Annotated in this window: 44 protein-coding genes and 3 tRNA genes (1 of these 47 cut by a window edge); 14 read left to right on the forward strand and 33 right to left on the reverse strand. The window is 63.4% G+C overall.

The features are described from left to right. Positions 1–342 precede the first annotated feature (342 nt). The 8 genes from rpmG to CSQ87_RS04305 form a co-directional block, all read right to left on the reverse strand. Complete coding sequence (rpmG, locus tag CSQ87_RS04270) at positions 343–513, reverse strand: 50S ribosomal protein L33 (RefSeq protein ID WP_100512644.1); 171 nt, start codon at positions 511–513, stop codon at positions 343–345. Positions 514–559: 46 nt separating this feature from the next. Further along, positions 560–633, reverse strand: a tRNA-Met gene (locus CSQ87_RS04275). A gap of 5 nt (positions 634–638) precedes the next feature. Beyond that, positions 639–710 (reverse strand) — tRNA-Thr (locus CSQ87_RS04280). A 1-nt stretch (position 711) separates the two neighbouring features. After that, a tRNA-Tyr gene (locus tag CSQ87_RS04285) sits at positions 712–793 on the reverse strand. Positions 794–916: 123 nt separating this feature from the next. Next, the gene (nrdF, locus tag CSQ87_RS04290; RefSeq protein ID WP_100512645.1) at positions 917–1,909 is read right to left on the reverse strand and encodes a class 1b ribonucleoside-diphosphate reductase subunit beta; all 993 of its coding nucleotides are present in this window, start codon (positions 1,907–1,909) and stop codon (positions 917–919) included. Positions 1,910–2,405: 496 nt separating this feature from the next. Next, positions 2,406–4,616, reverse strand: a complete 2,211-nt coding sequence (gene nrdE / locus CSQ87_RS04295; protein WP_100512646.1) for a class 1b ribonucleoside-diphosphate reductase subunit alpha — start codon at positions 4,614–4,616, stop codon at positions 2,406–2,408. Between the two features lie 71 nt (positions 4,617–4,687). Continuing rightward, positions 4,688–5,176 carry a class Ib ribonucleoside-diphosphate reductase assembly flavoprotein NrdI gene (gene nrdI / locus CSQ87_RS04300; RefSeq protein WP_100512647.1) on the reverse strand — a complete coding sequence of 163 codons (489 nt, stop codon included), beginning with the start codon at positions 5,174–5,176 and terminating at the stop codon, positions 4,688–4,690. 180 nt (positions 5,177–5,356) lie between these two features. Next, positions 5,357–6,583, reverse strand: coding sequence for a trans-sulfuration enzyme family protein (locus CSQ87_RS04305; RefSeq protein ID WP_100512648.1), 1,227 nt, complete (start codon positions 6,581–6,583; stop codon positions 5,357–5,359). Between the two features lie 188 nt (positions 6,584–6,771). Here CSQ87_RS04305 and CSQ87_RS04310 point away from each other — a divergent pair, with 188 nt between their 5' ends. Continuing rightward, positions 6,772–7,287 carry a hypothetical protein gene (locus tag CSQ87_RS04310; RefSeq protein ID WP_100512649.1) on the forward strand — a complete coding sequence of 172 codons (516 nt, stop codon included), beginning with the start codon at positions 6,772–6,774 and terminating at the stop codon, positions 7,285–7,287. Positions 7,288–7,299: 12 nt separating this feature from the next. On the opposite strand, the gene CSQ87_RS04315 is transcribed toward CSQ87_RS04310, so the two are convergent. From CSQ87_RS04315 to CSQ87_RS04335, 5 genes are all read right to left on the reverse strand, one after another. Next, entirely contained in the window at positions 7,300–9,435 is a 2,136-nt protein-coding gene (locus CSQ87_RS04315) for a DUF2207 domain-containing protein (RefSeq protein ID WP_100512650.1), read from the reverse strand. A gap of 160 nt (positions 9,436–9,595) precedes the next feature. After that, positions 9,596–10,150, reverse strand: coding sequence for a LemA family protein (locus tag CSQ87_RS04320; RefSeq protein ID WP_100512651.1), 555 nt, complete (start codon positions 10,148–10,150; stop codon positions 9,596–9,598). A gap of 356 nt (positions 10,151–10,506) precedes the next feature. Then, positions 10,507–10,800, reverse strand: a complete 294-nt coding sequence (gene groES, locus CSQ87_RS04325; RefSeq protein ID WP_100512652.1) for a co-chaperone GroES — start codon at positions 10,798–10,800, stop codon at positions 10,507–10,509. Positions 10,801–11,067: 267 nt separating this feature from the next. After that, the gene (locus CSQ87_RS04330) at positions 11,068–12,429 is read right to left on the reverse strand and encodes a hypothetical protein (protein WP_133122344.1); all 1,362 of its coding nucleotides are present in this window, start codon (positions 12,427–12,429) and stop codon (positions 11,068–11,070) included. Positions 12,430–12,781: 352 nt separating this feature from the next. Next, positions 12,782–13,426 (reverse strand): GNAT family N-acetyltransferase, encoded by a 645-nt coding sequence (locus CSQ87_RS04335; protein ID WP_100512654.1) that lies wholly within the window; start codon positions 13,424–13,426, stop codon positions 12,782–12,784. A 38-nt stretch (positions 13,427–13,464) separates the two neighbouring features. On the opposite strand from CSQ87_RS04335, the gene CSQ87_RS04340 reads away from it, so the two are divergent. The 3 genes from CSQ87_RS04340 (at position 13,465) to CSQ87_RS04350 (ending at position 15,410) form a co-directional block, all read left to right on the forward strand. Further along, positions 13,465–14,229 carry a 5-formyltetrahydrofolate cyclo-ligase gene (locus tag CSQ87_RS04340; protein ID WP_100512655.1) on the forward strand — a complete coding sequence of 255 codons (765 nt, stop codon included), beginning with the start codon at positions 13,465–13,467 and terminating at the stop codon, positions 14,227–14,229. A gap of 172 nt (positions 14,230–14,401) precedes the next feature. Further along, positions 14,402–14,587 (forward strand): FmdB family zinc ribbon protein, encoded by a 186-nt coding sequence (locus CSQ87_RS04345; RefSeq protein WP_100512656.1) that lies wholly within the window; start codon positions 14,402–14,404, stop codon positions 14,585–14,587. Positions 14,588–14,753: 166 nt separating this feature from the next. After that, positions 14,754–15,410 carry an SAF domain-containing protein gene (locus tag CSQ87_RS04350; RefSeq protein WP_100512657.1) on the forward strand — a complete coding sequence of 219 codons (657 nt, stop codon included), beginning with the start codon at positions 14,754–14,756 and terminating at the stop codon, positions 15,408–15,410. A 381-nt stretch (positions 15,411–15,791) separates the two neighbouring features. Here CSQ87_RS04350 and CSQ87_RS04355 read toward each other — a convergent pair whose 3' ends face one another. The 8 genes from CSQ87_RS04355 to CSQ87_RS04390 form a co-directional block, all read right to left on the reverse strand. Then, positions 15,792–16,136, reverse strand: a complete 345-nt coding sequence (locus CSQ87_RS04355; RefSeq protein ID WP_341476079.1) for a hypothetical protein — start codon at positions 16,134–16,136, stop codon at positions 15,792–15,794. Then, positions 16,133–19,798, reverse strand: coding sequence for a helicase (locus CSQ87_RS04360; RefSeq protein WP_100512659.1), 3,666 nt, complete (start codon positions 19,796–19,798; stop codon positions 16,133–16,135). The genes CSQ87_RS04355 and CSQ87_RS04360 overlap by 4 nt, the downstream gene beginning before the upstream one ends. 15 nt (positions 19,799–19,813) lie before the next feature. After that, entirely contained in the window at positions 19,814–21,085 is a 1,272-nt protein-coding gene (locus CSQ87_RS04365; protein ID WP_165776734.1) for an FHA domain-containing protein, read from the reverse strand. A gap of 293 nt (positions 21,086–21,378) precedes the next feature. After that, positions 21,379–22,692, reverse strand: a complete 1,314-nt coding sequence (locus tag CSQ87_RS04370) for an MATE family efflux transporter (RefSeq protein ID WP_100512715.1) — start codon at positions 22,690–22,692, stop codon at positions 21,379–21,381. Between the two features lie 240 nt (positions 22,693–22,932). Then, positions 22,933–23,313, reverse strand: a complete 381-nt coding sequence (rplL, locus tag CSQ87_RS04375) for a 50S ribosomal protein L7/L12 (protein WP_100512661.1) — start codon at positions 23,311–23,313, stop codon at positions 22,933–22,935. A gap of 116 nt (positions 23,314–23,429) precedes the next feature. Then, complete coding sequence (gene rplJ, locus CSQ87_RS04380) at positions 23,430–23,951, reverse strand: 50S ribosomal protein L10 (RefSeq protein WP_100512662.1); 522 nt, start codon at positions 23,949–23,951, stop codon at positions 23,430–23,432. 288 nt (positions 23,952–24,239) lie between these two features. Further along, positions 24,240–24,428, reverse strand: a complete 189-nt coding sequence (locus CSQ87_RS04385; protein ID WP_100512663.1) for a type II toxin-antitoxin system antitoxin — start codon at positions 24,426–24,428, stop codon at positions 24,240–24,242. A gap of 132 nt (positions 24,429–24,560) precedes the next feature. Then, positions 24,561–25,652, reverse strand: coding sequence for an SPFH domain-containing protein (locus CSQ87_RS04390; protein ID WP_207761097.1), 1,092 nt, complete (start codon positions 25,650–25,652; stop codon positions 24,561–24,563). Positions 25,653–26,140: 488 nt separating this feature from the next. On the opposite strand from CSQ87_RS04390, the gene yddG reads away from it, so the two are divergent. Then, positions 26,141–27,058 (forward strand): aromatic amino acid DMT transporter YddG, encoded by a 918-nt coding sequence (gene yddG / locus CSQ87_RS04395; RefSeq protein WP_100512664.1) that lies wholly within the window; start codon positions 26,141–26,143, stop codon positions 27,056–27,058. 410 nt (positions 27,059–27,468) lie between these two features. Continuing rightward, a complete protein-coding gene (locus CSQ87_RS04400) occupies positions 27,469–28,662 on the forward strand; it encodes a LacI family DNA-binding transcriptional regulator (RefSeq protein WP_100512665.1) in 1,194 nt (397 codons plus the stop codon). Between the two features lie 267 nt (positions 28,663–28,929). On the opposite strand, the gene CSQ87_RS04405 is transcribed toward CSQ87_RS04400, so the two are convergent. From CSQ87_RS04405 to CSQ87_RS04420, 4 genes are all read right to left on the reverse strand, one after another. Next, the gene (locus CSQ87_RS04405; RefSeq protein ID WP_100512666.1) at positions 28,930–29,364 is read right to left on the reverse strand and encodes a hypothetical protein; all 435 of its coding nucleotides are present in this window, start codon (positions 29,362–29,364) and stop codon (positions 28,930–28,932) included. A gap of 105 nt (positions 29,365–29,469) precedes the next feature. Further along, positions 29,470–31,023: an MFS transporter gene (locus CSQ87_RS04410; RefSeq protein WP_243388829.1), complete on the reverse strand. Its 1,554-nt coding sequence runs from the start codon at positions 31,021–31,023 to the stop codon at positions 29,470–29,472. Between the two features lie 473 nt (positions 31,024–31,496). After that, positions 31,497–32,162, reverse strand: coding sequence for a bifunctional 4-hydroxy-2-oxoglutarate aldolase/2-dehydro-3-deoxy-phosphogluconate aldolase (gene eda, locus CSQ87_RS04415; RefSeq protein ID WP_100512667.1), 666 nt, complete (start codon positions 32,160–32,162; stop codon positions 31,497–31,499). Between the two features lie 239 nt (positions 32,163–32,401). Next, positions 32,402–33,385 (reverse strand): sugar kinase, encoded by a 984-nt coding sequence (locus CSQ87_RS04420; RefSeq protein ID WP_100512668.1) that lies wholly within the window; start codon positions 33,383–33,385, stop codon positions 32,402–32,404. A gap of 345 nt (positions 33,386–33,730) precedes the next feature. Between CSQ87_RS04420 and CSQ87_RS04425 the strand changes: the two genes are divergently transcribed. The 6 genes from CSQ87_RS04425 to hxlB all read left to right on the forward strand — a co-directional run bounded on the left by CSQ87_RS04425 (position 33,731) and on the right by hxlB (position 39,888). Further along, positions 33,731–34,759: a LacI family DNA-binding transcriptional regulator gene (locus tag CSQ87_RS04425; protein WP_100512669.1), complete on the forward strand. Its 1,029-nt coding sequence runs from the start codon at positions 33,731–33,733 to the stop codon at positions 34,757–34,759. Positions 34,760–35,028: 269 nt separating this feature from the next. Further along, entirely contained in the window at positions 35,029–36,360 is a 1,332-nt protein-coding gene (locus CSQ87_RS04430; protein WP_100512670.1) for a gluconate:proton symporter, read from the forward strand. A 183-nt stretch (positions 36,361–36,543) separates the two neighbouring features. Further along, positions 36,544–37,302, forward strand: a complete 759-nt coding sequence (locus CSQ87_RS04435; protein WP_100512671.1) for a sugar phosphate isomerase/epimerase family protein — start codon at positions 36,544–36,546, stop codon at positions 37,300–37,302. 355 nt (positions 37,303–37,657) lie between these two features. Continuing rightward, positions 37,658–38,629, forward strand: coding sequence for a sugar kinase (locus CSQ87_RS04440; RefSeq protein ID WP_100512672.1), 972 nt, complete (start codon positions 37,658–37,660; stop codon positions 38,627–38,629). Next, a complete protein-coding gene (locus tag CSQ87_RS04445) occupies positions 38,626–39,258 on the forward strand; it encodes an orotidine 5'-phosphate decarboxylase / HUMPS family protein (RefSeq protein ID WP_100512673.1) in 633 nt (210 codons plus the stop codon). Before CSQ87_RS04440 ends, CSQ87_RS04445 begins: the two co-directional genes overlap by 4 nt. Positions 39,259–39,336: 78 nt before the next feature. Continuing rightward, complete coding sequence (hxlB, locus tag CSQ87_RS04450) at positions 39,337–39,888, forward strand: 6-phospho-3-hexuloisomerase (protein ID WP_100512674.1); 552 nt, start codon at positions 39,337–39,339, stop codon at positions 39,886–39,888. Positions 39,889–40,221: 333 nt separating this feature from the next. Here the strand turns inward: hxlB and CSQ87_RS04455 are convergent, their stop codons facing one another. The 4 genes from CSQ87_RS04455 to uxaC all read right to left on the reverse strand — a co-directional run bounded on the left by CSQ87_RS04455 (position 40,222) and on the right by uxaC (position 46,813). Further along, on the reverse strand, positions 40,222–41,349 hold the full coding sequence (locus CSQ87_RS04455; RefSeq protein ID WP_100512718.1) for an alpha/beta hydrolase: 1,128 nt from the start codon (positions 41,347–41,349) through the stop codon (positions 40,222–40,224). 1,004 nt (positions 41,350–42,353) lie between these two features. Next, positions 42,354–43,478: a mannonate dehydratase gene (uxuA, locus tag CSQ87_RS04460; protein WP_243388830.1), complete on the reverse strand. Its 1,125-nt coding sequence runs from the start codon at positions 43,476–43,478 to the stop codon at positions 42,354–42,356. A 131-nt stretch (positions 43,479–43,609) separates the two neighbouring features. Then, the gene (locus tag CSQ87_RS04465; RefSeq protein ID WP_100512676.1) at positions 43,610–45,247 is read right to left on the reverse strand and encodes a mannitol dehydrogenase family protein; all 1,638 of its coding nucleotides are present in this window, start codon (positions 45,245–45,247) and stop codon (positions 43,610–43,612) included. Positions 45,248–45,406: 159 nt separating this feature from the next. Then, a complete protein-coding gene (uxaC, locus tag CSQ87_RS04470) occupies positions 45,407–46,813 on the reverse strand; it encodes a glucuronate isomerase (protein ID WP_100512677.1) in 1,407 nt (468 codons plus the stop codon). 182 nt (positions 46,814–46,995) lie between these two features. Between uxaC and CSQ87_RS04475 the strand changes: the two genes are divergently transcribed. Next, complete coding sequence (locus CSQ87_RS04475; RefSeq protein ID WP_100512678.1) at positions 46,996–48,156, forward strand: LacI family DNA-binding transcriptional regulator; 1,161 nt, start codon at positions 46,996–46,998, stop codon at positions 48,154–48,156. A 451-nt stretch (positions 48,157–48,607) separates the two neighbouring features. Here the strand turns inward: CSQ87_RS04475 and CSQ87_RS04480 are convergent, their stop codons facing one another. From CSQ87_RS04480 to CSQ87_RS04490, 3 genes are all read right to left on the reverse strand, one after another. Next, on the reverse strand, positions 48,608–49,630 hold the full coding sequence (locus CSQ87_RS04480) for a zinc-binding alcohol dehydrogenase family protein (protein WP_100512679.1): 1,023 nt from the start codon (positions 49,628–49,630) through the stop codon (positions 48,608–48,610). Positions 49,631–49,788: 158 nt separating this feature from the next. Beyond that, a complete protein-coding gene (locus CSQ87_RS04485) occupies positions 49,789–52,698 on the reverse strand; it encodes an alpha-L-rhamnosidase-related protein (protein WP_100512680.1) in 2,910 nt (969 codons plus the stop codon). A gap of 53 nt (positions 52,699–52,751) precedes the next feature. Then, on the reverse strand, positions 52,752–54,131 hold the full coding sequence (locus CSQ87_RS04490; RefSeq protein WP_165776735.1) for an MFS transporter: 1,380 nt from the start codon (positions 54,129–54,131) through the stop codon (positions 52,752–52,754). Between the two features lie 246 nt (positions 54,132–54,377). Between CSQ87_RS04490 and CSQ87_RS04495 the strand changes: the two genes are divergently transcribed. After that, complete coding sequence (locus CSQ87_RS04495) at positions 54,378–55,088, forward strand: GntR family transcriptional regulator (RefSeq protein WP_100512682.1); 711 nt, start codon at positions 54,378–54,380, stop codon at positions 55,086–55,088. 208 nt (positions 55,089–55,296) lie between these two features. On the opposite strand, the gene CSQ87_RS04500 is transcribed toward CSQ87_RS04495, so the two are convergent. Continuing rightward, positions 55,297–57,671 carry the 3' portion of a sugar-binding protein gene (locus CSQ87_RS04500; RefSeq protein WP_100512683.1) on the reverse strand. The gene runs 556 nt beyond the window's last position, so the window shows 2,375 of its 2,931 coding nt (coding positions 557–2,931); its start codon lies off the right edge, out of view — the gene reads right to left on this strand; the stop codon is at positions 55,297–55,299.

Genomic DNA, 57,671 nt, shown 5'->3' on the forward strand with positions numbered 1-57,671 from the left:
AGACACACTCAAGGCCGTTCGGCCGGGGAAGCTGCGCTTCCCCAAGCTTACGGTCGGGCATCCATCCCCTTCCTCCCGAGGTACTGCCGATGCATTCCGGGCTTCCCTCACGCAGGCCGTTTCTGCTCACTCAGGCCGGGGTCCATTGGGACGGGGCGTATCGGATGCCCGACACACTCAAGGCCGTTCGGCCCCGCAGCCGGGCGAGCCGGCTGCTAGCCTACAGTCGAGCACCCGATATGCCCCTCCCCGCGGTATGCTAACCTGTCGATTCGCATGGCAAAAACAAAAAACCCGACCGCGGGGGTCGGGTTGAAGCTTGTGCAGTTGTTCTGCGGAGACTCAGCGGGTCTCGCGGTGCACGGTCTGCTTGCCGCAGCGTGCGCAGAACTTCTTGAGCTCAAGACGATCAGGAGTGTTACGACGGTTCTTGGTCGTAATGTAGTTACGCTCCTTGCACTCGGTGCAGGCCAGCGTGATGCCGGGACGGATATCGGCGCTTTTTGCCATCATTCACCTCTGTAGTAGTTTACCCATCGGGAAATTTCCCGACGTCTTGTAGCGAGGAAGAGACTCGAACTCTTGACCTTACGATTATGAGTCGTACGCTCTAACCAGCTGAGCTACCCCGCCATGAGAGCCTCGAGTGAGAATCGGACTCACGACCTCTTCCTTACCAAGGAAGTGCTCTACCACTGAGCTATCGAGGCGTGGCGGATAGTGGATTCGAACCACTGAAGCACGAAGCGGCTGATTTACAGTCAGCTCCCTTTGACCGCTTGGGAAATCCGCCAGTCATTACCGACCCGAGAAGCTGTCTCGTTTTCGGCAACTTGAGTATCTAATCACAGAATCCAATATCGCGCAAATCCGAGTGTCCTCGGCGTGTCGCACGAGACCGGAAACCCTGCAAACCCTAGAAATCCCAGTCGTCGTCGTCGGTTTCCACGGCCTTGCCGATCACGTAGGACGATCCGGAGCCGGAGAAGAAATCATGGTTCTCGTCGGCGTTCGGCGACAGGGCGGCGAGGATCGCGGGGTTCACGCCCGCCTCCTCGGCGGAGAACATCGCCGGGTAGCCGAGGTTCATCAGCGCCTTGTTGGCGTTGTACCGCAGGAACTTGCGCACGTCGTCGGCCAGGCCGACCGCGGAGTACAGGCTGTCGGTGTAGGCCTCCTCGTTGGCGTAGAGCTCCTCGAGCAGCGTGTGCGTGTAGTGGAACATGTGCTCGCGCTCCTCTTCGGAGACCCGCTCGAGTCCCTTCTGGTACTTGTAGCCGATGTAGTAGCCGTGCACGGCCTCGTCGCGGATGATGAGCCTGATCACGTCGGCCGTGTTGGTCAGCCGCGCGTGGCTGGAGAAGTACAGCGGCAGGTAGAAGCCGGAGTAGAACAGGAATGATTCGAGCAGCGTGGAGGCCACCTTGCGCTTGAGCGGATTGTCGCCCTCGTAGTAGTCGAGCACGATTTCGGCCTTCTTCTGCAGGAACTCGTTCTCCTCGCTCCATGCGAACGCCTCGTCGATCTGACGGCTGGAGCACAGCGTGGAGAAGATGCTCGAGTAGCTCTTGGCGTGCACGGATTCCATGAACGCGATGTTGGTGTACACGGCCTCCTCGTGCGGGGTGAGCGAATCGGGGATCAGCGAGACCGCGCCCACGGTGCCCTGAATGGTGTCGAGCAGGGTGAGCCCGGTGAACACGCGCATGGTGAGCGTGTGCTCCTCCTCGCTCATGGCCTGCCAGGAGGGGATGTCGTTGGAGACGGGGATCTTTTCGGGAAGCCAGAAGTTGCCGGTGAGGCGGTTCCATACCTCGAGGTCCTTCTCGTCCTCCAGACGGTTCCAGTTGATGGCGCTGACGCGGTCGATGAGCTTGAGCGGCTTGCGCGGAATGGAAATCGGGGCCATGGGTTACTCCTGTTCTGCCGTGGCGGCGGGGTCGGTGAATTCTTCGGGTGCGGTGAGCCGCAGGATCATGCGGTAGACGAATCGGGACATGAGATGCCTCCTTTGGGTTGGCTTTGTGGACGGTTGCGGAGCGGTTGTGAAATTGCCGGCCTCACAACTCGGGTTTTTCCTGCTGAAATCGGCGGTTTTCGGCCTCTGAAAGGCGAGTTGTGAGGCCGGCGTCGTTCGGTCGACCTCATCAGTCCGCCAAGGCGGCCAGCTTCCCCTACCAGGGGAAGCCAAGGAGGCGCGCCCCTCAAGCGGTGAACGGCGAATGATGCGTGCGTCGTCAAGGCGCGGAAGACGAAGGCGTACGAAGGTACGTCGAGTCTCCGGCCATATCCATGCGAGCGGTGAAAACCGCAGGATGCGTGCGGCATGCGTGCGGCAGGGGATGAAGGCGTACGAAGGTACGTCGATTCCCCGGCCGTGCGCATGACGCTCCATCCTGTGGTTTTCACAATACGCAGGCGTAGGTGCAGGCACCATCAACTTCCGTCCCCTCCAGCGCCTGCTGTCGGATGCGGATGTAGTAGAGGGTTTTGATGCCTTTGCTCCAGGCGTAGATCTGGGCTTTGTTGAGGTCGCGGGTGGTGGCGGTGTCGGGGAAGAAGAGGGTGAGGGAGAGGCCTTGGTCGATGTGGGGGGTGGCGGCGGCGTAGGTGTCGACGATGGGCTTCCAGCCGATTTCGTAGGCGTCGCGGTAGTAGGAGGCGTTGTCGTTGGTCATGTAGGCGGCCGGGTAGTAGACGCGGCCGGTGCGGCCTTCCTTGCGGATTTCGATGCGGGAGGCGATGGGGTGGATGGAGCTGGTGGAGTGGTTGATGTAGGAGATCGATCCGGTGGGAGGGACGGCCTGCAGGTTCTGGTTGTAGATGCCGTCGGCGCGGATGGCGTCGGCGAGCGCAGCCCAGTCCTCGCGGGTGGGGATGGCGACGCCGAAGCGGGCGAACAGGTCGCGGATCCGCTCGGTTCGGGGTTCGAGGGATCGGGAGCCGTCGGTGTACTTGTCGAAGTAGTTGCTGTCGCCGGCGGGCTTGGCGTAGGCGGAGCGTTCGAAGCCGACGAACGGGTGTCCGTGTTCGACGGCGAGGGCGTGGGAGGCCCGGTAGGCGTGGTAGGCGACGGTCATGAAGTACATGTCGGTGAAGTCGAGGGCTTCGTCGGAGCCATACATGATGTGTTCGCGGGCGAGGAAGCCGTGGAGGTTCATCTGGCCGAGGCCGATGGCGTGGCCTTCCTCGTTGGCGCGACGGATGGAGGGCACGGAGTCGATGGAGGTGTGGTCGGCGACGGCGGTGAGTGCGCGGATGGCGGTTTCCACGGTTTGCGCGAGGCCGACGCCGTTGGCGCCGTCCATGGCCTTGGCGATGTTGAGGGAGCCGAGGTTGCAGGAGACGTCGCGGCCGACGTGCGCGTAGGAGAGGTCGGCGTGGTAGGTGCTGGGCTCCTGGACCTGGAGGATTTCGGAGCACAGGTTGCTCATGACGATGCGGCCGTCGATGGGGTTGGCGCGGTTGACGGTGTCTTCGAACACGATGTACGGGTAGCCGGATTCGAACTGGATTTCGGCGAGGGTCATGAAGAATTCGCGCGCGTCGATGTAGGTCTTGCGGATGCGGTCGTCGGCCACCATCTCGTCGTAGTGTTCGCTGATGGAGATGTCGGCGAACGGCTTGCCGTAGACGCGTTCGACGTCGTAGGGACTGAACAGGGCCATGGGCGCCTTGGCCTTGGCGAGGCGGAAGGTGACGTCGGGGATCACGACGCCGAGGGAGAGCGACTTGATGCGGATCTTCTCGTCGGCGTTTTCGCGCTTGGTGTCGAGGAAGCGCATGATGTCGGGGTGGTGGGCGGAGAGGTAGACGGCTCCGGCGCCCTGCCTGGCGCCGAGCTGGTTGGCGTAGGAGAAGCTGTCCTCGAGCAGCTTCATGACGGGCACGACGCCGGAGGACTGGTTTTCGATGTGTTTGATGGGGGCGCCGAGTTCGCGCAGGTTGCTCAGGAGCAGGGCCACGCCGCCGCCGCGCTTGCTCAGCTGCAGCGCCGCGTTGATGCCGCGGGAGATGGATTCCATGTTGTCTTCGAGGCGCACGAGGAAGCAGCTGACCGCTTCGCCGCGCTGGGCCTTGCCGAGGTTGAGGAACGTGGGCGTGGCGGGCTGGAAGCGGCCGGAGATGATGGCGTCGGCGTATTCGATCGCCCGGTTTTCGTCGCCGGCGGCGAGTTCGAGCGCCACGGCGACGGCGCGCTGCGGGAAGTTCTCGAGGTAGCGCTTGCCGTCGAAGGTCTTGAGTGCGTATGAGGTGTAGAACTTGAAGGCGCCGAGGAACGTACCGAATTCGAATCCGAGGGAGTCGGCGTGCTCGTGGATGCGATCGAGGAACTCGGGGGTGTACTGCGCGAAGACCTTGCCGTTGCAGTACTGGTTGTCGATGAGGTAGCGCAGTCGATCGGCGACGGAGTCGAAGGCCATGGTGCTGGCGGCCACGTGGCCGTCGAGGTATTCGCGGATGGCGTCGTGGTCCTTGCTAAAGTCGACGTGGCCTTCGGCGTCCGGCAGGTTGAGCATGGCGTTGAGGGCGTGCCAGTCGTGGGCGGGATCGTAGGAGAGCAGGCCTTCGCCGGTGTTGTCGAGGTTCAGTGCGGTGGCGCTCAGATCGACCATGGTGTCGCTCGCTTTCGTATCGTCGTTGCGGATGGATGTGTTGTGGAAGTCGTCAGATCGACCGGAAGACGTCAGGACGCGCGCAGGACGTCGGGACGCGCGAAGAATTCCCGCAGTCCGTCCCGCACGCGTTCGCGGTCCTCGGGGGTGCCCATGAGTTCGAACCGGTAGAGGTACGGCACCCGGCATTTGGCGGCGATCACATCGCCGGCCACGGCGTAGGCCTCGCCGAAGTTGGTGTTGCCCGAGGCGATGACCCCGCGGATCCACTGCCGGTTGTCGGCGTCGTTGAGGAACCGCTTGACCTGCATGGGTACGGCCCGGGCGATGTTGCCGCCGCCGTAGGTGGGCGTCATCAGCACGTAGGGCTCCCGTACGGCGATCGGCTCGTCGCCGGCGCGCAGCGGCAGCCGGTAGATGTCGATGCCGAGTTCGTCGAGACGGCAGGACGACACGAATCGCGCCGTGTTCTCGGAGACGGAGGAGAAATACACGAGCGCGCCGATCGTCTCGCCTTTGGCGGCGGTCTCCGGCGCGCTCGCTTCATGTCGTGCTGCCATCGCTCCCCTATCGTGATGTCGCGAATCCGGCCGGGCCCGGCTGGGATCAGCCACGGACTTCCGGAAAATTACCGAGACATCACTATATATGGCACGACATGGTCAATCAAATACTAGATATAGTGTTTTCCGTGAGGTATCTCACACTGAGACATGGGTCACACACCGACCGCAACCCGCTCACAGACCGGCTTCGGCCAGGGCGTGATCGATGTCCCGGATCAGGTCGTCGGTGTCCTCCAGTCCGACGGCGAGACGGAAGAATCCGCGGTGGAATTCGGGCGGATACAGGTACTGGCGCTCGTCGTCCTCGCCGAGGAACACGATCAGGCTTTCGTCGTGACCGAGGGAGACGGCGGAGGTGATCACGTTGAGCTTGGAGACGAACCGGTTGTGCCCGTCATGGTCGGTGTCAAGGCCGAAGGCGAGCACACCGCCGAACCCGGAGTCCTTCCGCGCCAGCTGGGAGACGGCCACGTCGTGATGCGGATGGCTTTCCAGCCCCGGATACGACACGAACCGTACCTGCGGCAGCGATTCGAGATGCCGGGCGATGGCGAGCGCGGAGGCGTTGTGCTGCCTCATGCGCAGCGGCAGGGTGACGGAGCCGCGGTTGATGAGCCAGGCGTTGAACGGGCTGATGATGCCGCCGTAGTTCACCTGTGCGGTGAAGCGGATCTCGTCGGTCCGCGCCTTGGTGGTGGCGATCGCTCCGCCGAGCGCGTCGCCGTGGCCGTTGATGTACTTGGTGAGCGATTCGACGACGATGTCGGCGCCGAGATCGAGGGGCCGGACGTTGAACGGCGTGTTGAAGGTGTTGTCGACGCTGACCAGCGTGTCGGCGTCGTGGTCGTGGACGAGCCGGGCGATGGCGGCGACGTCGGACACCTTGAGTGTGGGGTTGGCCGGGGTTTCGATGTGGACCAGCTTGGTGTTCGGTTTCAGCGCCCGAGCCACGTTCTCGGGATCGGAGGTGTCGACGATCGAGGTTTCGATGCCGTACTTTTCGGGCAGGATCTGGTTGAGCAGCCGGTAGGCGGCGATGTAGGTGGTGTCGGAGAAGATCGCGTGGTCGCCGCGGTTGAGGAACGTGGTGAAGACGGCGGCGAGCGCGGCGACGCCGGAGGCGAGCACCACGGCGTCCTCGGCGCCTTCGAGCCTGGCGATCTTGGCTTCGAGGTACCGCTGGTTCGGGTGCCCGTTGCGCGTGTAGAGGTTCACGTCGGAGCTCGACCAGTTGATGTCGGAGGGGTCGTAGGGCAGGGCGTAGGCGTTGGCGAGGGTGATCGGCCGGCGGATGGCGCCGGTTTCGGCGTCCACCCCGTTGCCGAGGTGGATGGAGAGCGTGTTGAATCCGAGGGGCGTGTCGTCGAACGAGATGCCCTGATGCGTAAGGTCTGAAGTCATGATTCCAGCGTGCCACGGAACGGCGGGCGGCGCATGCGGGGCAAATACAGGCAAACGCTGGAACGTCGCGGTTTTCCAGCTTGTCATAGATAGAATCTTCAATAGTCTTTGCCGATATCAGGCGCTTTCGGACCCGACCGGGCCGCATCGGCGTGACCATCGACGCCCCATGATCAAGGAGGATACCCGTGCTCGACATCTACAGAAAGACGATTTGGATCATGACCGGCTTCTTCGCCGTCGCGGTGGTGGCGGGAAGGATCGTGCCGCGGTTCTCCGCCGATCCGGTCGTGGGCATGTACGCGTATGTGCTGCCGTGGATCGTGGCCGTGGTGATCCTGCTGTTCGTCGTCGGCGCCGACGAGGAGAACCGCCTGACCGTGGGCAAGGTGATCATCATCACGCTGGTCGGCATGCTGCTGGTATGCGCGGTGATCGCGGTGATGCTGTATCTGCTGGTGCCGAGCTTCCCCGCGCTGTGGGTGCTGCGGGTCGGCTGGGTGCTCACGATCATCGGCGTGGTGGTCGAATCCCGTCTGGTGAACGCCGAGAACGTGGCCGCCGCGCAGCAGGCGGCCGAGGAGCGCGCCGAGGCCAAGCTGAGCGAACGGATCACCGCGCAGCGTCAGGCCCAGCAGGAGGCGCAGCGACGCGCGGTCGAGCGCGAGCGCCGCAAGCGCGAGAAGGCGGCCCGGCGCAAGTAGGCGGTCCGACCGTCACCGGCCGCCCATGCCGCCGCCTCCCCCGCCGCCGGAGAATCCACCGAAGCCGGATCCGCCGAACCCCGATCCGGAGAAGCCGGAACCACCCGACGATCCCGATCCGGAGGACTGTGCCGAGGAGATCACGCTTTGGATGTCGGCGATGTTGCTCGACAGCATGGATCCCAGATCCATCGATCCCAGACCGGATACGGCCCCGGCTCCGGAGGCGGAACCCGTCTCCCCCGATCCGTAGACGGACGAGTAGAAGATCGAATACATCACCGGGCTGGAATCCCAGGTGTCGCGCATGGCCGATTCGTCCGACAGCTCCGGGTAGAGCATGCGCAGCTGTTTCGCCACGACGTCGCTGATGCCGAACGCGGCCGCATACACCATGTAGAAGTCCCACATCGACAGGTCGGGCACGCCTCGTTTGGAGAAGTCCGAGAAGTCGAGCATGTACCGTTTGAGCCCCTCCACCCGGCCGGCCACCACGAGACCGTCCTTGGTGAGCAGTTCGGATTTCGCGAGGACGGCCGTGACGATACCCAACGCCGCGGCGAGAATCGCGACGGGAATGCCGATCAGCGGCCAGTCGAGGATCAGGAAGCCGACCATGGCGAGCAGACCGATGCCGATCGTCACCGCGCAGGGCACCAGCGAATACCGGTAGGTGGTGGTGCTGTACGATCCGCCGTATTCCACCGCCAGCTGGTTGTCGTAGCCGCGGAACAGCCGGTCGAAGCTTTCGGCGTTGTGTTTGACGGCCGACCGCAGATCGGTCATGGTGAACGGTCCGGGGTATTCGGTCGCGGCCCGGCGCAGGATGTCCATCAGCGCCTCCTCGGTGGGGGTCAGCGGCATCCGCCGTCCCGTGGCAGCGACGAAGTCATGAACAACACCGACGGAGTCGCGATCAACACCGACGGCGTTCCGCCCGGCATCGTCGCCTTCCGCGCCGCGGATGGTGATCAGCACGTCCTGCTTGCCCCACTTGCCCTTCGGCCGCACAGTCAGGCCGATCCAGCGTTTGTGCGCCAGCGACAGCATGGTGGCCGACAGCCCGTTCCGGTGCGCCTGACTGGCCGAACCGCCCAACCCGTCAATTTTGGCCGCCACGGCCGGGGAGACGCCGGGATCGTCCCGCCAATACGTCATGTCGCCGCGGTACCGGCTGAGCCGACGCGACGTGCGGATCGACCATACGCTCCAGGCCAGCATGCCGAGCAGCAGTACCGCACTCGCCACGCACAGGATGATCGTACGGCGGTTGCGGGCCTCCTGCTTCGCCTGCCACGCCTCGGCCATGGCCCGTTCGCTCGAGATCACGTCGGCCCGGCTGCGACCGTCGTCATGCCGCGCGGCCTTGGGCACCAGAGACTTCGGGAATACGGCGTGCACCTCCAGTGCCGTGCGCGACGGCATCTCGTCGATCGCGAACTCCAGCGCGCCGACCGAGGTGATCTCGATGCCCGACGTGCCGCCCGCGTAGTGCAGCCACGATCGCACGGTGGAGCGGGACGCCGAATCCGGCCACAAGATCATACCGGTGACCTTCTTCGCATACAGGCCGTTCGAATCGTCGAGGAACTGCCAGTTGAATTCGCCGGCGTCCCTGAGCACGGTGATCGCATTGGCCGCCGTGTAGTCGATGCGGAACCGGACGGTGCCGTGGTCGGTCGGCGTGATGTTCCAGCCGAGCTCCGTGCTGCCGTCGCCGGTGTCGGTGAGGTACCAGCTGCCGGCCAGATGATCGTAGTCACCTTCGCCCACGCCGGCGGGATCGGGCAGATCGACATGCCGGAATCGCGTGCCGGAGTCGAGATCGGTCACCGACACGTCCCGGATGCCGGCATACACGGCCGGCCGGGAACGGAACGTACGGTAGAGCTGATGCCACGGCCGCGGATTGCCGTCGTCGTCCTCGCGGGATTCCATGTTGACGGTCCACGTCTCGCTGACGTGCAGATCGCCGTTGGTCTGCACCCTGACGTCGTAGTGCAGCGAGTCGAGCGTCAGATCCTCATCCGATCCCCGCACGCCGATGCTGCTGATCCCCGCCACGGCGAATAGAACCACCATCATGACCGACGACGCAACGGCGAAGCCGGCCATGATCACGCGAACCGTACGGGGCCAGGCCGTCATCGTTCCGCTCCCTGCATTGTCAGGCCGTCTATTACCGGGCTGTATATCGCTAACCGGTGCATTGCCGTTCTGTATATTGCTGGACTGTGCATTGCCGTTTCCTGCATCGCTCCCCCTTGCATCACGCCTTGCGGTACCGCCCCGTCCGACGGAACCGCGCCTAGAACCGCACCTGCGGCACGGTCCGGGCGGCTTCCTCCACCTTGAAGAACTCGCGCGCGGTGAAATGGAACATGCCGGCGATGATGTTGCTCGGCACCGTGGCGATCTTCGTGTTGTACTTGAGCACGATGTCGTTGTAGAACTGGCGGGCGTAGGCGATCTTCTCCTCCAGCGCCTTGAGCTGGCCCTGCAGATCGATGAAGTTCTGGTTGGCCTGAAGCTGCGGATATGCCTCCGCCGTGGCCATGAGATTCATCAGCGCCTGACCGACCCGCGTTTCGGCGGCCGCACGCTCGGCCGGCGTGGTCGCCGCGGCGGCACGGGCACGGGCGTCGGTCACCGCCTGCAACGTCTGCGATTCATGGGAGGCGTACCCCTTGACCGTTTCCACGAGATTTGGGATCAGATCGGCACGCTGCTTGAGCTGCACGTCGATCTGCGACCAGCCGTTATCGACCTTCAGCCGCAGCGAGACAAGCGCGTTGTAGGTCGTCACCGCCCAGATCAGGATCACGGCGACGACGGCGACGATAATGATGATGGCAAGACCCATATGATTCCCCTTCGAACATGACCTGCCTCCATTGTGTCACCACGCCGCTACCGATCGGCTTCGCAACCGACCTCACGATCGATTTCGTGCCGCCGGTATACGAGTCGGATGACGCACCCGCCTTCCCCTTGAGGGGAAGGTGACCGGTCCAGCCGGTCGGATGAGGTGACAGGCAACGACACACCCCGGTTCACCACACCACACAACCCATTCCACATCATGCCGCCGGTATACGAAAAATCCCCGTGACACATCCGGATTCGGGATGCGTCACGGGGATCAACGATCATACCGGCTCATACGCCCGCCGCCACAACCGCGGCGAACGGCGTGAGCCTCGACCAGCCGTCTGCCGCTTAGTGCAGGATGGCCAGAATGTCGCGGGCGGAGACGATCAGGTAGTCCTCGCCACCGTAGTTGACCTCGGTGCCGCCGTACTTGGAGTACAGGACCTTGTCGCCTTCCTTGACGTCCACGGGGATGCGTTCGCCCTTGTCGTCACGACGGCCCGGGCCGACGGCCAGGACTTCGCCCTGCTGCGGCTTCTCCTTGGCGTTGTCCGGAATGTACAGACCGGAAGCGGTCTTGGTTTCGGCAGCGGCCTGCTTGATGATGACCTTGTCTTCCAACGGTGTGAGTGCGATCGACACTGTGTGCCTCCTCTGTAAAGAGCAATCGATATTTCCCGCGCCAGAACGAAGAACCGGAGAGGCTGACGATCACTCAGGTGAACGTCCCTTTGCGCTATTCGTTATGGTAGCGCGAAATTAGCACTCTGCCAACTCGAGTGCTAATCCGGTTTGCCATCAGCGAAGCCCGGGGAATGCGAACGGCGGTTCCGAACGATGATCCGGAACCGCCGTCGAGGACCCCGAAGGGCCATATCTACGGGCAACGGGTGTCTACAGGTAAACGCCTCAGCCGCGACGGCGGGCCAGCACGGCATCCACGTCGCCGCCCAGCGAATCGGAGGAACGGGCGGGAGCCGCCACGGCGTCGCGCACGGCCTCGCGGGCACGGGCCTCCGCCTTGGCCTGAGCCGAACGCTCGGCCTTTTTTGCGCTGATGATCGAGTTCATCGTCGTATCCCGGGAGGGAACCGTCGGCTTCTCGTCGGGGGCGAGTTCACGAACAGGCTCACGGCGCCCGGCGTCGGACGAGGTCCGGGCCGCGGATGGATTCCCGGCGGCAGTGGTTTCGGAGGCAGTCGCGCCGGTGGCGGATCGAGTCTCGCCGTTCGGCTTCGCGGCGACGGCATCGCCCGCCTTCGGCTCGGCGTGCGCCACCTGCTTGGTGGACTTGATCTCCAGACTCTGCGGTTCGGCCGCGCGGACCTCCTGACCCTGACGGGGAGCGCCCAGCGAGAAGGAGATGAGATCCTGGCTGGCGGCCAGCTCGAAGGCATCCAGCGCATGGGAACGGGTGACCTTCCTGAGCTCGGCCGTGGAATCCTCGGCCTCGGCGGCCGATTCGGCCCGGGAACGGGTCGTTTCGGACTGCGGGGTCACGGTCTGCGGAGACACAGCGGCCTGCGGGGCCACGGTCTGGGACTGGGTGGGCTGAGCGGACTGAGACTGTACGGTCTGGGACTGAGCGACCGGCGCAGACTGTACGGGCTGAACCGGCACGGCCTGCGACTGCGGCGCGGCAACGGACGGCGTCGGCTGAGACTGGGAGGCCGGCTGCGACTGCGGTACTGCCGAGGCCGTGGTATCCACATGGTGACGGCGAACCTTGCGCGGCGGCACCGCCTCCGGCTGATCGGTCGGCATCGCCGCATCCGCCCGGGCGGCCTCGGCTGCCATGCGCTGCATTCGTCGCATGGCCAGAGCCGCCTGCTTCTCGGCCTTCGCCCGTGCGATGGTGCGCTCGATCTCGGCCTTGGACATCGCGTCCGTGGCCGTATCGGTCTGCGATACCACCGACTGAGCCTCTACCGACTGAGACCCCTGCGCTTGCGCCGCCTGACGGGCCTGCTGCGCCTCACGCTGGCGACGATGACGGCTGGCGCGCTTGGCCTTCGCCACCTTCGCCTCCCAGTCGCGGGCCTGACGGGACGCGCGAGCGCCCAAGGCGAGTACGGCCACGTCGAGCGCCAACGGGATCAGCGCGAATGCGGCACTGAAATGCAGGGCCAATGCCAGCACCAGCACCAGCACGGCCACGCCAAACAGTGAGGCCACCAGAATCTGTCGTCTGCGTATGGCAGCGCGACGCAATCGCCTCACTTCGGCGATGCGTGCGTCGTCCAATCTGGACACCTGCGCAGACGGCTGCATGGTGACCCCTTTCCCGGCGATTGTTCTGTGCTGATCGCCGAAGCATATTCCTTCGTCCATATCGATGATATGCAAAGACGAGGAATAACGGTCGGAGCGATGTTCCATGGCGTTCCTCATGCCCTGCAACGTCCGCCAGGGCTGAAGTCCGAATAGGAGTATCGCTATGATCACCCACAACACCACACTTGCGAGCGAACCAAAATCCATGTCCTCTACGATAAGTGACCGGGCTGATTTTCCAGCCGTTTGGTGTCGCGTGTTGACCAAATCCCCGCACACGATGATCATGATCGATCATCGCAGTCGATCGATACGGACGATCACGGCCGAGAGACGCCTCCGAAAACGATCATCGCAGGCGATCGACGACCGCTCCTTGCACGTCCGAGGCGAGCAGCACGTAGACGTCGTGGTCGCGCCACCGGCCGTTGACATACATATAGTTGCGTCGCAGCCCCTCCAGCGGCAGCCCGAGCTTCTCCGCCACCCGGCGGGAGCGTTCGTTTTCGGGGATGATCGCGATCTCCAGCCGATGCAGGTGCGGTCCGGTGGGGCTGGAGATCGCCCAGTCGGCCAGCATCGCCACGGCCAGCGGCGCGTACCCGTGGCCGGCATGACCGCGGTCGATCCAGTAGCCCACGGTGCCCACGCGCATCGAGCCGTAGCAGATGGCCCCCAGCGAGATCTGGCCGATGATCTCGCCGCGCAGTTCGATCACGAAGATCACGGAGTCGCCATGCCGTTCGCTACGTCGCTGCCGGGCGATCCACTGCGAGAACGTGATCGTGGGCGAATGCATCGGATCGCCGGAATCCCAAGGCCTGAGCCATTCCTCGTTACGCTGGCGGACCTCACTCCAAGCCGCCATGTCGTCCGTGCGCATCGGTCTGAGCCGCAGCGGTTCGAACGACTGCGGTGCGAGCAGCACCGTGGGAACATGGAACGATTCGCCTGACGACTCGTCATCGTCACGCTTGGAGAACAGCCGGAACATGCCTTCCATATTCCGCCGACGTGAGTACAACTGAGGGCATGGATGACGAGAGCATGGACGCACGCATGGCCGGCGGCGCAAACGGTATCAACGATACTACCGATACGGATGATACGGCCGCCCGCAAACGATCACTGCGCAAGGAGGCACTGGCCCGACGACGGCAGATCGGCGAGGCGGAGCGGATCGAGGCCGGCCGACGACTGGCGGTTGCCGGCCGACGGATAGCGGAACTCATGCGGTCTGACGGGGAGATTCCGCCGAGTCGCGTGCCCGCAACCAACGGTAGCGGCGATGACACCACCGGTAGCAGGACCGAAACCGGTGGTAGCGGAACCGAAAACGGAACGACCCATCCCACCGTGGCGGCCTATGTGTCGATGGGCACCGAAGTGCCGATGGACGATCTGCTTGATGAACTGGTCCGCTCGGGATCACGCGTGCTGGTGCCGGTGTTGGGATCGGGTCTTGATCTGGGATGGGCCGAATTCACCGGCGGGGACGATCTGCATGACGCCGGTCCGCGTCGGCCAAAGGAGCCGAGCGGACCGGTGCTGCCGGCCGAGACGATCGCCGACGCCGGTCTGATCATCACCGCAGGGATCATGGTGGACCGATCCGGCCTCAGACTGGGACGCGGCGGCGGATGGTACGACCGGATGCTGGCGATGAAATCCCCCACAGCCCGGGTGATCACGGTCGTATGGCCGTGGGAGGTCGTGGACGGGCCGCTCCCCCACGAACCGTGGGATCGACCGGTGGACGGAGTGCTCACGCCCGACGGGCTGACCATGTTCGAGTGAAGGGTCCGTGGCGGTTCGAGTGAAGGGTCCGTGGCGGAATCGGATTCGTGCGGGATCACGCCTACGCTCAGGGGAACCATGCCTGCGGTCAGGGAGTCATGCCTATTGTCAGGCGTGTCGCTAGGATAGGTTCGGACTTTATATAGAATGCATTGACTCTGGAGGAACGAGCGTGCCTACCTATCATTACCGCTGCAAGAACTGCGGCTACGATTTCACCGAACAGCAGTCGTTCACCGACGACCCGATCACCGTGTGCCCCGAGTGCCATGAGGAGCAGGTGCGTAAGGTGTACTCCGCCGTGCCGATCGAATTCAAGGGCAGCGGTTTCTACCGCACCGACGGCGCGAAGAAGTAGACGACACGGCCGTCTGCGCGCGGAATGCGGCGGAAACGACTGCACTCCGTGTTTCATGGCGTTTCATGAAACCGGTTGAAATGGCGGAATCCCAAGGGTTTTTCACATTCGACCACATTGGCCTGATCGGCCGCTGAATCATGCCTCCATCGTGCAAGGTGGAGGCATGAGTGTTTTTGGGATGGATCGGCAAGGCGGCCGACGGACGCGAAACGATCTGAAGTCCAGACGACGCAGCGCCATGCTGTATCGTCTGGGCATCGCATTATGCGCAGGACTGGCCGTATGGGCGGCATTGCAATGCGTGGTGTCGTTGACGGCGAATCAGCCGGTCGTGGTGGCGGGCAGTACCATCGGCCGCGGGGAGACGATCGACGCCCGGCAGCTTACCGTCGTCACGGTGCCGGCTTCGGCGGCGATGGGTGGCATGTTCGATGATTCAACGGCGATCGTCGGCAAGATCGCACGGGTCGACATCGACGTCGGCTCGCCGATTCTCACTTCAATGATCGGAGAGACGCCCACGGTGGAGGCGAGTCAGACCACCGTACAGGTGACGTTGGCCAGTGTGCCGGAATCGCTCATTCCCGGCGACGTGGTGAAACTGGTGACCGCTTCCGCCACGCTTTCCGGCCATGCCACGGTGATCACGGTGCCGCGGCATGACGACGCGGGGGAAGCGGGAGGACCGGGTGGCGGCCTGCTGTCCGGCACGTCGGATGATGACGCCGGAAGCACCGTCACGTTCGCCATGGCACCGAACGAGGCGCTGGCCACGCTCAAGGCCCAGCAAGACCACCCCATCCTCGCCGTCCAGCAATAACCATCATCCCGACGGCCGCGCTCCATCCGTTCGGGCTTCCCCTCGAGGGGAAAGCCCGAAAAACGAAGCATGCAGGCTTCCCCTCGAGGGGAAGCTGGCAGCCGGAGGCTGACTGATGAGGTGACGACAAGGAAGCAACGCTCATCTGCCCTCATCAGTCGGCTCACGCCGACAGCTTCACCGCAAGAACGGACGGCCTGACGGCCGCGCCCCATCCGCTCGCCTGTCGGCTCGCCTGAGCCCTGCAAACGCCTCCGACGTTTGCTTCACGGACTCAGCCCAGGGGGAAGCCTGCAAACGCCTCCGACGTTTCCTATGCGGGCTCGGCCCAGGAGAAGGCAAGAGGAACGATCTGCCGGCCGGAAGCCGTACAAGGCGTGGCTAGCGGCGGCCTTCGGCGTCGAATTTGGCCCAGTGCGGGGGTAGTTCGTTGAGGATACGGCGGTCGTCCTCGGCGGATTTGCGCAGACGCTCGGCCCGCTCCTCCGGGTCGGCGGAATCGTCGGCACCGTCGAACAGGCCGTCGGCGTCAAAACGCTCGGTGCCCTTGAATACCACGCGCCGATGCGGACGGCGCCGGCGCGACGATCCACCGGCACCTGAACCATTCACCGCGAAGCCGGCATTCGCACCGTCAGCACCCGCACCACCGGCACCAACAGCACCGGCCTCGACACCACCGAAACCATTGGAACCGTCATCGATACGATTCGCATCCCCGCTCACTGCGCATCCCCGTACATCTTGGCAAGCTGGGCGACCACGCGGTCGACCTCCTTGTCGGGGTTGACGAACGCGGCCACGCTCCACACGGTCATCACCGACCAGCCGAGGGATTCCAGATCCTCCTTGCTGAACCGGTGCCGTTCGCGCGTGGACGAGATCGACATGAACGTCGCGTCATCCGTGGTGATCGCCAGCGTATACGGCTTGTTCGGCAGGCCCACCACCAGCGGGATGCGCATGCCACCGGCGAACCCGTAGTTGGTCTCCACCTGCAGGCCGCGGGCCCGGATGCGCTCGGCAAGATCGACCAGCAGCGTGCTCATCTCGCCTTCGAGAGCCTGGGGAGCCGGCACCGGCACCTGATCCAGTTCCTCGCACCAGACGAGCAGTCGCTTCATGAGCTGCGGACCGGGCTTGCGCAGACGATCGTCCTCCAGATCGGCGGACGTGAACGACGAGACCACGTCCAGACGCGTGTGGGCGAGCGCCAGGGCGTCGAGCAGCATCGACGCACCACCCGGGGCCTCGAGCATGCCGAACTGCTGGAGCATGCGGCCGTGCGTGGTGCGGGCGAAGCCGAATGCGATGATCGCGTCGGTGGCCTCCATGCCGCACACTTCGTTGAGTCCGATGATGCGCACGTGGCGCAGGAACTTGCGCAGTCCCGGATCCTTGGAGCTGCGGGCCTTGAGCTCGGCACCGATGCGCTGCCTGTGCACCGGCGAGATCGTGACGATGCACAGCATGTAGGTGGCGGGCACGATGGTGAAGGAGCCGGCGCGACGGATCACCAGATCCACTACCGCGTCGATCTCGTTCTTGTTGCTTTCCACGAGTCCGGTGGTCACCGACGGCACGCCGGACGCCCCCTCCACATGAGTGTAGGCGACGCCGTCCCTCCTGCCGATCGAACCGGACGCGCTGAGCGCCAGCGGCACCTTACCGTAGCCGTTCTCTTCAAGGAACCGGGCGAGACGCGGGTCGCGACGGTCGGGCCGTTCGAGCAGCCGCAGCGGCTTGAGGTATGGCATCAGCGCGCTCACGATCGGCGAGGACACCGTCTCCCGGTGGGCGAGGATCACCACCTGGTCGACGCGGGCCAGCACCGAGAGCAGTTCCAGCGGACGGACGTGCGCGGCGGCGTCGATCACGGCGATGTCGGCCAGATGCTCCAGCGGCGTATTGGAGACCAGCGCGGCCGGGCTCGCCACGAGGATCGGCTTGGCGGCGGTGAGGATGTTCGGGTAGTCGCGGCGCAGACGGCTCAGCGGCACCGGCGTGGGCGAGGCCAGCAGCGTATGCAGCTGATTGGCCTCATGCGAGCGCGAGTAGAGCATTTCGCTCAGGCGCTTGGTCATCTCCTGATTGACCATCGGTCCCACGGAGTGCACATGCTCGGCATCGACCTGGTTGAACCGGTCGGAGGCGGCGGAGAGCACGGATCCGTCCTGATTGGAGATGATCGGCGAGGAGTGCACGATCAGCTCGAAGATCGTGGTCCACCAGGCCAGCTGCAGTTCGCCGGGCGCGGCCTCGGTGGCGATGCGGCGGTTGCGCAGGTCGTTGACCAGTTCGCCCAGTCCGTTGGCGTTGAAGTCCCGTTCGAGACTGCTGCGCTCCGGCAAGGTATCGAGCGACTTGTGGTCGTCGAACAGGCCCTGCAGTCGCGCCTCGAGCGCGTTGAACTGCATGGTCTCCATTTCGGCGCCTTCCGGCGTGGTGGCCAGCACGGCGTCGAGCGCGGTCAGGTCGGCGACGATGGCCTCCTGCGTGTCGATGATGTCGTCCAGCTTGGGCGGCAGCACCGGCCATCCGCCGCGCGGCACGAACATGCGCCACTGCTCGGCCTGCTTGGAGACCACCACCAGTGCGTCATGCAGGTTCTCCACCTGAGCGCCCACGCGCAGCAGGCTCTTGGCCTCCTTCACGTAGCGGCGACGCTCCCAGAAGCCCATCGTGGTGCCTTCGGCCTTGCGGTCGGCCTTGGACTTCGTGGCTTCGATCATCGCGGGGATGTCGCGTTCGAACACGTTGGGCTGGAACACGTCGAGCACGCGGCGCAGGTTCTTGAGCACCACCACCTGGCTGCCCCATTCCTGCATGGAGTCGGGGATCGGGAAGCCGCAGGTCTCCACCACGGAGCGGATCTGCCCACGAATGGCCGGCAGCAGCGTCTCCAGCAGCCGCACCACGCGCTGGTAGGCGTTGACCGCCTCCTGCTCGCTGTAGATGGCGGCGTGGAACCACGAGGTGTCTTCGGGATTGATGGTGAATTCGCCGAGTTCGCCGGCGCGTACCAGTTTCTCGCTCCACGCGTCCATGGAGTTGCCCAGCTGGCGGGCGGCGTCCTCGGAAAGCCGCACATGGGTGGCCGGATGCGTGGGCAGGGAGGAGATGCGGGCCAGATTCTGGATGGTCTCGTAGGCGGAGACCCCCCATTCCTTGTTCTGCCCGTGCAGGTCGCCGAGGTAGCGGGTCAGTCGGGTGCGCACGCCCACGAGCTCGTCGGCCAGCTGGTCGAAGTGGGAGCTGGCGGTGCCGGGCTGGTAGCCTACCGCGGCGATGAGCTGGTGGTCCACCGCGTTGTTGAAGGCGGAGTCGCTGATGTCGAGCAGCATGCCGGACATGTCGTTGCGCTTGACCTGCTTGACGAACCGACGCTTCTGGCTGGTCACGCACGGCACGTACAGCACGGTCTTGCCGTTCATGATCGCCCGGCTGGTCACCGCGGAGGCGATTTCGGCGGAGTCCCGTCCGCCAGGCAGGTCGACGAACGCCGAGGCACCCGACGAGACGATCTGCGCGGCGTAGCGGGTGACGTTGTCGACGTCGCCGATCTCCAGCTCGTTATGCGGATCGATGTCGTACGGGGTGTATGAGGGCACCGGATAGTCGGCGAGGAACCGTTCGGCCTTTTCGTTGCCGGCCAGCACGTCGAGCAGATCGTTGCCGGTCAGGGCCCGCTTCATCCGCCGGATCAGCGTATCGCCCTCGCTGAGGAACAGCGTGGACGAGTGGATGAAGCAGCCGAGGATGATCTCGCGTTCGATGATGAACGACTGCACCGCATCGCCCACCATGGTGGAGATGCGGGCGAACAGCGCCGAGGTCTCCGGGGAGCTGTCGGCGTACTGCGAGGAGTCGAGCAGCAGATTCTCGTTGAGGATCACGCCCTTGGCCCGCATGGCCGAGATGAACGCCGGATTGATGCTGGCGGTGGAGGTGAAGCGCAGCTGGGCGTGGGCCAGCGACTCGTTGTCGGGCTCGCGGTCCACCTGAATCGGGTAGAGCAGCAGCGGCATGGTGCAGCCGGACCAGCTGGCCACGCCGACGGCCAGCGACAGCTGCGCGTCGCCCTCCACGTTCGACATGGAGGCCTGATCCTCCAGCACGCGGGAAAGACGACGCTGCCCGGCGCGCAGCATGCCGGTGTCGCGGAACAGGCTGCTCAGCTGCACATGGCCGCTAGCGAACAGCTGGGCAATGCCGGACGGATGCGCGTGGGTCAGGTCGAGACGGGCTTCAAGCTGCGAAAGATCCTCCACCGGCGAGGGACCGTGCTCGCTGCGGTACTGGTCATACCATGACCGGACCCGGTCGAGCGCCTCGTTCGTCCCTTCCTGTGCCTCAGACCGAACCTGTGATGTGGTTGATTCGCTCATGGACGATTGTTCCCCTTACTCCCCTTTGACCGCCTGATATTCGTGATACCCCTGATTGGCCGCGAGCGCCCGGTCGATGTCGGCGTCACCCTGCACCTCGAGCCATGCGTACAGATCGTCGTACAGCGACGGGTTCATCGCCAGGAACGGCAGCAGCTGCGGGTGGCGGGCCATTTCGAACTGCACGTCGAAGTCGCGGGTGATCTTCGCATCGTCGGAGCTGAATCCGTCGACCACGATGCCGGGTTCCGGCTTGTTCAGTTCGCCCTTGGACAGACGGTCGAAGACCGAACCGGCTTCGAAGACGGGCGCGTACGTCTGCCCGCCCGCCGGCTGGTCGCCGTCACCGGACTGGTCCACGGCGGCCGGATTCACGTCCACGGACTGACCGGAACCGGTCGGCTGACTTGCCGCGGCGTCGCGGAACAGATCGCGGGAATCCTGCTCGGCCGCATCATTGCCGCCGTTGCCGCCCGACAGCGGCAGGGCGAACGACGCGCCATGACCGGCGTCATGGCCGACGCCGTGCTCGACGTCGTGGCCGAATCCGTCGGCAGTCTGGGCATCGGACCGAGCATCGGCCCGGGTGTCGGATTGCGCATCCGACTGTGCCCCGGACTGAGTCTGGATCCCGGACTGAGACCGGGACTCGGCCTGTGCGGCGTGATCCGCCTCATGCTCACCGGCGTGCTCACCGGCGTGGCTCTCGGCATCCGTCCCCTCGGACACCGGCTGTCCGGCGGACGGCTCCACGACGGAAGGCTGCACGGCATGGTCCGCCAGCGCCTGATCGTGCAGGGCGTCGATACGGCTCCTCACCTTGCTGGTGCTGAGCAGTCCGGTGGGCTCACCGGCACGAAGATCGAGAATGTCGTCCACGCTCATGTTCGCGGGATCGACCTCCGGCTCCGGAGCGGATCCCGGCTTCGCATACGAGAACAGGTCGGCCACAGGCTGCGCGGCGGGGGTCTCCTGCGCCTCCACCTTGACGAAGTCCACCGGCACGTCGCCGAACTGGAACCGCATCGGCGAGCGCGGCAGCAGAAAGTCCTTGTTGACCGGCACGCGCATCAGTTCGCCGTCGTCGCGCACCACGTACGTGCCGTTCGTGGAGCCCAGATCCTCGATCGAGGCGTTGCCGGAGTCGGCCACCGAGAACCGGGCGTGCCGCTTCGACATCGATTTGGTCAGATCGGGCACGTCGAGGCGGATGCTACCCTCCTCCACCGGTGCCGGTCGCAGAGGCTTTCGGCCGATCACCACATGCTGCCCCGCATCGACCCTCATCTCATCAACGCCATTGACTCTGATAAGCCACTGCTGGTCACTCACCGTGCGAGCCTCCTCCATACGTTCCGACACACTTACACACCATTTTGGCATGATTCGCGGGTTTTATGCGGATGCGCGTCATACCCGTTTCACATCTGCACAGTTGCGGGCCTGCCGCTCACCTCATCCGTCCGGCGCCGCCGGCCACCTTCCCCTCGGAGGGGAAGGCAGGCTCTTCGCTCATTACGACCTTCCCCTTGAGGGGAAGGTGTCAGCCGCCGGCTGACGGATGAGGTGACCGAACCCGCCTATGCCGGCCGCCGTAGTCGTTTCAGTACCCGGGCCTGCAGCGGGATCGTCGTAGCGAAGGTGAGCAGGTCGGCCGCCGGCTGGGCGATCTCGACGCCGAGCAGGCCGAACACGGCGGGCAGCACGATGATCAGCGGCACCAGATACACCCCCTGACGGCACACGCCGAGGAACGAGGCGACGCCGGTGAGCCCCATGGTCTGCTGCATCATGTTGGAGATCATGTTCACCCCCATGAACGGCACGCTGCAGCATTGCAGCCACAGGGCGAGCGTGCCGATGCGCACGACCTGCGGGTCGGAGCGGAACAGTTCGATGAGCTGCGGCGCGAACGCGGAGAGCCCGATCGCGAAACCGATCAGGATCACGGTGCTCACCCGCACGCAGAACCAGTATCCCTGCCGCACCCGGTCGAACAGGCCGGCACCATAGTTGTAGCCGCAGACCGGCTGGAACCCCTGACCGAGGCCGATGATCACCGAGTTGGTGAACATCATGAGCCGCATGACGATGGCCATGGCCGCGATCGCCGCGTCGCCGAACGGGTTGGCCGCGAGGTTCACGCAGGTGACGGCCACCGATCCGACGCTTTGCCGCAGCAGCGAGGGCAGTCCCCCGCCGATCACCTCGCGGATCAGCAGCGGGTCGGGCCGGAATTCGCGCGGCGTGAGCTTGAGCACGGCCACCTTGCGGCACATGACCGCCAGCATGGTGAAGCTGATCGTCTGGCAGACCGCCGTGGCCAGTCCGGCGCCGAGGATGCCCAGATCGAGCGCGAAGATGAAGATCGGGGCGAGGACGCAGTTGAGTATGGCGCCGGAGACGAGGCCGATCATCGAATAGGAGGACTGTCCCTGATACCGCAGCAGACCGTTCATGGTGAACGATCCGCAGACCATGGGTGCGGCGACGAGGATCGGCGTGAGATACTGCATGGCGTACGGGGCGATGGTTTCGGTGGAGCCGAGGGCGAAGACCATCGGATGCAGGAACAGCAGGCCGAGGACGGCGAGCAGGGTGCCGAAGCCCACCGAGCCGAAAAATCCGATCGCCATGAGTCGGGAGGCCCGCGCGGTGTTCTGCTTGCCCATTTCGCGCGACATGGAGTTGCCGGCGCCGTTGCCGAAGAAGAAGCCGATGGCCTGCATGATCGTCATCACCGAGAACGCGATGCCGATCGCGCCGGATTGCGAGGTGCCGAGCCGACCGATGAAATAGGTGTCGACGAGGTTGTAGGCCATGGTGACCAGATTCGAGATCATGGCCGGGATCGCCAGTCGGATGATCAGCGGACGGATGGGCCGACCGGTCATCTGCCGGTATTTCTCGTCCGCCTTCGCGCGTCTGATGCCTTGTGCCACGCCCGATATCCTACGCCGGATACGGACATGCACGCCGCTTGTGCCGCCATGCGAAACCCCACGTATATGAAAAACCCCGCGTATATGAACCAAGTATGCGAAAACCCCGCGGCCACGGATCGCAATGCGATCGTGACTGCGGGGTTTCAAGCTGCTAAGCCAAGCAATGAGCGGGATTCCCTCCCGCGTGTATTACTTGAGCTCGACGGTGGCGCCAGCCTCTTCCAGCTGAGCCTTGGCCTTCTCGGCGTCTTCCTTCTTGGCGCCCTCGAGGACGGCCTTCGGAGCACCGTCGACGAGGCCCTTGGCCTCGGCCAGACCCAGGGAGGTGATGGCGCGGACGGCCTTGATGACCTGGATCTTCTTGTCGCCAACGGCGGAGAGGATCACGTCGAACTCGGTCTTCTCTTCCTCGGCCGGAGCAGCGCCCGGAGCGGCGGCAACGGCGACAGCGGCCGGAGCGGCAGCCTCGACGTCGAACTTCTCTTCGAAGGCCTTGACGAACTCGGAGAGCTCGACGAGGGTCATTTCACCGAAAGCTTCCAGGAGCTCTTCGTTGGTGAGCTTAGCCATTATGGCTTCCTTTCATTCAGCGGCGGCCGGCAATTGTTAAGGTCTTGGGATGCCGACCAGCCAAAATTTTCTGTTTGCTTGTTACGCAGCGAGTCGCAACCCTTGCAGGGTGCGGATCAGGCAGCCTTCTCCTGCTTTTCGCGCAGAGCGTCCACCGTACGCACGGCCTTGGTGGGCAGAGCGACGAAGAGCTGAGCGGTCTTGGTCTGCACAGCCTTGAGGGAGTACGCGACCTTGGAGAGAAGGACCGGACGGGATTCGAGGTCAGCGAGCTTGGTGACGCCCTCGGCATCGTACACGGTGCCGTCGGCGAAGCCGCCCTTGACAACGAGCTGCTTGTTTTCCTTGGTGAAGTCACGCAGGACCTTGGCGGCCTCGACGAAATCGCCCTTCACGAAAGTGAGAGCGGTAGGACCGGAGAGCAGATCGTCCAGACCTTCCACGCCCGCTTCCTTGGCGGCGATGCGTGCCAGCGTGTTCTTCGCCACGGTGTAGGAAGTATCGCGGCCCAGCTTCTCGCGCAGATCGGAGATCTGCGGTACGCTCAGCCCGCGGTACTCAGTGAGGTACACGGCGTCGGCATCACGGAACTGCTCCGTGAGCGCGGCGATGACCTCAGCCTTTTCGGGCCTTAACATGGCGTTCCTTCCTAAATCGGCCATTGATTCGTTCGGGAAGCCATCTGCAAGCAGCCAGAGCAACAAAAAAAGCCCCGCACGCAGGCGGAGCATCATCATCGGTCCCATGCGGAACGATCCGCACATGAACCGGATTCCATCGGGAATCAGTCTCGCAACCTGCGCTGGCAACCTTCGGGAGTCGGCAGACTCCAACCAACGGTCTGTGGTTTACAAAACTGAGACTATACACGCAGGCGGCGATATCGCCAAATCCGCGACACGCCCGAACATCACGGGCGCGCCCCGTCATTCGCCCCGTCGGGCGTTGGTGCGGGACGGCGGCAGCTGCTTGGGCAGTCGTCCCGCCCGCTTGAGCGAGTCGCGGATGATGAACTCCATCTGTCCGTTGACCGATCGCAGTTCGTCGGCGGCCCAGTGCTCCACCGCCTCCCACAGTTGAGGATCCACCCTCAGCGGGTACTGCTTCTTCGCCATGGGAGTCTCCTTTCCTGCGATGACCTTCCGCAGCGGTCTCGCACCGGGGCGAAGCCGCTACCGAGAAGACCTATCCGATACATCCGATACGGAATCCGACGAATCCGACGAATCCGTATTTTCCACGAATCCTTAATTGTAGAGCGAACCGGCGTTGACCACGGGCTGGGCGTCGTTGTCGCCGCACAGCACCACCATCAGGTTCGAAACCATCGCGGCCTTGCGCTCCTCGTCCAGTTCGACGACGCCGTCCTTGTCCAGCTCCTTGAGCGCCATCTCGACCATGGACACCGCACCCTGCACGATCTTGGTGCGGGCTGCGATGATCGCCTCGGCCTGCTGGCGGCGCAGCATCACCTGCGCGATTTCGGGCGCGTACGCCAGATGGGTCAGCCGCGCATCGTCCACGGTGATGCCGGCGGGCGCCAGACGCTCAGCGAGCTCGTCCCGCAGCGCCTGCGACACCTCGGCGATGTTCGACCGCAGCGTGATCTCGCCGGCCGCGGCCTCATCGGTCTGCGCATTGTGATCGTAGGCGTACCGGCTGGCGACGTGCCGCAGCGCGGTCTCGGCCTGCATGCCGACGAACTGCTCGTAATGGTCCACGTCGAACACGGCGCGGGCGGTGTCGGTCACGCGCCACACGATCACGTCGGCGATCTCGATCGGATTGCCGTTGCGGTCGTTCACCTTGAGCTTCGGACCGTTGAGCGTGCGGGCGCGCAGCGAGATCTTCGCCTTGACCGCCGACTGGTTGGTCTTTGCGGTCTTTTTCTTGCCGGTCAGCGCGGCCGTCAGCGATTCGCCGTCGCTTTCCTCCTGATCGGCGGGCTGCAGATCACGCGAATAGAACGGATTGGACCAGTAGAAGCCCTCGCCGCGCACCGTGCCGCGGTATTCGCCGAACAACACGAGCACTCGGGCCTCGTTGGGCTGCAGCGAGAAGAAGCCCGCCGGCACCATCGACATCACCACGCACAGCACGATGCCGACGATCAGCAGTACCGTACCGGCCTGCGTTGCCGTACCGCCGTCTCCATGGGCCGCATTGAGCAGGATCGACGCGACCACGATGGCGGCGATGGCCACGACCCAACCGAGAATCGTTGCCGCCAGCATCGGCCAGCCGCTCATCGCCCTTCCTTCTCGTTCGACCGAGGGGGCCGATCCGGCAGTCCCGCCTCCGACTCCGCCCCTGACCTTGACCTCGTTCTTCCCAACCATGACGATCACCCTCCTTGGATCGCAGGAACCGACCCGACCGGCCGATCACCTGATACCAAAATGATATCACTTTGATTTCATCTTTCGCAACGACGTAGTGCCGCGGAGGTCCCTGTGGAGAACGACTGGAACCATGAGGCACGGCAACGTAGTCGGGTCACCTGACACCTCATCCGACCGGCATTCGCCGGCCACCTTCCCCTCAAGGGGAAGGCAAGATGGTCACCACGCGGCATTCGCCGGCCACCTTCAACCGCAAGAACGGACGGCCGACGGCCGCGCCCCAATCGCTCGCCTGTCGGCTCGCCTGAACCCTACAAATGCCTCCGGCATTTCCATACGGGTTCAGCCTCGCTCCCATCACCTCATCAGTCAGCCTTCGGCTGCCAGCTTCCCCTGCGAGGGGAAGCCAGGATGATCGTTCCGCCGCTCTCGACGACAACGAACCAATGCATCCGCACATCTCCCCATAACCTGGTGCCGGTATCATGGCGGACATGAAGGGGAACACGAAGAACGTCTCCACCGCCCGCGCCACGATGGTGGGATTCATGGCGATCGTCCTGTGGAGCATGATGATGGGGCTGGTGCGCATCGTCTCCGAATCGTTCGGCGCCACGCTCGGCTCGGCGATGATCTACACCTGCGGCGCCGTCCTGCTGCTGATCTTCCGCCGACCGGCGCCGATCCGCACCGCGCCGAAACGGTATCTGATCATCGGCGGCGTCCTGTTCGTGTTCTACGAATCGTCGATCGCCCTGTCGATCGGCCTGGCCTCCTCGGCCGCGCAATCGGTGGAGATCAGTCTGGTCAACTACCTGTGGCCCACGCTCATGGTGCTGCTCGCCGCCGCGATCTCACACAAACGCCATGCGGTGTGGTTCGCCCTGCCCGGCGCACTGGTCGCCACGGCCGGCGTCTTCCTCGCCGTCGGCGGCAACAGCGGCCTCGACTGGCATGTGGCCCTGCAGCACGTCGTCGAGAATCCCCTGCCGTTCGCCCTGTCGTTCCTCGGGGCGCTGGCATGGTCGGTGTACGCGGTGGCCACGCCGTCGCTGTCGAAGGGATACGACGGCACGAGCGTGTTCTTCCCCTGCGTGTGCGTGGCCCTGTGGATCGTGCACTTCCTCTCCGGCGAGGGTCTGCCCACCGCCACTCCCCCGACGCATGCCTGGGTCACCGTGCTGATCACGGCCGCCGTGATCGCCGGCGGCTACGCCTGCTGGGGGTTCGGCATCCTGCACGGCAGCATGGAGAAGATGGCGATCGCCTCATACGCCACACCGGTGCTGTCGGTCGGCGCAAGCGCGCTGCTGCTGGGGCTGAACCTATCGATGCCGTTCTGGATCGGCACGCTGCTGGTCGCCGCCGGGTCGGTGCTCAATCTGGTGATCAAGGCGAAGTGAGCAGGGGGAAGCCTCAAAAGACACAAACGACGGACGGCGGTTCGTGAGCTGACTTCCGATGCCCACGAATCGTCGCCGTGCGAATCTGCCGGCAAAGCAAGGAAAGGAACCTTCGCCGACACCGTCATCCGACCGTTGCGGCACCGCCGATCACCGAACGTCGCGCCTGGCACTGGCGCCGGATTCGGTGACGGTCCCCATACTGGCAACTGGGGAGGGTCCGCGCACGGTTTCCAACGATCCGACGTTCGACATCCGGGCTTCCCTGTCCGAACCGCAACATCCGATCGCCGATGACACCATCATCATATGGTCGGTTGCGCGAAGACAGAATACGGTTTCCACAGGTTTCCAAAACGCCGCGCGTCGGGTCGATCGTGTTACCGGGGCCGGGCCGATATCATACCGATGTGAGCAGTGAGCAGGAGCAGTACGACGACCGGCATGACGACCGGACCGCCCCCACCGACCGGACCGGGAACCCGGATTCAGCCGATCAGGCAGAGCAAACCGATCGGCCGGACCAGATCAGTCAGCCGGACCGGATCGGCCAGTCGGATCAGCCCAGCAAAACAGGCCAGATCAGTCAGCCGGACCAGCCCGGTCGGCCAGACCAGTCTGATCAGGTCACGATCAGCGACGTGGCCAAGGCGGCCGGCGTCTCGATCGCCACGGTGTCGCGCACCTTCCGCCGGCCCGACCGCGTGAACGTCAATACGCTCAACCATGTGCGGGCCGTGGCCGAACGGCTCGGCTACCATACGCAAATCATCCGCCCGCGCAGCGAAAGCAATCTGGCCGGACTGATCGCCCTGACCGTCAACGATCTGAACAATCCGGTGTATTCGCAGATCGCGCACGGCGTGCAGCGCGAATGCGGTCGGCGCGGATTCGGCTTGATGATCTCGGAAACCGAGGGCAGCATCACCCTGGAACGGGCGATCATCAAACGCAGCATCCCCCATGTGGACGGGATGATCCTCTGCTCGCCGAGGCTTTCGGACTGGGAGGTACGCAAGGCCGCGCAGTCGCGTCCGCTGGCCGTGATGATCCGCATGGTCGGCGGGGTGCAGTCGCTGTACGCCGACGACACTCCGGCGATCAACGAGACCATCGCCGCGATCGCCCGGCTCGGCCACCGGGAGGTCACGTATCTGCCCGGACCGGACCGCGCCTGGGGCAACAGTCTGCGGGTCAGGGCCCTGCAGTCGGCCTGCCATGCCACCGGCATGCGTCTGCGGCACACGCAGTGCGCCTACCCGGTCGGACGGCATTCCGCGCGGGCGTTCGCGGAGTTTCTGCGGCATCCCACCACTGCGGTGATCGCCTACAACGACGAGGTGGCCTACGCCTTCATGCGGTTCGCCCACGATCATGGTCTCGACGTGCCCGGTGCGGTGTCGGTCGTCGGCATCGACGACATTCCGATGTGCGAGGTGTGCTCACCCACCCTCGCCTCGATCGCGGTGCCGCGGCAGGAGATGGCCCGCATGGCGGCGCGGAAGGTGATCGATCAGGTGCTGCACAACGCCGATGGGTCGACTGCCCCGGTGGTATTGCCAAGCCGGTTCGTGCCGCGCGACAGTCTCGGCCCTGTCCGCTAGCCGGTCCTGTCCACCATCCAGACCAGTCCGCCAGCCGGCCCTATCCACCAGCCAGACCAGTCCGCCAGCCGGCCCTGTCCACCAGCCGCCCCGCAACCAACGGTAGCGGGCGTGCAACCAACGGTAGCCGGTCCGCAACCAACGGTAGCGGAGCCGACGACGTCCACGGCCGCGGCCCGAATACGAAAGAACCCCGCCGGGAACTACCCGACGGGGTCCGTCATGGATGATCGATCAGACGATCAACGTCAGACGATCAGGCCGCAATCACTTGGCCAGCTTGGAGAAGTCCTCGAACAGCTCGCCGTAGATCTGGCCCCAGGAGCGCTTGCCCTGGATGTACTTGATGGTCATCGATTCGGTGAAGGAGTCGAAGAAGCCCTTGATCTCGGCCTTGGTCTCGTCGGAGACGGCCAGCTCGTCGACCTTGGCCTTGATGCCGGCGGACGCCTGGGCGCAGCGCAGAGCCTCCCACTCGCCGTAGGTCATGGACTTGAACTTGCCGTCAAGGCCCTCGTTGAGGGTGAAGGTGTCGGCGGTGGTCAGGGCGGCCAGCGTCGGCTCGATCTGATCGACCGGGGTGGCGAAGTCAAGGTCGGCGGCCTGCTCGAGACCGGTGAAGGAGACCTTGCCGTCGGCGATGTCGGCCTGGATGAAGGCCATCTTGTCGATCTTCTCGTTGTACAGGATGATCTGGGACATGATTGTGCTTCTTTCGTGTGTTCTGTGAGCGTGTGTTCTGTGAGAGGGTATGAAAAGAGCCGCGGTCGGCGGGGAGCGCCTTCGCGCGGCTCAGGGATTCGGATATCAGATCTTTTCGATCGGCAGGCCGTTCTTGTCGAGGTCCGGCCACAGCTTCTCGTACGGGTGACCGGTGAGCTCTTCGGCGATCTTGCGGGCTTCGGGGGTGACGTCGGCCTTGGAGCCGCCGGCCTCGAGACGCTCGATCTCGGCCTTCAGGATGCCGTGGGTCTCACGGTCGAGGTAGATGCGGCGGGACATCCACAGGGCCCAGGCGATCAGGATGGCGGTGCCGAGGAAGAACACGGCCACGATGCCGACCTGCACGTTGTGCGGGGTGGTCTGGAAGTTCTTCATGGTGTCGGCCTTGTAGCCGGTGAACTCCAGCAGGATACCGGCAACCCACGTGGCGATGGCGCCGGTGGACTTGCGGAAGAAGGTCATCACGGAGGCGTACAGACCGGCGCGGTCGCCGCGGGTCATGATGTAGTCCACGTCAGGCATGAACGGGAACAGGTTCCACGGGGTGAACTCCAGGGTGGCGCGGCCGCACTGGTAGACGATGGAGACGATCAGGAAGATCCAGAACGGGTTGTGGATGCCGAGGGCCCACACACCGACGTAGGCGACCATGGCCACGAGGATGGCGACGTAGCTCAGGCGGAACAGGAAGCGCGGACCGTGGGAGATCATGAGCTTGGCGCACAGGATCGTCATCGGGATACCGAGGATGGACATGGCCTGGAAGGTCCACGGCCAGGATTCGCCGGCGCCGGAGATGCAGCAGACGATGAAGGTCGGCAGCAGGGTGGAGTAGAAGTCCTTACCGGTGAAGGACAGCAAGTAGACGGCCAGGTGGGTGCGGAAGGCCTGGTTCTTGAAGGTGTCGACGTAGCCGGTGACGGACTCCTTGAGGAAGCCGCCGACGGACTGCTTCGGACGGGACTCGAGCTCCTTGAGGAACTCGGGGGTCAGCGCACGCTCCCAAGTGCCGAAGGTGGAGATGGCGATGGCGACCACGAACAGGACGGTCCAAGCGAGGCCGGCGATCAGGTAGGCGTTCGGGTTGTTGGCCTGCTTCAGGGCGGCCAGGATCAGGAACACGAGGGCGGTACCGGTGGCGGAGATCACCATGCGGGAGCCGGAGAGGGTGGTACGCAGCGTGTAGTCACGCGTCATTTCGGTCGGCAGGCATTCCCACGGCACGATCATCATGGCGATGATGACCTCCATGGCGATGTAGACCGCGAGGTAGTAGGCGGCGGAGGTGGAGTTGATCCAGAACAGCGGGAACACGCAGGCGAACAGCACCAGACCGAGCAGCATGAAGAAGTGGCGACGGCCGAACTTCTGGCCGAGCTTGGTGTGGTAGAAGTTATCGGTGATCAGACCGAGGAACAGGTTCCAGATGCAGTCCACAATTCGACCGGCGGCGGCGATACCACCGGCGATGGCGGGGTTGAAGCCCTGGGCCAGGGTCAGGTAGGCGAAGATGACGCCGGAGACGATGTTGTTCCAGCCGCCACCCATGAGGTCGAGCATGCCGTACTGAATGCCTCGGCCGATGTTGATCTCGTGGGCCTTGTAAGGCCACTTATTGAGATTCACTTGGGAAGCCATGTTTTTCCTTTCCTTCTTCCGTATCGTTTTGGGTTCTCGCGTGCCAGTGCGCAACCCTGCGAAGGGTCTACATCGACCTTTCCCGATACAAAAATCTTTCAGTTAGATTCTGTGCCGAGGAGGGGTTTGATCGTGCGCTGTTGCCTACTTTTGCATTAGAACGGTAACGAAATGCCAACCACCGGATGGACCCCAATCGAACACCATCGCACGGAATCCGGTGAAAAACGGGGGAAATCCGACATAGGCAAACAAAAAACGTGCCATATCCGAACATGGACGGATATGGCACGTCAGACGGCATCAGGCCGGTGATCGTTCCGGATACGAAGCCGGAAACGATCGGTGATCGCAACCGATCGATGATCAGTTATCGATGATCGACGATCGATAACTGATCGACCAGTGACAGCCGATCAAGACCGATCGATCAGTGACAGCCGATCAGTGAGAACCGATCGGTTGCGGCGTGATCACTTGTTCTTGGAGGCGATGATCGGCTCGACCAGGGCGCGGGCGTCCTTGCAGGCCTGGGCGATCGCGGCCCAGTCGTGGGCCTTCTGCGCGGCGGACGGCACCGGGAAGGAGCCGCCGACGGCGAACACGTTCTTCAGGGAGATGTACTCCTCGGCGTTCTTCAGGCTCACGCCGCCGGTGGGCAGGAACTTCATCTCGGCGAACGGGCCGTTGAGGGCCTTGAGGGTCTTCACGCCGCCGTAGGCCTCGGCCGGGAAGAACTTGACGTAGCGCAGACCGAGCTGGTAGGCGTCGTCCACGTCGGACGGGACGGCGGTACCGGGCAGGATCAGCACGTCGTTCTCGAGGGCGTAGTCCACCACGGAGCGGGTGAAGGCCGGGGTGACCAGACCCTTGCAGCCAGCCTCGATGGAGGCCTTGGCCTGCTCGACGGTGTGCACGGTGCCGGCCACCAGGGTGACGCCGGGGACCTCGTCGCGGATGCGCTTCATGCCTTCGATGGCGTACGGGGAGCGGAAGGTGACCTCGGCCACCGGGACGCCACCCTCTTCCAGTGCCTTCGCCAGCGGCACGGCCTCTTCGACGCTGTGCAGCGTGACCAGCGGGACGACGCCGAGCTGCTCGAGGTAGGCGAGCTGCTCTTCATTGGTCTTTTCTGCCATGGTTACTCCTTTGAGTGGTTGCAGAGATGGGTTACCAACAATTCAATTATGGGACGGCGGGACGATGTCGTCAGCCGCCTCGGTCACCTCATCCGACCGGCAAGGGCTATTGGCCCCTCATCAGTCAGCCTTCGGCTGCCAGCTTCCCCCAAAGGGGGAAGCCAAGCCGCATCGCTGCCTTCCCCTCGAGGGGAAGGTGGCCGGCGTATGCCGGTCGGATGAGGTGACGAATGAGACTCTTACTCGGCGCGCTTGTGGGAGGCGGTGAACGCGGCCAGCTCCTCGGGGGTCGGCAGACCCTCGTTGTCGGAGACGAACTGCGTCTGGATGGCGCCCAGCGCGCAGCCGCGCTCCAGCGCCTCGGCCACGGTCTTGCCGTCCATCAGGGCGGAGATCGTACCGGCCGCGAAGCCGTCGCCGGCGCCGACGGTATCGACCACATGATCGACCACGAAGCCGGGCACGTAGGCGGATTCCTTGCCGTCGTAGGCGTAGGCGCCCTTCGGGCCGTCCTTGACGACGACCAGCTTGGCACCGTTGTCGATGAACGCCTTGGCGGTGTCCTCGATGGTCTCGGCGCCGAACAGCTCATGGCCCTCGCCGCCGCCGGGCAGCACGAGGTCGGCCTGGGAGGCCAGCTCGATCAGGGTCTTGCGCATGAGGTCGAGGCTCGGCCAAATCGCCGGACGCAGGTTCGGGTCGAAGGAGACGAACGCGCCGTTCTCGCGGGCGCGGACGATCAGGCGCTTGGCCGCGGCCAGCGTGGTCTCGCTCAGCGGGGGCAGGATGCCGGTCAGGTGCACGGCGGAGATGTCGGAGAAGTCGACGGCGTCCACATCGGCCGGGGACAGCGTGGAGGCGGCGGAACCCTTGCGGAAGTAGGCGGTCTTCGGATCGCCCTTGCTCACCTTGGACTTGAACATCAGACCGGTCAGGCGGCTGTCGTCGTAGGAGACCAGCGAGGTGTCGATGCCGTTCTTCTCCATGAAGTTGCGGATGCGGTCGCCGCACGGATCATGGGCCAGCTTGGTCATGTACACCGGCTTCTGACCCATGCGGGCCAGACCGACGCACACGTTCAGCTCGGCACCGGCCACGGAGGCGCCGAAGTGCTCCACCGCACCCAGATCACCTTCCTGCTCCGCGGTGAACAGCGCCATCGCCTCACCGACCAGCAGTACCTTTCCCGGCTTAATCGCCACAGTTGCTTCACTCAATGCCATGGGAAATCCCTCTGTTCGATCAACATACATTGTTATGATTTGAGCTCGGACCTTGAACTCAACCGGTACACATAATACTAGGGAAACGCCCCTGCCGGCCGGAAATGTTGGCAACATTTTCCAAAGAAGACGGGTTCCGGCAATATCGGGCAGCTTCACCCCTTCGGGCCACCGCCGACCAACACCGACCGCAGACGGTCGCTCGCGGCAATCGCCGCAACGGTCCGGGCACATCCCCGACGAATCGGCGAGGCAATCGATGGAATCATTGTGTGATATATTGCACATCCCCATATACGATTGGGGGTATTGACAGATACTCCGCAGCGGTGTAAAGGAGGACCAATGCGACAGCCCCGGGCGAAGCGCAAGGCCAGCATCGCCGACGTGGCGAAGGCCGTCGGCGTATCGAAGACGACGATCTCACGGTATCTGCACGGCGAGTACGACTACATGTCCGCCCAGACCCGCGAACGCATTCGCAAGGTCATCGAGGAACTGGACTACCGGCCCAACCGCGTGGCGCAGATCCTCAAGGCCACGCGCAGCAACATCATCGGCGTGGTGATCGCCGACATCAGCAATCCGTTCAGCTCGCAGCTGCTCAAGGGCATCCAGACCGAGTGCCGCAAGCACGACATCCAGCTGCTCATCAGCGATGCGGATAACAGCGCCAAGGTCGAGCGCGCGGCCATGGAGTCCCTGCTCGACAGTCAGGTGGACGGGCTGATCGTCAACACCGCGGGAGACAACGACGACTTCCTCACCGCCTTCGCCACCACGCCCGGCAATCCGCCGATGGCGACGCTCGACCGCACGCTGCTGCCGCTGGTGTGCGACGGGGTGGCGACCGACAACGCCGGGGGCGTCAACCTCATGATGGACCATCTCGTCGCCCAGGGGTTCGAATATGTGACCTTCGTCGTCCGACCCCCGTCGGGCATCACCAGCCGACTGCACCGCATCAACGCGATGGAGGACTATCTCGCCACGCATGCCATCGACGGCGAGGTGCTGATCTACGACCCCGCCAAGGACGATCTGCCCGATCTGCTGTCCCGACTGTCCCATGACCACGTCGACGACCGGATCTGCCTGTTCGCCAACAACGAGGAGACCCTGCAGGACATCCTGCGGGCCTGCGACCGCGAGGAGTGCAGGCTGCTTGAGCGGGCGGGCCTATGCACCTTCGGCAGCGAGAACACCCGGTTCACCCGATCGGGCATCACCTGCCTCGACCAGAATCCGGTGCTGATCGGCCGCACCTGCGCGGCCCGGCTGATCGATCGGATCCAGTCGAAGAGCGACAAGCCGTTCGAACTGATCAAGCTGCCGACCGAACTGCACGTCTATCCGTCCACCGAGATCCGCTGACCCCGGTCGATCCGATCCCGATCCGACCGATCTCCCCCGATTTTTTGCCCCGATGATTTTCACGGTCATCGGGGCATTGTTATTGGAATGTAACGCGACACGCCGCAAACCGGTTTTGTTGACCGGTAAACAACACTCGTTTATAGTGTTGTTTACCGGTTCACACAGCAGTGCAAACACCGGCAACGTCGGCGACAGTCGACAACCCAAAAAAATCGGTAACTACCACAACGACATGGAAGAATAAACGTCATCTCAAGGAGGAGAGAATGATACTGGCAATCATGGGCATTTTGCTCGTGCTTTCTTTCGTCGGCTTCGTGGTCTACGCGATGAAGGGCGGCAACCTGACCGTCGGCTTCTTCGTGCAGACCATCATCTGGACCCTGATCTACTGTCTGGGCATCCCCTTCGGCGTCAGCAAGCCGTATGACATCATCACCGAAACCTTCGCCCAGCCGGCCCTGAACTACGGTCCGACCATCATCCAGATCATTCTGGGCGCCTGGTTCGGTCGCGTGCTGGTCGACACCGGCATCGCCTCGTCCATCTCCTACCGCACCGCCAAGATCGGTGAGAAGAGCCCGGTCCTGTGCACCATCGCGGTCGCCCTCGTCACCTGCCTGATCTTCACCAGCGCCTACGGCGTCGGCTCCGCCATCGCCATCGGTGTGATCCTCTTCCCGATCATGGGTCGTATCGGCGTCCCGAAGCGCGTCGCCGTCCCGGTCTTCACCCTGTCCATCGGCGCCGCCATGTGGATCAACAGCGTGCTGTTCGTCCAGTTCGCCGCCTTCTACCAGAGCTACGACTCCCCGGACGGCCAGAAGGTCGAGTGGGGCACCCACTACCTGAGCTTCGGCATCCCGGCCATGATCGTCCAGATGCTCGGCGTGATCATCTTCATCCTGATCCACTCCAAGGCCATCAAGAACGGCACCCCGTACGAAGTGGGCAACCCCGAGGAGCGCGGCAAGGCCGTTGAGTACCCCGAGGTTCCGGTGTGGACCTACATCATGCCTATCGTCCCGGTGGCCCTGAGCCTGATCCTCAAGTGGAACGCCGTCCCGGCCCTGCTGCTCGCCACCATCCTCACCTTCCTGTTCACCGGTCACATGAAGAGCTTCAAGGGCTTCGTGAAGATCCTCAACGGCACCGCCACCACCGCCATCGGCGACATCGGCCCGCTGATCGTCATGTTGCTCATCCTGCAGTTCTTCCAGCACTCCGCCGTCACCGTCATGAAGGTCTTCTCCGGCGTGCTCACCCCGATCATCCCGAACAACATGGCCGTGCTGGCCGTCGCCTTCTGCGTCCTCGCCCCGCTGGCCCTGTTCCGTGGCCCGCTCGAGCTGTACGGCGCGGGTTCCGCCGTGATCTCCATCTTCATGGCCACCGGCATGTTCAACTCCTGGTTCCTGTTCGCCCTGCTCGTGGTCCCGTCGATGACCTGCATCTCCGCCTGCATCACGCAGTCCTGGAACACCTGGGCAACCGGCTACATGGAGCTCGAGCCCAAGACCTTCCTCAAGATGGGCGTGCCGGTCTACTGGCTGTGCACCTTCCCGATCATGGGTCTGGCCGCCCTGCTGCTCTTCTAGTCCCGATCCGGGCCTGAAGGCCAGAACGAATACGCCAACCGGAAAAACCGGCTCCATATCTCGTCCACGCAGTATATCGAGCCGGTTTTTTCATACCCTGATCACCCCCTACTTCCTACAATCGATTCCGTAACCACCGATCGCGACCGACCGGCCGCGAGTCATCATCAAAGGAGATCATCCATGACCACCGTCGGCATCAACACCCTCGTCTACATGTCCGATCTGCAGGCCGGCACCCCGCAGTCCTCCGTCCTGCCGCGCATCGCCGATCTCGGCATCAAGCTCGCCGAGGTCCGCCGCGAGTTCATCCTCGCCGGCGAGAACCCCGACACCGAGTTCGACCGCATCGCCGCTGCCGCCAAGGCCGGCGGACTCGACCTGTTCTACTCCGTGCCCGAGGTCATCACCAAGGACGGCAAGGCCAACCCGGAGCTGGCCACCTACTTCGCCGAGGCCAAGCGCATGAACGTGAAGAACGTCAAGCTCAACCAGGGCGACGTCAAGGACGTGGACGCCGACGTGCTGCACGGCATCGACGCCCTCGCCGCCGAATACGGCGTGACCCTGACCATCGAGAACGACCAGACCCCGGAGAACGGCACCTTCGCCTGCACCGAGGCCTCCCTGAAGAACGTCAAGGACGCCGGCAGCGCCATCGGCTACACCTTCGACCTCGGCAACTGGTTCTGGCGCGACGAGGATCCGACCAAGACCTTCGCCGCCCTGAAGGACTACATCACCGTCTTCCACCTGAAGAACGTCAACGGCGCCGAGAAGCGCGAGGACCTCTCCACCGTCATGCTCGAGGAGGGCGTGATCGACTGGAAGGCCCTGCTCGCCCAGCTGAGCGACGACGTGCCGGTGTTCCTCGAGTACCCGATCGCCGCCGCCGACGTGGACCACGAGGTCACGCTGGTGCGCCAGGCCGTCAACGCCTGATCGGCCCTCGATCCCCGTCAGGGGCGTCGGTTCCAGTAGCCGTTTCCCGGGACCGTTCTGGTGATCCCGTTCCGATCCCTCCGATCCCGGCGACCGTCTCGGCGACCGACGTCCCTCCCCTCCCCCGATCCTCGTCTCCCATACCGCACGACCGCCAATCGTCCGTCCGCCTTTCCCTTCCTTTCGCTTTCGTTTCCCCGATCCTTCCCGGATCCACCTTCCCCGGTCTTTTCCGAATCTTTCCGCCCCCGGATCGGTTCCCGGACTTTCCGGAACCAATCCCCCATCCGTTTTCCAAGATTCCCAATCTTTCCCAACCGTTTCTGTCCGCATTTCCCGTAGAAGGAGCAGTGCAATGTCCGAAGTCATGACCATCGGCGAACCTATGGTGAACCTCATCGCCGATTCCGACCAGACCTATGTGGAGGCCCGCACCCTGCCGACCCAGATGGCCGGCGCCGAATTCAACGTGGCCATCGGCGTGAACCGCCAGGGCCACTCGGTGAGCTACGTCACCACGCTCGGCGAGGACTGGCAGGGCGACATGATCATCGACTACATGAACACGATCGACATCGACACCTCCAACATCCGCCGCACCGCCAAGGCCGCCACCGGCTCCCAGCTCAAGGTGGTCCTGCCCGACGGCGACCCGAAGGTGATCTACTTCCGCGCCGGCTCCGCCGCCAGCAAGACCACCCCCGACATCGTCGACGGCATCGACTTCGACGGCCTGAAGATCCTGCACGTCACCGGCGTGTTCGCCGCACTCGCCCCGAACACCTACGAGACCGAGTCCAAGCTGATCGACGAGGCCAAGGCACACGGCGCGCTCGTCACCTTCGACCCGAACCCCCGCCCCACCCTGTGGCACAGCGAGGAGGAGATGATCCTCGCCACGAACAAGCTGGCCGCCAAGTCCGACGTGTTCATGCCCGGCCTGTCCGAGGGACAGCTGTTCTCCGGCCGCCAGGACGCCCGCGACATCGCCGACTTCTACCTCGACATGGGCGTGAAGAAGGTCATCATCAAGCTGGGCGCCGACGGATCCGCCCTGTTCGAGCGCGACGAGAACGGCGAGCGCGTGGAGACCGTGGTGCCGAGCTTCGTGGTCGACGTGGTCGACACGGTCGGCGCGGGCGACGGCTTCGCCTCCGGTGCCATCACCGCCCTGCTGGAGGGCCTCGACTCCGAGCACCTGCTGGAGCGGGCCAACGCCGTCGGCGCGATCCAGGTGACCAGCGTCTCCGATTCCGAAGGCCTGCCCACCCGTCTCGAGCTCGAGCGGTTCATCAACGAAACCCCGCGAAAGGAAGTGTCGCTGTGAAGCTTCAGGTAGCCATCGACCGCGTGGACATTCCCCGCGCCGAAACCATCATCCGCGAAGTCGCCGCCTCGGCCGACGTGATCGAGGTCGGCACCTCGCTGACCAAGGAGTTCGGCGTCCGCGCGCTGACCCCGCTCATCGAGGCCGCGCACGAGGTCCGTCCCGAAACCGCCGTGCTCGGCGACATCAAGACCTGCGACGAAGGCAAGTACGAGTTCGATCTCGGCTTCGACTGCGGATTCAAGTACCTCACCGTCATGGGATCCTCCTCGCTCGGCACGCTGGACGTGTGCTACAAGTCCGCCGCCGAACATGACGGCGTGATGATGATCGACCTGCTGGAATGCGACGATCAGCGCATCGAGAAGATCTCGGTGTTCCCCGACGCCGTCTACTGCCTGCACACGTCGGTGGATTCCGGCGCGATCGCCGATCCGGTCGGTCAGGTCCGGGCGTTCAAGGCCCGCTACCCGCAGATCGAGCGCATCGCCATCGCCGGCGGCATCAAGAAGGACCAGCTGGCGGGGCTCGCCGCCGAGGGCGTGGAGATCGCGATCATGGGTTCGGCCATCACCAAGGCCGACGACATCGCGGCCGCCGCGGCCGAGTGCCAGGCGCTGTGCGTGTGATCGTACGATAGATTTGCCACTCATAATTCAACACAACCGCAACCCAAGAATTCAGGACTAAGGATCAAAGGAAGTATCATGACCGACAATGCAAGGATTCTCGACCAGATCGTCGAAGAGATCGAAGGCGTGATCGCCAAGATGGACGAGCACGATCTGGAGGCCGCCCGCGACCTCATCGCCCGCGAGGACCGCGTGTACGCCACCGGTGAGGGCCGCTCCGGATTCCAGGCCCGCAGCTTCGCCATGCGCATGATGCACATCGGCTACACCAGCTACATGATGGGCGAAACGATCTGCCCGTCCATGCACGAGGGCGACGTGCTGCTCGCGATCTCCGGCTCGGGCAAGACCCGCAAGACCGTGGAGGACGCCGAGGCCGCCAAGAAGCTGGGCGTGAAGGTCATCGCCGTCACCTCGAAGCCGGAGTCCCCGCTGGCCGCCGCGGCCGACGCCGTGATTCTCGTGCCGGGCCGCGTCAAGGGCGAGGCCGGCGGCTCCATCCAGCTGCTGAGCTCCCTGTTCGACCAGAGCGTGCACATCGCGCTCGACGCCCTGTGCCTGATGATCTCCCGCCGCGACCACGTCTCCGACGCCCAGGCCAACGCCAACCACGCCAACGTGGAGTGAGCGTAATAAGAGGGTGCCACATGCATTTCCCGACACGCTCCGGGCCGCTCAGGCCAAGTCTTTACGGTCGGGCAACACATGTGGCACCCTCCGCGCGGCTTCCCCTTGAGGGGAAGCTGTCGAGTGCAACGAGACTGATGAGGTGACAGACAACCGGTTTCGCATGGTTTACCTGTCCTCATCGGCCCCAAGTCTTCCCCTTCCCTTCCTCCAAAGGGCCTTCCGGTTGCCAGTCGGAAGGCCCTTTTTCGTGTTCCAATGCGGCATGCGTCACCGGTCACGTCACACCCGCACCGTGTCACGCCCACGCCGCTCTCGCGCCCGTCCCCGCGCTCACAGCCGCGCGTAGGTGAAGTCGCGGATGAGGTCGAGTACCCGCTGACTTTCGGGCAGCCAGCTCATGCACACGGGGAACACATGCCCCAGCGTCTCGGCCTTCGCGGTCTTCCAATCGTGCAGCTCGAAGTCCACACCCTGTTCGGCCAGCATCACCGCCAGCTTCAGGGTTTCGGATTCGATGAAATCGTCGCTGCTGGTGTTGAGGAAGATCGGCGGCAGATCGACCGACCGCACGATCCGCCCGGTGTCGATGACACCCCGTCCCGCCCCACGCAGGCATCCGTAGAACGGTTCGGCGAGCACGTCCATGATCGACTGCGGGTCGCCGGTGAGTCCGCCCCGAACGCCGGCACCGTACTCCCCCGATTCCGGCGGAACGTATCGGGCGATGTCGTACACGCCGGAGACCAATGCGGCACCGTTGACCCCGATGCCGCTGGGAGTTATCCCCAGAGATTTCGCCACTGAAGACAAGCCGGTGGATAAACCGGCGGAAGCGCCCACGGACGCGGCGGATGGCCGTTCGATCGCGGTGGTGAGGAAGGCGAGGCACGCGCCCGCGGAGTCGCCGGTGAGCCAGACGCCGTCCTGTGCGATCGGATATTCGCCCCGATGATCGCGAATCCACGCCAGTGCCCGGTTCACGTCGCGCAGCTGCCCGATCAGATCGGTCTGCGGGGCCGGACGGTAGTTGAGCGAGAACACGGCGAACCCGCGGGCCGCCAGATTCACGCAGAAATTGCGGTTGAGCTCCTTGTAGCCGTAGACGAATCCGCCACCATGGATATCCACGTAGACCGGCAGGGTATGACCGCCACGCACCACGGCCTCATGCGGCAGATACAGGTCGAGCCGATGGCCGCGGACCGGATCGGCATCGCCATCGCCATCGGCATCGTCGGCGTACGGCAGATCCGCGATCACATCCACCCCGTCGGGCACCTGCCAGTACGGCACGCGGGATTCGTCCCCACGGGCGAAGGCGAGACGGAACCGGGCGATCGCCGTAGCCAGCGGAACGGGCAGGTCACCGAGATCCCCGTCGATTTCGGTCCAAGTTTCGTATGGCACACCTTCGGGGGTAACAAGTCGCGGCGGTTCGGTCCAGATTGATGCGGTCATGGTCATATCCCTTTCCATGGATTCGACGACGATGTCGTATGACCATTCATGATAGGCCGGAGCGGCGATGCGCCACGGATCAATTTCATCTGAGCGGAAGGTGCCCGGCCAATCATGTCCTGGATCGATCCGCATGAGACGGCATGCAGTGCCAATGACTTGAGCCGAGGCATTGCACGTTTGAAGGGGACGTGCCGGAGGACAGTACCGCAAAGGACAACACGGCATGACGTGGCACGGAACGCAGTACCGAGTCGTTGACTGATTCCGTGACAGCAATCAGCAACTATCGGCCCATAGGATCGTTGATATTCCAATGATCCTCATCATGCGATCAACAACGATCGAGGCACGGAACAATGATATTGCCGAAATCACCGCTCCGTGACACGAATTCGTGGCAGGGAATGGCAATGCCAACGATTCCCGCGTTCCGTGCCGCGGACAGACGGCATGGACCAACACCAAGGGGAGATCATCGAATTCCGTGCCACGGATCCCGGCAAGATTGCGCCCTACAGTGAGCGGTATACACGAAGCGAGGTAACGCACTTATCCCCTCATCAGTCAGCCTTCGGCTGCCAGCTTCCCCCAGAGGGGGAAGCCTAATGCGCACCAGCACCATTGTTCCTCAGTCAAGCTCCGGTCACCGCCTTCAACGGCAAGAATGGACATCCTTCGGCCAATTCTCTATCAGCTCGCCTGACGTCCCCAAGAAGGAATGATCACTCGGGACGGGCGGATGGACGATGAGCGACCGTAGGCTAGTGGCCAGCTTGCTGGCCACGGGGCCGAACGGCCTTGAGTGTGTCGATCGTCGTCCATCCGACCGGCACGCGGACGTCAACGCAAAAGGCCTCCGGTACGAATCTTTGCGGATCACGCACCGGAGGCCTTGCAACCGATTGAAAGGAGTACTCGGACCGGATTCCGAACCGAACCGCAGCGATCGCCGCACGGCCCGGAACCCGGTGAGAGGATGAGAGCGAGGAAAGGAACGGAAACTACTTGTTGTACTTGACGGCGTCCCACACACCCAGCAGGTACTGGATGCCGAGTGCGCGATCGTACAGGCCGTAGCCCGGACGCGGCTTGTGCTCCGGGGTGTTCTCGTTCCACAGGTGACGGCCGTGGTCAGGACGGATGTAGCCCTGGTAATCGGCTTCGGCGTAGGCCTTCATGATGCCGATGGTGTCCACGTCACCCTCGGAGGCGCGGTGACCGACCTCGGAGAAGCTGCCGGCCTCGTCGAGGAACTTGATGTTGCGCACGTGGGAGAAGTGGATGCGATCCATGAACGTCTTGACGGCGTCGACCGGGTCGTTGCCGCGACGGGACGAGAAGGAGCCGAGGCACAGGCACAGGCCGTTGTACGGGCTCGGGTTGAGGTCGAGCACGCGCTGGATGCCTTCCTTGGAGGAGACCACGCGCGGCCAGCCGAACAGGTCGAAGGCCGGGTCGTCGGGGTGCACGGCGAGCTTGACGTCGTACTTCTCGCAGGTCGGGATCACGGCGTCGAGGAACACCTTGTAGTTCTCGTAGTACTTGTCGTGGTCGATGCCCTTGTAGGCCTCGATGAACTCGGGCAGGTGGGCCAGACGCTCCGGCTCCCAGCCCGGCATGGTCAGGTTGCCGGCGCCGTTGAGGGTCTCGTCGATCAGGGCCTGCGGGTCGGTGAGCTGGGCGACCTTGTGGGCGTCGTAGTACAGGGCGGTGGAGCCGTCCGGGCTCGGGTGGAACATGTCGGTGCGCAGCCAGTCGAACACGGGCATGAAGTTGTAGGTGACGACCTTCACGCCGGCCTTGCCGAGGTTCTCGATGGTCTTGCGGTAGTTGTCGAGCGCCTCGTCGCGGCTCATGCCCAGCATGGTCTTGCCGGTCTTGATGGACTCGTGCACGTTCACGGACTCGACCACGTCGGCGTTGAACGTCTTGGTGATGCCGTGCTTGCGGTCGTAGTCGGACAGGCCGGTGATCTTCTTCATCTCGGCCTCGATCTCCTCCGGCTCCCACAGTTCGCCGGCCTGCTTGTGGTGCAGGGACCAGACGATCGTTTCGACGCCGGGGATCTGACGGATGTCGTCCAGCGAAATGGTGTCATTGCCTTCGCCGTACCAACGGAATCCCATATGCATGGTGGTAATCCTTACCTGTTGTGGTGTTTGTCGATGATCAGTTTATGTTCGGATGAATGAGCGGCCGGGGAGTTGCCGAAAGTTCCCGACCGCTCAGATGGCCTGTTGGCCTGTCGAAGAGTCGATTACAGGCCGAGTTCCTTCTCCAGCACGGGGTGCAGGGTGCCGGTGCCGGCCGCGAACTCCTTGAAGTAGCCGACGATCTTCTCGGCCAGCGGGGTCTGGGTCAGGTCGGTGCCCCACAGGGTGGCGTCGGCGAGGATCGGCTTGAGCACCTCGTCGGCCTTGGACAGGTCGCCGCCCACCTTCAGGGAGGCGAGGGCCGCCTGCAGCTCGGGGATGCGCGGATCGGGGCTCAAGGTGATCTCGTTGCCGTTGTCGTCGGTGGCCTTACCGTCGGCGCCGAGCAGCAGGCGCAGCCATGCGGCGATGGCCAGCGGGATGGCGACCAGCGAGTTCACGTCGTGATCCGGGGACTCGATGTACTTCTTGATGGTCACGCCGAAGCGGATCGGGACCTTCTGCGAGGTGTCGGTGGAGATGCGGACCGGGGAGTCGGGCAGGCTCGGGTTCGGCACACGCACGTCGATGACCTTCTCGGCGAATTCCTTCGGGGAGAAGATGCCGGGGTCGGCCACCACGGGCAGGCCCTCCACGTAGGCCAGACGCTCGGCGAGGGCCTTGAGATCCTTGTCGCCGATGGTCTCGCTCATCGAGCCGTAGCTCATCAGGCGGCCGGTAACGGCCAGTGCGGTGTGCACCGGGTTGAGGCAGGTGGTGACCTTCATCTCGTCGGCCTTGTTCACGGTGTCGCGGTCGCCCAGGAACACGCCGGCCTTCTCCAGCGCCGGACGGCCGTTCGGGAAGGTGTCCTCGATGACGAGGTACCAGGTCTCCTCGGCGTTGGCGAACGGGGCGACGTTGGTGCCCTTGGCGGTGTGGAAGATCTTGTTGTCGGCGAAGCCCTTCTCCTCGAGCAGCTTGGAGACGGAGTCGGCCGGGTTCGGGGTGATGCGGTCGATCATGGTCAGCGGGAAGGCGACCTTCTCCGGATCCTCGACGTAGGTGACGAAGTCCTCGGGGACGAAGCCCTTCTCGGCCCACAGCTTGGCGAACTCGACGATCACGGAACGGAAGCGGTCGCCGTTCTGCGAGAAGTTGTCGGTGCTGACCATGGCGATCGGCAGCTGGCCGGCCTTGTAGCGCTCGAACAGCAGGGCGGTGATCGCACCCATGGCGGAGACGGCCGAGTCGGGGCCCTTCTCGACTTCGGGGGCGATCCACGGCAGCAGTTCGCCGTCGTTGTTCTTGATGGCGTAGCCCTTCTCGGTGATCGTCACGGTGACGAACTGGAGTTCGGGGTTGGTGAAGACCTTGACCAGACCGTCCCACACCTCGTCGTGGGCCTTGATGCCGAAGGATTCGGCGACGGAGGCCACCAGCTCGGTCTCGACGGAGCCGTCGGACTTGAGAATCACGGACAGACCGCGGTTGTCGTACGGCTTGTAGGCGTCGGTGATGATGTCGGCGTCGAAGGTCTCGGCCACGATCACGCCGGACTTGACCAGACCCTGGTTGAGCAGATCCTGGGCGATCAGGGCCTGCACCTCGCGGAACAGGTTGCCCGCGCCGAAGTGGACCCAGTAGGGGTGCTCGGCGGTGTGCTCGGCGACGGCCTTCGGATCGTACTGCGGCAGCTTGGTGCCGGCGGCCTGCCACTCGGCGGCATTGGCCTTGAAGTCATCGGTCAGATGAAGAACCATGATGGGATTGTTTCCTTTCATATGCCGGCGACATCGGCGCCGCCGGCACTATTGCGATGAAATGAGATCGACGATGATCGATCAGGATCGGTCAGAAACGATCGACCGGGATCAGCCGGCCGATCGTGATCGTAAAGCCGGAACGGTGATCAGTTCGGATCAGTCCAGCTTGAAGACGTGGCGCGGGCCTTCCTTCACGGATTCGCGCATCACGCGCTTGCCCTCGTCCATGCTCAGACGGTGATCGGCGACCAGACCGGAGACGAAGCGGGCGGTCAGACGACGGTTGGTGTCGTGACGGGTCGGGATCGAGCACAGGGCGCGGGTGTCGTCGATGAAGCCGGAGAGCTTGGAGAAGCCGGCGGCGGTGGTGATGTAGTCGAAGTAGCGCAGGATCGGCTCCGGGGAATCGAGGAACCACCACGGGGCGCCGACGTACAGGCTCGGGTAGAAGCCGGCCAGCGGGCCGAGCTCACGGGAGTAGACCGTCTCGTCCATGGTGAAGGCCACGAAGTGGAAGTCGGGGGTGTTGCCGTACTTGTTGAGCAGGCTCTTGAGATCGACGGCGAACTCGGCCTTGGCCGGGATGTCGGCGCCGATGTTCACGCCGTACTCGGCGAGGTTCTGCGGATCGTAGTCGCGGTGGACGTGCGGGTGCACGGTCATGACCAGACCGTCCTCCTGGGCCATCTCGACCTGATCGGCGAAGAAGTGACGGCGCAGCTTGTCGCCCTCCTCCGGGGTGATGTTGCCGGCCATGGCCTGCTTGAACAGGCGGTTGACCTCTTCGTCGGAGAGGCGGTCGGTACGCACGTCGGCGTGGGAGTGATCGGAGAGGACCGCACCGTGGGCCTTGAAGTACTGACGACGGCGGCGCAGGGCCTCGGTGAAGCCCGCGTAGGTGGTGGCGTCGACGCCGGCGACCTCGCCGAGCTGCTCGACCTTCTCGCCCCAGTTGGCGGTCTTGTAGGGCTCGAGGTAGAGGTCCGGACGGAAGGCCGGGGCCAGACGGGCCGGGAAGTCGGGGTCGGCGTTGGTCTCGTCGTGCAGGTGCAGATCGTCGAGGGTGTCGTCGGTGGTGGAGATGAACTCGATATTGAACTTCTTCACCAGCGCGCGGGTGGAGAACTCAGGCTGCTTGAGGTCATCGTTGATCTCGTCGTAGATCTCGCCGGCGGTGTCGGGACCGAACGGCTTGTCGATGCCGAACACGGTGGCCAGTTCGTCGTCGAACCAGTACTGCATCGGGGTGCCGGCGTAGGCGGGCCAGAACTTGCCCAGCAGCTCGAAAGCGTGCTTGGACTGCTCCGGGGTGAAGTTCTTCTGACCGACGCCGAGATCCTTGAGATCGACGCCCTGCGAGTGCAGGATGCGGGTCACGTAGTGATCAGGGGTGATGAACAGCTCGGTCGGGTTGTCGAAGTGGTAATCCTTGTCGTGGAACCATTCGACCGGAACGTGGCCGTGAGGAGAAATGATCGGCATGTCCTTGACTTCGGCGTACAGTTCGCGGGCGATGTCGCGAGTGGTCGGATCGGCGGGGAGAAGCCTATCAGCATGTACCATATTGAGAACTCCTTTGTTTCGTTTCCTCCTTACTGATTATTAGTTCGGTCTAATCCCGGCATCGAAGGGTTGCCATAGTTTGCCCTTTATGTGACGAGGGGATCCCATTCGGGGGCAAACACGGTACAGTGTTGCATAGTTTGCATTGTGGACCGCACGGTCCTGACCACGAGAGAAAGCGTATGACCTCAATGCCGAACGCCAACGACGACGATTCACCGATGACCGAACATGATCAGGTACTGTCCGAGGAGGGTCGGACGACTCAGCCCGACGGGGACCGGGAGACTCGACGGGAGCCGGGGACGACAGGCTCGGACCATGGCTCGCACGGCGTCACCATCCGTGACGTGGCTCGGGAAGTGGGGGTCTCCCCCTCCACGGTCTCCCGGGCGTTCGCCCGTCCGGGCAGGGTGAGCGCCGAAACCGCCCGCCGCATCCGCGAGGCCGCGGACCGTCTGGGCTACCGGGCGAAGGCCGTTACCTCGCTGAACATGCATGACACCGAGAAGGTCAACGGCATGCTGGCCATCACCGTGGCCGATCTGGGCAATCCGATCTTCGCCGACTATGTGAAAAGCGCGCAGCATCAGTGCCTGCGCAAGGGATTCGGTCTGCTGGTCATCGACTTCGAGGAGACCAGCATCATCGAACGCAAGGCGTTGAATCTGGCCATGGGCCATGTGGACGGGCTGATCCTCTCGTCGTCGCGGTCCTCGGACGCCACGATCCGCAAGCTCGCCGAGATTACGCCGCTGATCGCGCTGAACCGTCCGATCCGCGGCGTGCAGTCGATCATTCCGGACGCCCGCGTCGGTCTGGAGAAGGCCGTGGAGCATCTCGCCACCTTGGGCCACGAGGAGATCACCTATCTGTCCGGTCCGGAGGCGTCGTGGCAGGACGGACGCCGCTGGCGGACGATGATCGATATCTGCGAGCGCCTGCATCTGCGTCTGCGCCGCATCAACGCCAACGCCCCCTCGTACATCGGCGGGTACAAGTACGCGGACGAATTCCTGCGCACGCCGACCACGGCGGTGATCGCGTACAACGACATCGTTGCCATCGGTTTCATGAAGGCCATGCAGGCGAGGGGCATCAAGGTCCCCGAGGAGATCTCGGTGGTGGGCATCGACGACACCCCGGTCAGTTCGCTGGTGACGCCGAGCCTGTCGACCGTGAAGCTGCCGCGCAAGGAGCCGGCCGAGCTGGCGGTGGACGAGATCATCGCGCAGGTGCGGCACCAGAAAACCGACGCGAACCGCGGCCCCCTGTTCCTCAAGTCCACGTTCATCCCCCGCTGCAGCACCGCCCAGGCCAACCCCGCAATCCACCTGCGGTAGGGGCACTCGCATCCCGGATTCCCCTTTTTTGGCTTCCCCCTCCGGGGGAAGCTGTCGGCGCAAGCCGACTGATGAGGGGCCGCAAACGACGAGACCACGTCAACCAGTATTGACTGATGTTGGCTGAATCCGTCCGCCAAAACTCTTGACCGGACACGCCGCAAGCACGCCGAAAACCGGCCCGTGACGCCGATGAACAAGTAGCCTGAGAACAGCCCGATCACAAACCGGATTCCAATGGATTACGCCGCAAAAACCGAAATGTAGAGCCCAATCCATTGAAATCCCCGACACTCGATTCCAAGAATGTTGAAATCATGCGGTTTTGAAGGCTCCGTGTCTCCGACCGTCATGGATTACGCTGCATTTCATACCAAAACATCACAGCGTCCATCTCTGACAGATGCCCGATGATTGCATAGTCACCGGGCATCTCCATTCACTCTTCGAATTACGCACCGAAGGTTAACACCAGCTTCTTCACCTGCTCGGGATGAGCATCCAGCAGATCGAATGCCTTCTGCGCATCCTTATAGTCGAAGACATGGGTCACGAGTCCATCGTCGCCAATTAGGCCGGATTCCATCATGTGAATGATGGGATCGAATTGGAACGCCTGTAGGCGGGAACCGACCACGGTCAGCTGTTTGGCCATGATGGGCTTCTGGGGGATCCCCACCGGGGTGGTATTCATGCCGAGCACCACGATGGTTCCTGCCACCGAAGCCAGATCGAAGGAAGCCTGGAACGTCTGAGGCAGGCATGCCGCATCGATCACGATGTTCGCCATCTCCCCATTCGTCCACTCACTCACGGCATCCACCAGATTTTCTCGGACCGTGTTCACCACCCGTTCGGCTCCGTTGGCGAGCGCGAAGTCAAGTTTGTCGTCCACTACGTCGCTCACCATCACCGACGCACCTTTCGCGCGGGCGATACGCAGCACGGCGATACCGATCGGCCCGGCACCTTGCACCAGTACGGTGTCGCCTGCACCGACATGACCTCGCATGGTGGAGTTACCCGCGATGGTGTACGGTTCGGCAAGTACAGCCGTGGTCCATGGCACACGCTTGTCGATGCGATGCACCTGACGGTGCCGCACCACGAGGTACTCCTGCTCGCCACCGTCCACATGTACGCCGTTCACCTTGAGATCCTCGCTGACATTCGGCATGCCCCTTCGTACCGCATAGCTGTTGTCCCCATAGGTGATCGGCTCGACCACCACATGGTCACCGACGTCAAGTCCTGTGACCGCGCTACCGAAGCCGGCCACCTCGCCGACTACCTCATGCCCCATAACCCGCGGATATGAGACGAACGGATTATCGCCATGCAGAATATGCATGTCCGACCCGCAGACCCCCACGGCTCGTACGCGAATAAGCACATCGTCATCCTTGCGAACCGACGGCCTCTCGACGTCCTCGATGCGCATGTCGTGCGGGCCGTTGACCACTATTGCCTTCATGATGGATTCCTTTCTGTGATCATGCGCGCTGCATATGGCACGGTGCCAGGCAGGATGCGCATGAGATGCTATGTTGTATCGAATTTCGTTATCGAAATATGGTGAACGATCGTCGAATAAGAGATTCGCGTCAACAAACGAATCAGATACGTCCACGATCAGATTCGGCCTTGGATCGTCAGATCATATGTTCCCGGAGGCAACGTTTCGTCGGACCGGCTTCCCGGCCGACGCAAGGTCGCCGTCGCACCGGCAGGCACGACGATATGCATGTCCACAACACCACCTTCAGCACCGTCAATGCCGCGTCGCCGTTGATTGACGGTGATGTTACCGAGGATCGTGGGCAATGTGACGTCAAGCCGATCAAGTTGCCCGGGCAGAGAAGGAGCGATGTCGAAAGTCCGGAATCCTCCGGAAGTCGATCGGATCCCCGCCAACAATTCCACGACGATGAACAGCGGAGAAGCGGACCACGGATGCGCGCAACTGACGTTCGGCTTCAGCGTCTCACTCCAAGCCTCCATCGTGGATCCTGCGCCCTGACGAATCATGCCGTTCCAGCTGCGCAGTCCGCTGCCGGTGAGCAGATCGTAGGCCGCATCCGTCTGCCCGCCGATCATCATCGCCTCCAGCAGAAACGGAGCCGCATATACGCTGACGACCATGCCCCGATCAGCCAACATCCGAGCCGCCGCACGAGCCTTCGGACCGTCCGCCACACCCATCGACACGGCAAAGGCACTGGCATGGGCGGCGTGATGGCCCAGCCTTCGGCCATATCGATCAAGGCCGTCAGCGTAGGCCCGCGCATCGTCATCCCACAGCAGACGATTTATGCTCGCACGCAGCCGATCGGCGATCGATGCGTACTCTCTTCCGGGAGTACCCAGCACCTCGTCAATCTCGGCCATGGCCCGATACGCGCCGTACGCCACCGCATTCACCACCGTATTGACCGGGCCGAACCGATAACCGTCCCGCTCGGATGGAGGCCAGTCCACGATGTCGTAATCCATGCGACTGCCCGTGCCATCATTGCCGAAATCCTTGCAGATCAGACCGGTATTCGGATCCAGCCACCGAGTGGGCAGCAATTGCCTCAACCGGTCATATCGCGCGCGCAGCCGGTCCACATCACCGGAACGCAGATATTGATCCCTCGCCATCAGCACCAGATAGAACGGCCATTCGGTGGGCCACGTCCGTCGCTCGAGCAGATAGTCAAGAGAGTAATCGGCAAGCGATACGTCGGCGCTGATCGCCGCATTGCATCGTGCCTGCAGGTAGGCGTCGGCCTCGTACGGCTCACGTTCTCGATTCCATGAATCGACGAGCAGATTGCCGTTGATCTGTTCCATGGTGTTGCGGCAGAACGTGACGATACGGTTCAGATCGTCATCGTCGCTGCACATCGCGACGGATCCGTCCAAATCGTCCGCATACAGCGGATAAACGTGGCCTATGCCTCGAATCGTCCGAAGATCGAAATCGCTGGGAAGTCCCTCGATTTCGACGTATCGGAACACCCGCAGTCCCCAAGTCACACCGATCTGGCCAGCCGACTCAGAGCCAAGGGACCATGTATCGCAGTAGTGGTTGCCCGCGTTGGTACGCCACCGTGGGGAACCATCCGCTTCGGATAGTTCCCCATATCGGATGACGACCTCCGACTGATTCGCCGGCACCGAGGATGGCCACGGAATCTCCACCCCTCCGACCAGAGTCTTACCGAAATCGAGACGAATGACTCCCCGCGGGCTGGCGTCCCCGAAACGCTCCACATGTACCGGCTCGCACCGTTCGATGATCACGTTGCGCCCAGGATTCATCAGCAGCCGGTCACGGTCAAATGCAGGCCGCTCTACGGCCTGGCACCACCGTAAATCGCCGCCTGCAATCCGCTCATGCCGTGCCTCATCAAATCCCGGTGCATCGAATCCCCACGGATACCGATCGCCTCGCAGATTCTCACGCGGTGCCGCATAGTATCCGGTACCGATGCTTCCCGCCGGACCATAGACGGCAGTGCCGTCCAAAGCACGCCACGTGGAATCCGTGCCGATCGTCAGATGCCCACCATCCTCATAGACGACGTGCAGTTCAGCCTGTACCCGCTGGTCGGACGTGGTCCACGCCTGAATACCAATGCAATTGGGGATTCCATCGGATATCTTGTCGCCGGAAGCCTGCTCGCCGCAACGGAGCGACTCCGTTACGTCATACACGTCGTACCGCGTTTCGTCGCCGACCGACCGGACCGGACCGTTCCCGACTGCCGTACCGTTGACGCCGATTCGATAGACGAACTGACGTGCCGGTTCCGGAGACGATGCGGTGACGTACAGTCGAGCCTTAGCCACCACACGTCGCGGATCAAGCATGAACTCCTTGTGCAGGAACGCCCATGCAGCACCATTGGAAGTAAGGCCATGGGAACGTTCCGCGACGAGGAATCGACCGTCATCGTCAACATCTCCGCAATCCAACAGAGAGGTCTCGCCGAGGGTCCAGAGCACACGACCGGCGGGATCCGTCACCGAAAGCCCGGAAACCAGCGAACGGGCGTTGGCTGGGGCGCCCAGCCCGACATCGTTCCCACGCCAACCATCGGCACGCCAGGTCTCGTCATGGATGACGCTTACCTCATGTCCTTGGATGATAGTGGTAATCGTATCGTCTCGCAGCATGACAGTCACATGAACTTCGGGATCCGAATCAACCTGCCATGCGGCCGAGCCAATACGTTGTACAACGTCGTTTCGTCGCACGTCGGCGACGAGCTCACCCGCCTCCGGATCAATGGTCCATTCGTACCCGTTGCGAGAGTCCGGACACCGGAACAGCAGACAGACACGGCGAGCGCCCGGCACGTCCATGCCCGCTCCGACAACCGGCTTGTCTCCGGTCTGGCGGACTTGGGATCTGACGACCGTCAGCTCGAGATTGCAGTCCTTCCAATCGACGGGATCGTTCACCGGAGCCCAGATCGGCACGCTGTGATTCCAGAGATCCGATCGTCCCTGAGGAGCCGACGATGTTGCAATTATGGGTGTGATGACCGTCATGATCCATACTCCTTTGGTTGGTCGACGGTGGATTTCGGCATTCGTCGTTGCTGTCAGACGACCGTTTTTGCCGCGACTGGTTCGATCACGGTAATCTTCGGTTCAGCAGAGTCGACAGCGTGCGTCGTCATACGGCCTTCCGCCGTATGCGCCTTATCGATATCAGCGGTTTCTCCACGATCCTCAAGATCGAATTCCGTTTCGGTACGTCCACGGAACACAAGGAATGCTGTGGCGCAACCAACCAAGGCGCAGGTGGCAATGGCTCCCAATAGATAGCGTGGACCGAACGTGAAGATGATCGGAGTAACGAGAGCCACCAACGCCGAGACGATGCGAGCGAACGCTACGATGAAGCCCTGAGCCGTGGATCGCAGCAGCGTGGGGAAGGATTCCTGAGCCCAGATCTTCAGAATCGGCTCGCCGGCGAATACCGAACTAAGTACCCATAGGCACAGCATGGCAGTCAGCGTGATCGCCGATGGACCGAACACGGTGGGCAACAGCGATCCTGTGACCGCACAGGTGGCGCCAAGCACAAACCACATCAGTCGATGCGGCCCATCGATGACCTTCATCAGCAGGAATACCAGCACGAATCCACCGACGGTGGTGACCATGCTCACCTTGGAATAGAAGCTCACCGACATGCCCGCCAGCGAGGTGAACATCAGCGCTCCGAACTGTCCGTTGGTGTTCATGCCGATGTTAATCAACGAATAGAACACGATCAATCCAAGGAAAGGAACGATGTACGGCTTGCGCAACAGATCGCGCAGAGAACCCTCGGAACGAACGGCCACTCCGGATGAGACTCCCTCAGTGGCGAGATGCGCCGCCTTCCAGCGATCGGATTCAGGAATGGTGCAACGAGCGATCAGGGTCACTATCGCGACGGCGCCAATATGCGCATACATGATCTGTGCACCGGTACGCCCCCAGTCACCGAATACGGCGCCGAACCCCTGAGAGGAAAAGATGCCGATCTTCCACAGAATCTGTGTGAACGAGACCATCGATCCTCGATTCTCGGAACTCGCCGCTTCGGAGATAGTGGCTAGGGAAACCGGCAGGTCAGCACCCGTTCCCATACCCATCAGCATGATGCCGGCAAGATAGAAACCGTAGGAAGGTGCCAGACAGAGCACAACCGCTGCGGCGATGATCATCGCCATAGTGACCAGAAACACCCGTCGTCGTCCGAATCGGTCACCGGCCCTTCCGCCGACCGCCGCACCGAAGGCGATGGAGAATCCCAGCGATGACGACAGCACACCGATCTGCGCGGCATCAAGATTGAGATAGTCGGTCAACATCACCACAGCGATACCGCTGGTAACGATCGCGGCAGCATCCATGTAGGATGCCATGCCGGAAACCAATGTGAGCCACCAGAGGTGGCGCTCTTCGGATCGTTTCGTCTTACTTGCCATGATCATCGCCCTGCTTCCATGAAGAAGGGCTGGTATGCGTCATTCATGATTCCTCATCGAACCTTTCATCGTCAGTGACAGGAAACCCCAGACCGCATTGTTTCAGGATTCCCAATCCATTATAGACCCAACTACCATTCCAGTTGTTGAGTTACTTGTATGGTAGTACATGCTTTCTTGATCTGTCAATTCGGATGACACCCTATTGATTTCAACGTTCCGCCAGAAACTGATAAGATTACTGGTATGGAAGATAAGCCTTTGCGGAAACATCGAGGTCAATCCGCCAGAGCACTTGCCTACACGCACATCCTCAACGCCATCGTTGACGGCACCTATGCGCCAGGCACGCTGCTTTCGGAATCCGACCTCGCCACACATCTCAACGTCAGCCGTCAACCGGTACGCGAGGCCATGATCCTCATCGCCTCAAACCGACTGGTTACCGTGCGACCGCAAAGCGGCACCTATGTAGCCTATATCGATCCCGAAGAGGTACGGCAGGCACAATTCATCCGCGAAGCCATCGAAGTCAGCTCGCTCGAATTGTGCACCAATATTCCTCCCAACGATCTGGATACGCTCAAGGATTGCATACGACAACAACGAGAAGCCACCAGCCGCGAAGAGTTCTATCCACTCGATGAGAACTTTCATCGCGCGCTGCTCACCATCCCCGGCAACACCAACGCCTGGTCCCTGGTCACCGGCGCCAAAGCCCATCTCGATCGCGTAAGGTATCTCGGACTTGAAGGATTTCGAGACATCCAACGATACGTGGACGATCATGCCAACATCGTCAATGCGCTCGCCGGCGGAGACATCACCACAGCGCAAAACGCCATGCGCACCCACCTGCGTTTCGTCCTTGACGACCTCAACCACATCCGCGAACGCTATCCCGAATACTTCGAGCCACCGAAACCAGGCCGGCGACGGGAGCGACCGACACAGTAAGAAGGCCAAAACCCTGATCTTCTATTCAGTGGCACGTTTTTATCGGTCACCTCATCCGACCGACCGCGTCGGCCACCTTCGGTAGGGGGAGTGTGGCTTATTCATAGCGCCGCCTGCGACCCCTCATCAGTCGGCTAGCGCCGACAGCTTCCCCCAGAGGGGGAAGCCAACGCCGGAAGGCTCAGTCAGCACATGCCGTCCGGCCTGACTAGCACAGTCCTACGGCGTCGAGGGCGAAGGGGATGGTGCCGACGAGTTCGAAGGTCACCTGATGCCGGCCGGCGGGCAGGCCGCGCAGGCTGAGCGCCGTGCGCAGGGCGCTGGCCGTCTCCATGGTGGGCACGGCCTGACGGAACGGCTCGCCGTCCACGGTCACGTCGAATCGGGCGGTTTCCCGCTCCCCTATCGGATTGAGTTCGGCGGCGTTGCGGGCGAACAGGTCGATGCCGTCCGCGTCGGTGTCGATCGTCAGGCTCGCACCCGCCCTCAGGGCCGTGGACGTGGTGCGCTGGTAGTCGAACATGCCCTTGCCGTTCTCATGGGTCCACGGCCCGGCGTAGTCAAGCACCGGCGTGCAGGAGTCCTCCCACGACACCATGTGCATGTCGTCGATCAGTTCGCGGTAGTACGCCGGCAGCCCCGACACCGATCCCAGCAGACCGCGATCCGACACCCGCTCCACGCGCAGCCGGTCGAACAAGACGTGGTCGAAGCTGGTGCCGAGCTGCACGCGGCCGGCGGTCTGCGGGTGCGAATCGGTCCATGCGGTCAGCTTCACGCCGTTGACGAACACGGTGATCTCACCGTCGGCGGCCTGAAGCTCCACACGGTTCCATACTCCCGCCCCGGCCCGGAACCCGGTGCCGGCCTTCGCCAGATCGACGCCGTGGCCGCGCCGGACCTCGTCGCCATATCGCCGCAGCAGCCACACGCCGTCGGCTCGCAGCTTGAAGTCGTAGGCGGCGAGATCGGTGCTGAATTTTCTGCCGCCCATTTCGCGCACGCCGAGCAGCACGTAGGGCGCCCGACCCTCATACGGCTCGAACAGCACATCCACGCCGGCCCGGTAGTTCATCCAACGCAGATCGCCGATCGAGGTGCGCGGGTCGCCCTCGATCCATGCGTTGCCAGCGTGGCGCCAGTCGATCTGCTGCCGCAGTACGTGCCGGCCGTGATCGTCGTCGCCGCCATGCGCACCGTCCGGCGTGGCGGTACCGTCATCCCCACCGTCACCGTCATGCGCACCGTCGCCGCCATCGTCACCGCCGAAACCTCCGTCATACGGCACGACCTCGAAGGCGCCGTTGGTGTCGGTGGTGTATCGCGGCACCGCGCCGGCCACTCCACCGCGACTGTCGAGATAGTCCTCCTCGACCGCCCGTCCATGCTTCCACACGGCGACCGGCCGCTCGTCGGCGTATTCGAAATCGTCCTCATACAGCGTCCGCCCATCCGGGTCGACGTCCAATACGGTACGGGCGTGCTCGTCGGTGTGCGGAATCCCCGGCTGGGGAATGTCGTCGACGGCCAGCGAGGTGAGCGTGACCATCGACCACGGCTCCACCGTCACCGCGTATTCGGCCGCAGAACCGGCAGCCGTGGTCTCAGCCGACGCGGAACCGGCCGCCGCAGTACCGGCCGTTTCCAGAGTCCGCGTCGAATCCCGCGGCTCGACATCGCCGACGTACCGCAGATACTCGGCGTCGTACGGCTGTCCGGCCCCGGCCGCGCGGGTGCGCCACAGCCGCATCGTCCGACCGGCCGCGGGCACGCCGGACACGGTCACACGGTATTCGCGCGGCAGGCCGCTGTCGTTGACGATCACCGTGGATACGCCGTCCCCGTCCGGCGAGACCAGCGTCAGTGCGGACGGTTCGCCCAGTCTGGCCCCGCAGACCGGATTGTTGCCGACGACCTCGCTCACCGAGGCCTCCGGCACGGCCCGCCACGCGTCGGGGCCGTAGCCGAGTCGGGCGAACCGGCAGAAATGCTGCAGTGCCGCCAGACCGGCGTCGTAGTAGACCCATCCGCTCCACGGGTCGCGGGCGGAGATCAGCTCCTTGTACGAGTATTCGAGGCCTTCGTAGAACGCGCCGATGGCCGGCTGGTAGATGGCGTTGGTCCGGCGGGAGCGGACGAACGCCTTGATCAGGGTGTTGGCCATCTCCAGCGGCGAGCCGATGCCGCCGATGCCGGTGCCCACCTCGCCGGAACCGGAGATCCCCGTGCCGGCGCCGTCGGCCCGGCAGTCGGAGGGGCGGCGGTGCCCGTCCGGCCGCAGACGGTCCATGGTGTTATTCGGCCGGTCGGCCGAATTGGAGAACGTGGCCTGCGCCTCGGAGTTCCAGATCTCCTTGTCGAATTCGTCGGCCAGACGGGTGAAGCTGTGATCGTCGTCGTCCACGACGCTGTAATGGTAGGCCGCGATGTCGATGGCCTCGCGCAGACGGTCGTCGGTGAGCAGATCGGGGCCGAACGTGCCGGTGACCTCCTCGTCGGAGGTGATCACGCGGATCCGGTGGAACAGCTCCCGCTCCTCGTCCGACTGGAATCCGGCGTTCGGATCGTCGGGGCCGGCGCCGA

Source organism: Bifidobacterium simiarum (assembly GCF_002802905.1).
Classification (GTDB): Bacteria; Actinomycetota; Actinomycetes; order Actinomycetales; family Bifidobacteriaceae; genus Galliscardovia; species Galliscardovia simiarum.

Coding starts and splice junctions, on each gene's coding strand:
- CSQ87_RS04320 (WP_100512651.1), bottom strand. CDS start 10,150: ATGGGTCTTGCCATCATCATTATCGTCGCCGTCGTCGCCGTGATCCTG.
- rplL (WP_100512661.1), bottom strand. CDS start 23,313: ATGGCTAAGCTCACCAACGAAGAGCTCCTGGAAGCTTTCGGTGAAATG.
- CSQ87_RS04410 (WP_243388829.1), bottom strand. CDS start 31,023: ATGGCTTCCCAAGTGAATCTCAATAAGTGGCCTTACAAGGCCCACGAG.
- CSQ87_RS04495 (WP_100512682.1), top strand. CDS start 54,378: ATGGAAGATAAGCCTTTGCGGAAACATCGAGGTCAATCCGCCAGAGCA.
- CSQ87_RS04305 (WP_100512648.1), bottom strand. CDS start 6,583: ATGACTTCAGACCTTACGCATCAGGGCATCTCGTTCGACGACACGCCC.
- CSQ87_RS04425 (WP_100512669.1), top strand. CDS start 33,731: ATGCGACAGCCCCGGGCGAAGCGCAAGGCCAGCATCGCCGACGTGGCG.
- CSQ87_RS04490 (WP_165776735.1), bottom strand. CDS start 54,131: ATGGCAAGTAAGACGAAACGATCCGAAGAGCGCCACCTCTGGTGGCTC.
- rplJ (WP_100512662.1), bottom strand. CDS start 23,951: ATGTTAAGGCCCGAAAAGGCTGAGGTCATCGCCGCGCTCACGGAGCAG.
- CSQ87_RS04340 (WP_100512655.1), top strand. CDS start 13,465: ATGGATGACGAGAGCATGGACGCACGCATGGCCGGCGGCGCAAACGGT.
- nrdI (WP_100512647.1), bottom strand. CDS start 5,176: ATGGCAGCACGACATGAAGCGAGCGCGCCGGAGACCGCCGCCAAAGGC.
- CSQ87_RS04485 (WP_100512680.1), bottom strand. CDS start 52,698: ATGACGGTCATCACACCCATAATTGCAACATCGTCGGCTCCTCAGGGA.
- yddG (WP_100512664.1), top strand. CDS start 26,141: ATGGCGGACATGAAGGGGAACACGAAGAACGTCTCCACCGCCCGCGCC.
- nrdF (WP_100512645.1), bottom strand. CDS start 1,909: ATGGCCCCGATTTCCATTCCGCGCAAGCCGCTCAAGCTCATCGACCGC.
- CSQ87_RS04335 (WP_100512654.1), bottom strand. CDS start 13,426: ATGTTCCGGCTGTTCTCCAAGCGTGACGATGACGAGTCGTCAGGCGAA.
- CSQ87_RS04480 (WP_100512679.1), bottom strand. CDS start 49,630: ATGAAGGCAATAGTGGTCAACGGCCCGCACGACATGCGCATCGAGGAC.
- CSQ87_RS04455 (WP_100512718.1), bottom strand. CDS start 41,349: ATGACCGCATCAATCTGGACCGAACCGCCGCGACTTGTTACCCCCGAA.
- uxaC (WP_100512677.1), bottom strand. CDS start 46,813: ATGGTACATGCTGATAGGCTTCTCCCCGCCGATCCGACCACTCGCGAC.
- CSQ87_RS04315 (WP_100512650.1), bottom strand. CDS start 9,435: ATGACGGCCTGGCCCCGTACGGTTCGCGTGATCATGGCCGGCTTCGCC.
- CSQ87_RS04370 (WP_100512715.1), bottom strand. CDS start 22,692: ATGACCGGTCGGCCCATCCGTCCGCTGATCATCCGACTGGCGATCCCG.
- hxlB (WP_100512674.1), top strand. CDS start 39,337: ATGACCGACAATGCAAGGATTCTCGACCAGATCGTCGAAGAGATCGAA.
- CSQ87_RS04440 (WP_100512672.1), top strand. CDS start 37,658: ATGTCCGAAGTCATGACCATCGGCGAACCTATGGTGAACCTCATCGCC.
- CSQ87_RS04420 (WP_100512668.1), bottom strand. CDS start 33,385: ATGGCATTGAGTGAAGCAACTGTGGCGATTAAGCCGGGAAAGGTACTG.
- CSQ87_RS04350 (WP_100512657.1), top strand. CDS start 14,754: ATGAGTGTTTTTGGGATGGATCGGCAAGGCGGCCGACGGACGCGAAAC.
- CSQ87_RS04360 (WP_100512659.1), bottom strand. CDS start 19,798: ATGAGCGAATCAACCACATCACAGGTTCGGTCTGAGGCACAGGAAGGG.
- CSQ87_RS04475 (WP_100512678.1), top strand. CDS start 46,996: ATGACCTCAATGCCGAACGCCAACGACGACGATTCACCGATGACCGAA.
- uxuA (WP_243388830.1), bottom strand. CDS start 43,478: ATGGGATTCCGTTGGTACGGCGAAGGCAATGACACCATTTCGCTGGAC.
- CSQ87_RS04385 (WP_100512663.1), bottom strand. CDS start 24,428: ATGGCGAAGAAGCAGTACCCGCTGAGGGTGGATCCTCAACTGTGGGAG.
- CSQ87_RS04435 (WP_100512671.1), top strand. CDS start 36,544: ATGACCACCGTCGGCATCAACACCCTCGTCTACATGTCCGATCTGCAG.
- eda (WP_100512667.1), bottom strand. CDS start 32,162: ATGGCAGAAAAGACCAATGAAGAGCAGCTCGCCTACCTCGAGCAGCTC.
- CSQ87_RS04430 (WP_100512670.1), top strand. CDS start 35,029: ATGATACTGGCAATCATGGGCATTTTGCTCGTGCTTTCTTTCGTCGGC.
- nrdE (WP_100512646.1), bottom strand. CDS start 4,616: ATGGTCGATCTGAGCGCCACCGCACTGAACCTCGACAACACCGGCGAA.
- CSQ87_RS04405 (WP_100512666.1), bottom strand. CDS start 29,364: ATGTCCCAGATCATCCTGTACAACGAGAAGATCGACAAGATGGCCTTC.
- CSQ87_RS04390 (WP_207761097.1), bottom strand. CDS start 25,652: ATGGTTGGGAAGAACGAGGTCAAGGTCAGGGGCGGAGTCGGAGGCGGG.
- rpmG (WP_100512644.1), bottom strand. CDS start 513: ATGATGGCAAAAAGCGCCGATATCCGTCCCGGCATCACGCTGGCCTGC.
- CSQ87_RS04465 (WP_100512676.1), bottom strand. CDS start 45,247: ATGGTTCTTCATCTGACCGATGACTTCAAGGCCAATGCCGCCGAGTGG.
- CSQ87_RS04330 (WP_133122344.1), bottom strand. CDS start 12,429: ATGCAGCCGTCTGCGCAGGTGTCCAGATTGGACGACGCACGCATCGCC.
- CSQ87_RS04365 (WP_165776734.1), bottom strand. CDS start 21,085: ATGAGGGTCGATGCGGGGCAGCATGTGGTGATCGGCCGAAAGCCTCTG.